Source organism: Morganella sp. EGD-HP17, assembly GCF_000512315.2.
GTDB lineage: Bacteria > Pseudomonadota > Gammaproteobacteria > Enterobacterales > Enterobacteriaceae > Morganella > Morganella morganii.
The window spans coordinates 115,343-159,962 of record NZ_AZRH01000010.1; the positions used below are offsets into that span (position 1 = coordinate 115,343).

Here is a 44,620-nt window from a genome sequence, read left to right on the forward strand (position 1 = left end):
CAAACTGATCCAACAGGTGCCTGCGGATGAGATCCTGACACACCGGATTATCTGGTCATTCTTTTTTATGATCCTGCTGATCACCGTGTCACGCCAGTGGCCGCGTATCCGCCAGATTATCCGCCAGCCGAAGAAAATCATGATCCTCGCGCTGACCGCCTGTATTATCGCCTCTAACTGGCTGATCTATATCTGGGCGGTGAACCACAACCATATGCTGGAAGCGAGTCTCGGGTACTTTATTAACCCGCTGGTCAACGTCCTGTTCGGAATGCTCTTTCTCGGTGAGCGTTTCCGCCGTATGCAATGGTTTGCCGTGTGTCTCGCCTTTACCGGCGTGCTGATCCAGCTCTGGCAGTTCGGTACTGTGCCGGTGATCGGGCTGAGTCTGGCCATGACATTCGGCCTGTATGGTCTGCTGCGCAAAAAACTAGGGGTGGATGCCCAGGGCGGGATGCTGGTGGAAACCTTGTGGCTGCTGCCGGTTGCGGGTATTTATCTGCTTTTCTTTGCCAACAGCGCCACCAGCAATATGACCATGAACAGCCTGACGCTGAATCTGCTGCTGATTGCCGCCGGGATTATCACCACCGTGCCGCTGCTGCTGTTTACCGAGGCCGCTAACCATCTGCGTCTCTCCACGCTCGGCTTCTTCCAGTACATCGGTCCGACCCTGATGTTTGTGCTGGCGACCACCGCATATGGCGAGGCTATTTCCGCCGAACGGCTGGTAACCTTTGCCTTTATCTGGGCGGGACTGATTGTCTTTACCCTGGATGCACTGTACACCCAGCGCCACCGCTACAAAAAAGCGTGATATCCTGTGAGACAGCGCCGGATCTGCCGGCGCTGTCACCGGGAGGATAATTATGGACTGGATCACGCATCATCTGGCGGTACTGCACGACCACCCGCTCTGGCTGCTGGCCATTCTGTTTGTTATCGCCCTGAGCAAATCCACGATTATTCTCTCATCTGTCCTGCCGCCCGCCTCTGTCATGCTGATGACGGTAGTGACGCTGGCATTTCCGGTCGTTCCGGTGGTGATTATCTGGCTGGTGATTACGCTGGGTGCTGCCTGTGGTTCGATGATTTCGTATTATCTCGGCCGTCTGATTATCACCCGCAACTATTTTCCGGGACTGATGGCGAAATACAAAACCGCCCTCGGTAAAGCCCAGGCACGGCTTCAGACCAGCGGGCTGCTGATCCTGTTTACCTCACGGTTTATTGCGGTGCTGCGGTATCTGATCCCGATGGCGGCCGGATTGCTGCGTTTCACACAGACCCGTGTACTGGTGACCTGTCTGCTGTCCGCCGGGGTCTGGACCGCCCTTTACATGCTGATTGCAAAGGGCATTGAGTTCACGTTTTTCTGAGGAAGGCTGTTACAGCCAGTTCTTGCGTTTGAAGTAAAGATACGGCGCGAGTGCAGCGGCAACCATCACCCCGATCGCAGCAGGATACCCCAGCGACCAGTCCAGCTCCGGCATAAATTTGAAGTTCATCCCGTAACTCGATGCCACCAGTGTCGGCGGCAGGAATACCACAGAAACAACGGAGAAGATTTTGATAATGCGGCTCTGTTCGATATTGATAAAGCCCATCGCCGCCTGCATCAGGAAGTTCACTTTCTGGAACAGGGATTCATTATGCGGCAGCAGGGATTCGATATCGCGCAGGATTTCGCGCGCCTGCTCCAGCTGATTCGCCGGCAGACGGGTACGGCGGACCAGGAAGTTCAGCGCGCGCTGGGTATCCATCAGACACAGACGGACTTTCCAGCCGATATCTTCCTGCTCGGCCAGGGCAGACAGGGCTTTATCGAACTCATCATCCTGCTTGCCTTTCATAATCGCCCGGCTGAGTGTTTCCAGATTGCTGTAGATGTTTTCGATTTCATCCGCCAGCTGCTCGATTTTGGTTTCAAACAGATCCAGCAGGATTTCGTAACCGTTGCCGTCCTGCATGGTCTGTTTGCGCGCGCGCATACGGTACAGGCGGAAAGCAGGCAGTTCCCGCTCACGCAGCGTGTATAAACGCCCGTCACGCAGGGTAAATGCCACAGTGGAGTTTCCGGCGTGGTCGTCCGCATCTTCGTAATAGAAAAAGGAGTGGACGTGAAGCCCGTCATCGTCCTCAAAGAAACGCGCGGAGGCTTCGATATCATCCAGTTCCGGGCTGGTTGCCAGTTCCTGGTTGAACTGAGTCTGAATCAGCTGCCGTTCATGCTCTTCCGGTTCCGAAATATCCACCCACAGCGCATCTGTCAGGGCGTCGCCCTCTTCTAAATCAAGACGTTGCAAACGCTTATTGTCAACTCTGAATGCGCTCAGCATGGTATGCGGCCTCCGGGAACGAAAGGAAAAGAAAAAGTGTGCGCATGTTATGCGCAGATGAAAAAGGGTGTCAACCGGTTATTATCCGATTAACACCTTACTCTGCGGGAGATCAGGGTTTTTCCAGTTTGGCGTAGGAGGCCACCAGCCATTTGATCCCTTCACCCTGGAAGGCTATCTGTAAGCGGGTATGCTCGCCGTTACCTTCCATATTGATGATAGTGCCCTCCCCGAATTTCGGATGACGGACACGCTGCCCGAGGGTATAACCGCTGTCATTGGCGGTGATCGGTGTGCCGAGCCGCTGATGATTAACCGGGCGGGATACGGTAGCACGCAGGCGCACTTCCTCCACACACTCCGGCGGCAGTTCACCGATAAAACGGGATGGCCGGTGATACACCTCTTTGCCGTACAGACGGCGGGTCTCGGCATAGGTCAGAGTCAGCTTCTGCATGGCACGGGTCACACCGACATAGGCCAGCCGCCGCTCCTCTTCAAGACGGCCGCTCTCCTCCATCGACATCATGCCCGGGAACATGCCCTCTTCCACCCCGACGATAAAGACCTGCGGGAACTCCAGCCCTTTGGCGGAGTGCAGTGTCATCAGCTGGACAGCATCCTGATAGCGGTCCGCCTGACCTTCGCCGGATTCCAGCGCGGCATGGGACAGAAATGCCTGTAACGGCGTCAGCCCTTCGTCAGCATCCTGATAGCTGAACTGGTTGGTTGCAGTCACCAGTTCCTCTAAGTTTTCGATCCGCGCCTGGGCTTTTTCACCTTTTTCCTGCTCATAGTGCGCCCGCAGACCGGAATCGCGGATCACGCGGTCAGTCTGCACATGCAGCGGCAGGCCGTCAGTTTCCTGCGCCAGCAGATTGATCAGCTCGAGGAAGCGCCCCAGCGCGGAGGCAGCGCGTCCCGCCAGTGCTTTTTCTTCCAGCAGCACACCGCAGCTTTCCCAGAGGGTCAGTTCCCGCTCACGGGCAGTCTGACGCACCACGTCCAGGGTGCGGTCGCCGATCCCGCGTGTCGGGGTGTTCACCACACGCTCAAATGCGGCATCGTCATGACGGTTTGAAATCAGGCGCAGATACGCCAGCGCATCTTTGATTTCCTGGCGCTCGAAGAAGCGCTGGCCGCCGTAAATACGGTACGGCAGCGCGGCCTGTAACAGCGCCTCTTCCTGTAAACGGGACTGGGCGTTACTGCGGTAGAGAATCGCGCAGTCCGCCAGCGCACCGCCGTTCTCATGCCACTGTTTGATGCGTCCGACCACATAACGCGCCTCATCCAGATCATTAAAGGCACAATACAGAGAGATAGGCTCGCCGTCCTCACCGTCCGTCCAGAGGTTTTTCCCCAGCCGGTCGCTGTTGTGCGAGATCAGGGCGTTCGCCGCTTTCAGGATATTGTTGGTGGAACGGTAATTTTGCTCGAGGCGGATAGTGGTCGCGCCCGGGAAATCTTTCAGGAAGCGCTGGATATTTTCCACCTGCGCCCCGCGCCAGCCGTAGATAGACTGATCATCATCACCGACAATCATCACTTTGCCGGTATCACCCGCCAGCATGCGCACCCAGGCGTACTGGATGCTGTTGGTGTCCTGGAATTCGTCCACGAGGATATTGGTAAAACGGTCACGGTAGTGCTGTAAAATCGCCGGTTTGTTGAGCCACAATTCATGTGCGCGCAGCAGCAGCTCGGCAAAATCCACCAGCCCCGCACGGTCGCAGGCTTCCTGATAGGCCTGGTAGATCCGCAGCCAGGTGGCTTCCACCGGGTTGCCGTAGCTCTCAACATGCTGAGGCCGCAATCCTTCATCTTTTTTACCATTGATATACCAGCAGCCCTGTTTGGCCGGCCACTGTTTTTCATCGAGATTCATGGCTTTGATCAGACGGCGGATCAGGCGGATCTGATCTTCACTGTCGAGGATCTGGAAATCCTGCGGTAATCCGGCATCAAGGTGATGCGCCCGCAGCAGACGATGTGCCAGGCCGTGGAACGTCCCGATCCACATCCCGCCCTCACTGGTACCGACCAGCTCTTCAATACGGTGGCGCATTTCCGCCGCCGCTTTGTTGGTAAAGGTCACTGACATCACCGAAAACGGAGAGGCATTCTCCACTGCCAGCAGCCAGGCGATACGGTGCACCAGCACCCGGGTTTTTCCGGAACCGGCACCCGCCAGCACCAGCATGTTTGAGCGGGGAGCCGCCACCGCTTCGCGCTGTTTATCATTAAGGCTTTCAAGCAGATAAGAGACGTCCATAATTTCCATCAGTGTTTTGTGCGGCAGTGCCGCGAAAGAAAAAGCGCCTTCCGGACAGCCGGATCCGGAAGAACTGGTTTTTTATACAGATAAAATTATAACAGTCCGGTTAAAGAATCCAACTGTGTAATTTCAATATGCGGCAGCAGGCGGGTTTCCGGGTCGTGATAAACATCGCGGCCGTCAAGGTTGATCCAGCAGGCCTGCATGCCGCTGCACAGCGCCCCTTCCACATCGGTATTCAGGTTATCACCGACATGCAGGATATTTTCTGCCGGGAGAGCCAGCCGCTGCGCCGCCGTGCGGTACATATCGCAGAACGGCTTTGCGCGCCCGTCAGGGCCGGCTTTGAGAATAAAAGTAAAATAATCTGCCAGTCCGCATTTTTCCGGCTCCATATTGCCGTTGGTGATCGCCACCAGCGGAATTTTGGCCGCCAGCGCAGTCAGCGTGTCATGTGTGGACTGTGGTACATCAATACGGCTGCGCCACTGCGCAAAATGCGCCATTACCGCATCCGCCCCGGCCTGAGCACGGGTGGCGGTATAGCCGTAATGCAGGAAAAAAGTACGCCAGGAGAGCAGACGCCAGCGGCTGACATCATGGAAAATCTCCGGCTGCTGACGGCGGATCCGGTCACGGAACACATTAATATAGTCAGCCGGTAATTCACTGAAACGCGGATCATACTGACGGATAAACGCAATGACCTCCTCCTCGGTTTTATCCATCACCGGACGATTATCATACAGCGTGTCGTCAAGATCGAACGTCATGGCGCGGACAGGTGAAAGGGGGCGGTAAAAACGCATTACGGTTTTCCTCGTTTGGCCCGCGGATGTGCAACATCATACACATTGGCAAGATGCTGAAAATCCAGATGGGTATAGATTTGCGTGGTGGACAGATTAGCATGCCCCAGCAATTCCTGCACGGCGCGCAGGTCGCCGCTGGATTCCAGAATATGAGTCGCAAAGGAGTGGCGCAGCTTATGCGGGTTCAGATGGCTGTTCAGCCCCTGGTGCAGACCCCAGTATTCAAACCGTTTCTGCACATTACGCGCTGAGATCCGCTTACCGCTTTTGGTGGAGATAAACACCGCCCGGTCTTCCGGATCATACAGCTCACGCAGCGGCAGCCAGCGTTCCAGACAGGCAACCGCCGTTTTGCCGAGCGGCACTTTACGCTCTTTGCTGCCTTTCCCCAGCACCCGTACTTCACCGGTGGCCAGGTCAAAATCCCCGGTATTCAGCCCGACCAGCTCCGATAAACGCAGCCCCGCGCCGTACATCACTTCCAGCATGGTACGGTCGCGCACGGTCAGAGGATCATTACTGCTGATATCCATCAGCCGGGTAATATCATCCACATCCATGTTTTTCGGCAGATGCCGCCCCTGTTTCGGGGCACTGACGGCTTTGGCCGGATTGGCGGGCAGCAGGCCGTTACTGACCTGCCAGTCGAGAAATGAGCGCAGCGCGGAAAGACGCAGCGCCAGGCTGGCTGGCTGTAACCCGTTACGGCGGCTTTTTGCGGCCAGCATCCGCACCGTTGCCGGTTCCAGCTGCGCCCAGCTGCGGAGTTTACTGCTGACCATCATTTCCGCCAGCGCGGTGAGCTGACGGCGGTAATTGGTAATCGTGACCGGACTTAACCGGCGCTCCACCCGCAGATACTGCAGAAACTGTTCTGCCGTGACCAGCAGGCTATCTGCCGCGCTGTCTGTCATGCCAGCTCCACCCAGCGCTGCAGCAACTGCGGCAGGAAATAGGCAACCTGTTCCAGCATCGCGGTACCCATGTCCTTCTGATAGTGCTGCTTGTCACGGCTGACAAATATCACTACACCGAGGTCATGCTGTCCGCCCAGCAGCGATACAGACGCTGAACCGACAAATGCACTGTCCGGCAGCAGCAGCTGAATTTCAGGGGCTGTCAGTTGTCCCAGATAATGGTTGCGATCCCCGAAGCGGGAGAGACGGATGGCTTCAAAGTGTGCGCGGGATAAGGCCAGATCCTGATGACGGAATGGCGCGCCCAGCCGCCAGCTGTCGGTAAACAGACGGATTCTGGCATGGCTGAGTTTCAGCCCCTTCGCCCACTGATTCAGTCGTTCGGAAAAATCATCAAGAGAAGTCGCGGCGGACAGCGACGCCAGCAGTTTCAGCAGGCGCGAGAACAGGTGTTCGTTTTCACGGGCCTGTATCATCAGCTGCATCAGATCATCCGTCAGCGTGCCTATCCGCTCACGCTGGCGTCCGAGCTGCCACTCCACCAGAGAGACCGCACCTTTTACCGGGTGCGGGATGGTCATGTCAGTGATCTGCGCGGCATTGCGGATGAAAAAATCCGGATGCGCTTTCAGATACGCCAGCACCGCCGCCTCATCCGGCTCTCCGGAAGGGGCAAATACGGCCGTATCCTGTTGACTGTCCATTGCTATTTATCCTCTTTATGATGATTAAAGATGGATAACACCATCATATACATGCGTGGCCGGGCCGGTCATAAACAGGGGTTTTCCCTCACCTTCCCAGCTGATAAACAGGGTACCGCCGGGTAAATCCACCTGCACATTTTCTGCCAGCAGGCCCTGGCGGATCCCGACAGAAACCGCCGCACAGGCGCCGCTGCCGCAGGCCTGTGTTTCACCGACACCGCGCTCGTATACGCGCAGACGGATATGGTCACGCGACAGGATCTGCATAAAGCCGATATTTGCCCGCTCCGGGAAACGCTCGTGGCTTTCCAGAACAGGGCCGATAACCTCAACTTCCGCCGTTTCCGTGCTTTCCACCTGGATAACACAGTGCGGATTGCCCATCGACACCACACCACACAGAACCGTGCGTTCAGCGGCGCGGATAATATAGGTTTTCTCTTCTTTGACCGCGCGGAACGGTACCAGCGCCGGTTCAAACTCCGGCACACCCATATTCACGCGGACATTGTCATCATCGGCAATCGTGAGCACCATGCGTCCGGACTGCGTGCTGACACGGATATCCCGTTTGTTGGTCAGCCCTTTGAGGCGGACAAACCGGGCAAAACAGCGCGCGCCGTTGCCGCACTGCGCCACTTCACTGCCGTCGGCGTTAAAGATGCGGTAGTGAAAATCCAGTTCCGGGTCATAGGGCGCTTCCACCACCAGCAGCTGATCAAAGCCGACACCGGTGTGCCGGTCTGCCAGACGGCAGATAAGCTCCGGAGAAAAATAGATATTCTGGGTGACGGCGTCCACCACCATAAAATCATTACCCAGGCCGTGCATTTTGGTGAACTGCATGTTCAGATCCTGTTTACGCCTCAGTAACCGGGGTTATCCGGTGGTCATTTTTGCGTTTTGCCGGTCTCAGCGTTGTCAGTCTGCACAGCAGACTGCTCTGCCGCAGGCTTGGCTGCAGGCGCGCTTTTCGCGGCGGCAGGCTCTTCCGGCGGGAAGTAAAGCGGGCCTTTCAGTCCGCAGCCGGACAGGGTCAGCAGCATCACGGCGGATACCGCACAGATCATTTTTTTCTTCATTTACAGTCATGCCTGTTAATCATCGGTCAATACCCTCTATAATCGCAGTTAGATGTCGAAAAGCAAATAGGAAATGACGATGAACGATACAGAATTTCACCGGACAGCGGATGCGCTGTTGCAGGATATTGAAGCAAAATTAGATGATTACGACGGTGATGCGGATATTGACTGCGAAACCAACGGCGGTGTGATGACCCTGAGCTTTGAAAACGGCTCAAAAATTATCATCAACAAGCAGGAAGCATTTCATCAGATCTGGCTGGCGGCACGTAACGGCGGCTATCATTTTGATCTGAAATCAGATAAATGGATTTGTGACCGCAGCGGCGGCGAGCTGTTTGCCATGCTGGCACAGGCCATCAACGAGCAGAGCGGCGAACCGTTCAGCTTCTGAGAGTCAGACTGACGGCACAGGTTCTGTGCCGTCGCATATCAGCCGCGCTGCCCGGCGGCCTGATACTGTAACGGCCGGACATCAGCATGAAAATCCGGATACGCGGTATCACGCGGCTCTTCCGCAACAGGCTGAGAGAACATCGTGCTGTGGAACGGCGTAACCTGTGTTTTACCGTCCGTTTTCAGGATCTGATAAAACTGCGGCAGATTGAAATTAATAAAACTGGAACCGTAAGTGAAGCGGTCATGAGAAGAGGAATAGAACCGGCTGACATCCCGGATCAGGTCTTCTTTGCTGCCTTCACAGCCGGAATAGATTTCCACCCGGTTTGATTCATCCAGCACATAAATATTGAAGCCGTTATCATCACGGTTTTCAAAGAAGAACTGAATAATCCCCTCACTGGCATAGCCGTCCACCACATCCGGCAGATGACCGGTTTCCGTGCTGATTTTCACCGGAAACCCGCGCAGTTTGTTGTTGGAAATCGCACCGTAGAATTCCACAGCATTTTCCAGTTTCTGCACCGAGACGTTAAGGCGCTCAAAGAACAGCCCCCAGGTCTGACCGGCCAGACGCAGTGCCTTAAAGCGGCCCGGATCCTGACGGTTGGTGGTCAGGCGCAGTTCAATACATTCGGAAACCAGCTGGCGGATGCGGGTGCTGATCAGCCCGCGCAGATGGCGGCTGTAGCAGAATACTTCCACGCCGGACGGCGGTGCGGCATCCTGGTGCATCTTGCCGAGAATGGTTTTCAGGGCTTCCAGCACCGACTGTTCACCGCTGAAATGCAGTGTGCGCACTTCATTCCAGGAGTTGCGGTACAGCAGATCAATACTGCCGACCAGGCATTTCTGCTCCTGACCGAAGCTGAACACATCCAGCTTGCTCATATCAAAATGCACGACCTGCTCGGCGAAATCTGCGGTCGGATCCTGCTCCAGATTGACAATAATCGCCAGATGGCGGATTTCACACGGGCTGTACAGCGCACGCGGTGTCGGGGCAGGCAGGCGGATAGGGAAATTCTGCGATACATCATGCACCAGTTCGTGCAGTTTCTGCTCGTCGCAGTGTGACTCACCGTTATGAATATAGACGCGGGTTCTGTCAGTCAGCAGGCCGTTGAAGTAAGTCCAGGAGACCAGCTTATTCAGATAGCGGTTATATTCCAGCGGCTGATGGCCGATGATGGTATGGATTGTCGGCGCCTGATTATACAGATACCAGCCGCTGCGGTTGGCGCGGCCCGGCGGGACATAAATAAAGGTCAGATTCTCTTCTGACAAGTCCGGCGAAATCTGCGGATTGACCAGGGTGACTTTCCCCGGCAGCGCCTCGAAAGCGGCATACAGTTTCCGTGTCAGCACCCCGATATCCTGCGGGCTGGCACTGACACTCAGATTATTGCGGCGCGCAAAGCGGATAAGGTTGCGGTAGCTCTGCATCATGGTGTCGAGCAGCTCATTGTGCGCATCCCGCACCTGCTCAATTTTCCAGGCATTACGGCGATCCAGCACCGCCAGCCGTTCCGGGGACCAGCCCCAGCCTTTCACCATCTCAGACAGTACTTGGCAGCGCCAGCCGCAGCAACCGCATGATGCACGTTCACTGACATCCGCAGGTGGCTTCTCACACACTTTCAGGTAGAAACAGCGGCGGATCAGATCAAGGCGGGTTTCATCATTGATAGCTTTCAGATAACGGGTGACGCGGTCGAGCATCATCGCGTAAGCATCCAGGCCGTGGTGAACAATCTCACCGGCATGCAGATGCTTTTTAAACTCAGTTGCCAGAAGCTGCCCGTTCGGGTAATCCCACGAGTAAGCTTCCAGCAGTAAACTTTTGATCACGGCTTTATACGGGGAATCCACACTCTTATAGAGCTGCCACAGACTGGCACCGAAGTACTCTTCCGCAGACAATTCGCCCAGACCGCCCAGATCCAGCCACTCGTTCGGGGTTAATACACCCTGCGCATAAAGGGAGAGAACATATTCATCATAGTGATGTTCTTCTTCTGCCGGAACCATGGTCCACAGCAGACGCTTACCGGCCATCCGCACGGCGGTCCGGTAAAATTCATCGAGCAGTAAAATATGCTGGGTCGAGCCGCAGTCCTCACCGTTGAGGCTGCCGCTGGCATTGTGGCGGAAACGGTTTTCATCGATCAGGAAGAAAGTGACATCGATACCTTTTGCGGCTGCCCACTCTTCAATCAGTGTGCATTTGCGGCGCAGGTTCTGTTTTTCATCGTGATCAAGCCAGGACTGATGACAGACCCAGATATCGAGATCAGAAGAGTGGCTCTGGCCGACAGACGAGGTGCTGCCCATGGAATAGATACCGGTAATCGGCAGTTCGCCGCCGGCATTGCACGGCAGACACTCTCCGTGCTGACGGGAAAACTCCGCCAGCCAGTGTGACTGGTAATCATCGGACGCCCAGAAACAGACACCGTGCGGCACATTACCCGGCACATAGCCCGGCATATCCGGATGGTGATGATGCAGCAGTACCGGCAGCAGACTGTACACGTCTTTAAACGCACGACTCATCCCGATGGTCGCGCGCTCAGATCTGAGCTGATTTATTGCATCCAAACGCTGCTTGAGTGTTTCAATATAAAGATACAAAGGATTCGCCTGATGTTATTTCATGTAACTGGAAACGACCTGATGCCCGGCTTTATACGTGTATGAATACAGACTGATAAGGTAATACTGAAAAATGATAAGAATCGAACCAAAGTTAAATTGCCGGAAACGTGATCAATCTAACACCTTCGGGCCAAAGGGTAAAGCTTCGCACTAAAAAAGGCACGATTACTCAAAGTTGTTATTAGCCGGATAACTAATTGTAAAATATATATTTTCGTTGAAAATCACCGGGATACACACAAAAAATCTAAGGAAATATTCGGGAAAACCGGTGTGTTTCTGTTTTTGTACACTTTTTAACCGAAAAAGTAATACTGCTTACTCACTCAGGGCGTTTTTATTTATTTTAATAATGCTATGAAATAGTTATTTAAATTGAATCGATTTAATTAATACAATTTTATAATTGCAAAATATTTTTATTATTTAAAATATGTTTTAATTATTTACTGACAGACTCCTGCCACCCGCCTGAGACTATTTATTCACTGATCGTCTTTTTTCGTTGTTATCTGCCGGGCAGGTCTCGTCACGTAACTGGAAAAATTATCAGCAAAATGATAAAACAAAGGCAGTTTTTCTTATTTTTCCGGCTATGTTTCACATAAAAAAACACCGGATAAAAAGACAAGGATCCCTGATAATTATCATGACCACTCAATCTCTGCGTATTGCCACCCGTCAAAGCCCGCTTGCACTGTGGCAGGCCGAATTTGTCAGACAGGAACTGGAACTGCGCCACCCCGAGCTGCACGTCGAGCTCGTCCCGATGGTCACCAAAGGTGACATTATTCTCGACACACCGCTGGCGAAAGTCGGCGGCAAAGGGCTGTTCGTCAAAGAACTGGAACTGGCATTACTGGAAACCCGGGCGGATATCGCCGTGCACTCCATGAAGGATGTCCCGGTCGATTTCCCGGACGGACTGGGATTAGTCACTATCTGTGAGCGGGAAGACCCGCGCGATGCTTTTGTTTCCAACCATTATGACAGTGTGGATGCCCTGCCGCCCGGCAGTATCGTCGGCACCTCCAGTCTGCGCCGTCAGTGCCAGCTGCGCGAACGCCGCCCTGATCTGGTGATCCGTGACCTGCGCGGTAATGTCGGCACCCGGCTGGGCAAACTGGATAACGGCGACTATGACGCGATTATCCTGGCGGTTGCCGGGCTGAAGCGCCTGAAACTGGATGAACGCATCCGCTGTGCGCTGCCGCCGGAAGAGTCCCTTCCCGCTGTCGGTCAGGGTGCGGTCGGGATTGAGTGCCGACTGGATGATGAACGCACCCGCTCTTTACTCAGCGCCCTGAATCACGCGCAGACCGATATCTGTGTCCGCGCTGAACGCGCCATGAATACCCGGCTGGAAGGGGGATGTCAGGTGCCTATCGGCAGTTATGCTATCTGGCAGGGGGATAAAATCTGGCTGCGCGCGCTGGTCGGCGCACCGGACGGCAGTGAAATTGTCCGCGGTGAACGCCTGTGCGACCCGCAGGATGCCGCTGCTGCCGGGGTTTCTCTCGCAGAGGAACTGCTGGATAACGGCGCACGGGCTATCCTGACGGAAGTCTATCAGGGGCACACGCCTGCATGACCATCCTGGTCACCCGTCCCTCACCGGCCGGTGAAGCCCTGGTCAGCGCCCTGCGCTCACGCGGGCAGGATGCCCTTTCTGCCCCGCTCATCCGTATTTCCCCGGGACATGAGCTGCCGCTGCTGATTGCCAAAACAGAGGCACTTTCTCCCGGAGATGCCCTTTTTCTGCTGTCAAAGAATGCGGTTTATCACGCAAATGAACAGCTTATTCAACAGAATTACCTGTGGTCTGATAAGCTTTGCTATTATGGGATTGGTCAGTCAACCGCTAACTGCTTTGAACAACTGACCGGATTACCCGCCGCCTTTATGCCCGGCGGGGAAACCAGCGAACATCTGCTGACCCTGCCGGACTTACAGGATATGACCGGCCGCCGCGCACTTCTGCTGCGCGGTAACGGCGGCAGAGAGCATCTGGCACAGACATTGCGCGAACGGGGCGCAGTGGTGGATTACTGTGAATGTTACCGCCGCGAACCCGTAAATTACGACGGCGGGGAATGCGCCCTGTTGTGGCAGCAGCAACAGGTTCAGACGCTGGTCGTGACCAGCGGCGAAATGCTGCACCTGCTGCGGCAGCTGATACCGGCCGCGCACCTCGGCTGGCTGCTGCAATGCCGGATTATTGTTGTCAGTGACAGACTGGCAGCTATCGCACAATCACTGGGCTGGCAGAATATTGATGTCGCCGCCGGTGCAGATAATGAAGCCTTACTTCAGGCTCTTCAATGAACAGACATGGGACGCCACGAATGACGGAACACGAAAAAAAACCCGGATCGGCTGATGTACCTGAGACACAGGATGCCGTAATCAGTACTGATCCGCAGGCAGAGAAAAAAGACACAACTGCCGGGAAAAAAGCGACCGCAAAAAACGTCACTGACAAAGCGGCGTCTGATAAAAAACCGGCGGAAACACCGGCGGCTGACAGCAAACCGGCTGATACCGCGCCGAAACCGGCACCGGAAGCGCCGCAGCCACGGAAAACCCCGCCTGCCGCTGAGGAAGAACAGCCCTCCGGCTTTCTGCGCGGTGCTATCGCTCTGGCCGTTATCCTGCTGATCGGCGGCGGTGTCTGGTATGCCTCACAGGCCGGTACTCAGACCCTGTCGAAAAACCTGGAAGCGGAAAATGCACAACTGAAATCTCAGATGGCGCAGCTGCAGCAGGAACAACAGCAGACACAAAAACAGATGCAGGAATTTATCGCGCAGCAGTCTGCGCTCAGCACACAGCATCAGCAGCAGGAAGAGGCTCTGAAACACGAGCTGGATTTACTGCGCAGCCGTGTCACCGCGCTGTCCAGTACCGATGTGAAAAGCTGGCTGCTGGCCCAGGCGGATTTCCTGGTCAAAATGGCAGAGCGCAAACTGTGGAATGACCAGGATGTGGTCACCGCGATGGTACTGCTGAAAAATGCCGATGCCAGCCTCGCCGAAATGAATGATCCGGGTCTGCTGGATGTGCGCACCGCGCTGCGTAATGACATTACGGCACTCTCCGCCGTCAGTCAGATCGATTTTGACGGCACGATCCTGCGCCTGAACCAGCTTGCCGGTCAGGTGGATAATCTGCGTCTGGATGACGGCAGCCGTGACGGCGCGCCGATGGACAGCAGTGACAGTGAAGGGCTGACCTCCTCCGTTGCGGACTGGCGCACTAACCTGACCAAAAGCTGGAAAGGGTTTATGAGTGATTTCATCACTATCCGCCGCCGTGACAACACCTCTGCTCCGCTGCTGGCACCGAATCAGGACATTTATGTCCGTGAGAATATCCGCGCCCAGTTGCTGATCGCTGCTCAGGCGGTGCCGCGTCACCAGGAAGAGAGCTACAAACAGTCACTGGATGCGGTCTCCACCTGGGTCCGTGCCTATTTCTCTGACAGCGATCCGACCAACGCCGCCTTCCTGGCCGAAGTGGATGCGCTGGCCGCCCAGCCGATCTCAATGAGTGCGCCGGACAGCCTGACCAGCCAGCCGCTGCTGGATAAACTGGTACAGACCCGCATCCGCCGCCTGCTCAACGATGAAACCCCGCCGCCGGCACCGGCTGAGGCACCGCAGGAAACACCTGCTGCTGCACCGGCACAGCCGGAAGCCGCACCGCAACAGGAGGGATAACAGATGTTTAAAGTCTTTATTCTGTTTCTTATCCTGATTGCCGGGATTATTGTCGGCCCGCTGATGGCCGGACATCAGGGTTATGTCCTGATCCAGACCAATAATTTTGATATTGAAACCAGTGTCACCGGCCTGATCATCATCTTCCTGGTACTTCAGGCGGTTCTGATGCTGCTGGGCTGGTGCTGGCGTCGTCTGAAAAGCGGCAGCTCCCGCACCCTCGGCTGGTTTGGCGGTCATAAACGCAACCGCGCCCGTGCGCTGACCAACGATGCGCTGCTCAAACTGGCGGAAGGGGATTTCCGTCAGGTGGAAAAATTACTGAGCCGCAGTGCAGATAATGCCGAGCAACCGCTGGTCAACTATCTGCTGGCAGCGGAAGCAGCACAGCAGCGCAGCGATAATCTCCGCGCCAATCAGTATCTGGAGCGGGCTTCCGAGCTGGCCGGGCGCCATCAGCTACCGGTGGATATCACCCGCGCCCGTATTCTGCTGAGCCGCGATGAAATTCCGGCGGCAAGAACCGCTATCGACAATCTGCTGGAAGTCGCACCGCGCCATCCGGAAGTACTTCGCCTGGCGGAACAGGTGTATGCGCGCTCCGGTGCCTGGAAATCCCTGATCGCCATTCTGCCGCAGATGAAAAAATCCGGCGAATTTACGGATGAGCAGGTCGAACAGACTGAAATCCGTGCCTGGCTCGGTATGATGCAGCAGGTTGCGGATCAGGACGGCAGCGATGCCCTGCGTCACTGGTGGAAAAATCTCAGCCGCCATCTGCGCCACAATCCGGAGATGGCCGTGGCGGCCGCGCAGCACTTTATCGCCGGTGATGATATGGCGGATGCAGAAGCGGTGGTGCTCGACGGACTGAAGCGTCAGAAAGATCAGCGCCTGCTGATGCTGCTGCCGCAGATCCGGACAGACAATCCGAAAGCCATCCGCAAGGTGCTGAACCAGATGCAGAAGGAAGATGCGGATCAGCCGCTGCTCAACAGTACCCTCGGGCAGTTAGCCATGCAGGAAACACGCTGGGAAGATGCGGAGAAATACTTTAAATCTGCCCTGAGCGCCCGTCAGGACACGCATGATGCCGCCTGGCTGGCCGATGTGCTGGATAAGCAGAAAAAGTATGAGGAATCTGCCATGATCCGCCGTAATGCCCTGCTCAATACCCTGACGTTACCGGATGAAAAAACGCCCCGCGAATAAGCACAGGCGGATTCTTTTTTATCACACAGAGCCAATCCTGCCGGATTGGCTTTTTTTATGCCGGAACATCATTAAAAGGGATTGACGGAATACATTATTGATGGCAAGAATGAGACATAAAAAAACACCTATCGCGAAACGATAGGTGTATAAAATACAATCAGGTCTACAGACGGATGGTGCCTCACTCAACGTTACGTCCTGTTGGTGATGTAAAGATTTCGGGATCTTTTACATCGATAACCCGGACAATAGGCACCGAATTTAGCTCTGCGTCATCTCCGGGTTTATGAAGCTTACGCAAACATAAGAAATGAGATGAGCATCTACACCCTGATGTAATGCACAAGACGTGCCAACTTTTACGCCTTCTCGATCTCCCACGGTTCCCGTGGGTTTATTTTTTTTATCCTGCCTTCTGCTTATCAATCACTGATGCAAATCTGTCCGCAGTGTCTCTGTTTTGCGACGTTTTCTGACAGCATTATTTAAATCGTTATATATCAATAGATTAAATGTCTCATTTTGGCGACATGCATTATGCCCGTTGTCGCCGGATCTATACAATAATCATAACATAATGATTTATATCGAAATTGTCAGATACCACCAATAGCGGCGGTTTTACGGAAAACGCGTGTGCTTTTGTCTGCCTGAACACCACATTAGCATCAGCACAAAAGAAACAAAAATCAGCTGCGGAACGACAGCCGGAAGAAAAGCAGGACAGGAAAAAACAGAAACCGCAGAAACGAAAAAACCCCGCTGTAAGCGGGGTTTTCTCTGAATATGGTCGGCGAGATAGGATTCGAACCTACGACCCACTGGTCCCAAACCAGTTGCGCTACCAAGCTGCGCTACTCGCCGAAAGGCTGACTTTTCATGATGATGGTGCGAAGGGGGGGACTTGAACCCCCACGTCCGTAAGAACACTAACACCTGAAGCTAGCGCGTCTACCAATTCCGCCACCCTCGCAGGTTCATCACTACAGTCATGTTACATGTTATTAAATGGGGTGGCTAATGGGACTCGAACCCACGACGACTGGAATCACAATCCAGGGCTCTACCAACTGAGCTATAGCCACCATAACATCGCAACATTTTACTACTTACAACAACGAAATACTATACCGTAACTCTTACACGCATAATGGCGCGCCCGACAGGATTCGAACCTGAGACCTCTGCCTCCGGAGGGCAGCGCTCTATCCAGCTGAGCTACGGGCGCTTTGCGCCGTTGCGGGAGAGGATAGTACGGATTTCTCATCCGTCTGTCCAGTGCTTTTTTTCACAAATGTATTGTTTGCTCAGTCTTTGCCCGCTTTGCTGATAAAGAGAGCATTTTCCCGCAAAAAGCCGCCCGGACAGGGGCAGTTATAATTTATTACCGTAGTAATAACCCAGAAATTTCAGCAGTTTTAACTGACGGCAGAAGCGGGTCGGTTGTGATAACAGGCGGTAGAGCCACTCCAGTCCCATGTTCTGCCACACCTTCGGCGCACGCTTCACATGACCGGTAAAGACGTCGTAAGTACCGCCCACGCCCATATACAGGGCATCCGGGTGGATTTTACGGCAGTCGCGCATAAAGATTTCCTGTTTCGGCGAGCCCATTGCCACTGTCACAATTTTTGCGCCGCTGTCGCGGATGCGCTCAAACAGGGCATCGCGCTGTTCTGCGGTGAAATAACCGTCCTGCGTGCCCGCCAGATTGATATTCCACTGTGCTTTCAGTTTGGCTTCGGTTTCCGCCAGCACTTCCGGCTTGCCGCCGACCAGAAACACCGGCGTGTTTTCCTGCCCGGCGCGTTCCATCAGCCCTTCCCACAAATCCGCCCCGGCAATCCGCGAGACATCCGCCTGCGGGTATTTGCGGCGGATAGCACGAACAATGCTGATCCCGTCCGCATACAGATATTCCGCGTTGCTCAGCAGTGTGTGCAGCGCCTCATCCTGTTCGGCGGTCATGACTTTTTCAGCATTAATGGCCACCAGTGTACCGGTTCTGATCTGTCCGTCCTTAAACAGATAATCCAGAAAATGTGCCTGATTCCGGAAACCCTGAATCGGGTGGTTACGGATAGAATACTGCGGGATAGTTTCCGCGCTGCCGGCATCAGAAGATAACGGTTCCATGCTAATTCCTTACGATGAAAGACGGGTGCGTTTGCCCTTTGAAATCACATAATGGCGGATAAGTCCGGCCGTTTCGAACAGCCAGTACAGTAATTTCGCCACCACCAGACAAAAGCCGAAAATAAGACAGAAAAACACCACGCGGGAAACGAATGAGTCCATTCCTTCGCGGGCCAGCACAATCATGTTAAATATCGCGCCGAAACAAAATGCATGCAGAATGGCCGCTTTGTAACGGTTTGTCTCCCGTTTGCCCAGCTCATACAGCCAGTCGAACCATTTGATTATCAGCCCGACCACCACCGCACCGAGCGGAATAAACCAGAAGCCGCCCATCACCACCAGCGAGCCGATCAGGGTCGGGGATATCGCCAGCCCGGAATGGTTGTTCAGCACTTCCCAGGTAAAATAGTTTGCCGCATTCAGTACGGTATCCGGCCGGTCCGGCCACAGCCAGGACGGGATAAATACATAGAAGTCACGGATAATCGGCGCCAGCCCCTGGAACTCAATTTTGTCGTAATTATTCAGCAGCAGGCCGAGGTTTTCCCACGGCGAGAAGGTATCGCGGGTCAGATAGAGGAACGTGTAAAACGCCTCTGCCCCGCTGACATCCAGGCTGTAGCGTTTGAGTGCCAGCCAGAACATCCCCACCACGCCGAAGACCCCGGCGCTGACCAGCATCCACAGCGAAATCCAGCCGCGCACAATGCCGATAAACAGGAACAGCGCAAACGCGATAATGATGTTGGCGCGGGTACCGCCGACAATCACATAGGTCATAATCCCGAACGCCACCGTGGTGATCAGGAAGAAAATCCAGCGCTGGAATGTGGGTTTCAGGAAGAACACCACCAGCATCGCCGGGATAAAGAAGTAGAAAAAGCGCTTTAACGCCACGCCGGTGACCTGGCTCGAGAAAATCTGACTGTAGGTTTTCAGTTTAAACAGCAGCAGCCCGTTTTCCATAAAGAAAATACCGGCAGTCGCGACGGCAATCGCCGCCAGCAGCAGCCAGGTGAGCCGGGTTTCTGTTTTGTTCATGGAAAACAGCGGCGTACCGCTGTAAACCGCGTCAGGTCTGCGCAGCCGGGTTTTATACGCCACATAATAAATAGCATAGAAACTGACTGACGCCAGCAGCGCCTGCAACAGCGCGGACGGCGGCACCACCTGCACATCAAACTGGAACACCAGCGCAAAGGTAAACGGGAAGCCGAAAAAGAAGGTCAGCAGATAGAGCATGGAGAAAAAGATATTAAAACTGAAGCGGACCCGGCGGAATTCACGGTAGGTCAGCAGCAGAATAAAGGCCAGCGAGATAAACCAGACGGCAAACAGCCCGATGAAATCAAACTGACTCATGCCTGTGTCTCCTGCGCAGCGGCCAGTGCCTGCTCCCAGCCCTGCACAAAGTTCGGGCTGAAGAAGGCAATTTTTTCACGGTCGAGGGCGAACAGCTGTTCCCTCGCCTGTGCCACCACGTCCGGCGTCACGTCATCACCGTAAAACAGAACCGGCACCTGCTGCTCGGTCATATCCTGCCAGAACGGGTTCTGACGGCTTATCACAAACGGAATACCGAACTGGATCAGCAGACACAGTGTGCCGATCCCCTGCTGGCGGTTAAAAATAAAGTAGCCGAGGTCACATTGTTTCAGCAGATTCAGATAGATATCAAAATCCATCTTGTCTTTCAGGATCTCCGCCTGCTGCTGAGGGAACAGCTGCTGCGCGAAAGCATCCACTTCCGCAATATAGTCCCCGTTGTTTTCCGGATAGCCCATCGGGATAATGATTTTCACCTTCTTCCCGAATTGCTCATGAATGCGCGTCAGCGCCTCTTTATGGCGGTTTGAACGGTCACCCGAGTTACCCAGCAGGATCATCATATTATCGTCACCACGCGGCTCAGGCGGCGTTAAAACCGTCAGAGAGGGATCCATCCGCGTCGGGAAATAGAGCAGGTCAGCCGGGATCTTCGGGCAAAACTGAGCAAAATAGTTTAAATCGCCGCGCGTGCCGAATACATGACCGACCCGCTTCTGCGCCAGCCGGCGCAGATGATAAAACAGTCTGAATTTCAGCTGACGGGAATCCTCATACAAATCCGCGCCCCAGATATGCCAGTAAAACTGATGACGTTTAATTTTTCCTGATAATAATGCCAGCCAGATCAGGGCATTAAACTGACCATGGAAGAAAAAGCGGCACTGCCGGTCACGTTTTGCTTTCGCTGTGACGGCATTCGCCAGGCTTTTTTTATCCGGCCAGACATCCAGTTCCAGGTTGGGATATTGCGCCAGAAGCTGCCCGGCAGTGGAAACAACCATAAATTCAGGCATTTCCTCACGCGGCAGCTGCGGTGCCAGCACATCATTGAAGAAGCGCAGCACGGTCTGGTTATGATGCGGGATATCAGATCCTAAAACGTGAATTAAAGTTGTCATGCTCGCCTGCAATAGATCAGAAATACGCTACAACACAAAAGGAAGTAGATAATATATGTCAGCATATAGGCCTGTGCCGCGCCGACGGCACCGTGTGCCGGAATCAGCCAGTACGCGGACAGCGTCAGTAAAGCAAACTGGGTCACTTCCGTGAGGATATAAAACCGCAGTGCGGCCTTGGCAATCACCAGATAACCGAAAACGTAAGCACCCACTTTCAGGACATCACCGACCAGCTGCCAGGCAAACAGGTCGCGCATACCGGTAAATTTATCCGTGAACAGCAGCCAGATAGCAAAATCACGCAGCAGCCAGACCATAAAACTGGCCGCAGCCACCGCCGGTAACACAAATTTCAGTGATTTGATGATCTCACGGCGGATATCACTTTTTGCCTGTAACCGCGATAATGTCGGCAGCAGATAGACAGAAAACGACGCGGTAATAAACTGGAGGTAAGCGTCCGAAATACTGGTCACGCCACCCCATATCCCTACCTCATCCCAGCTGTAGCGGGAGGCCAGCAGGTTCCGCATCATGATATACGCCACCGGCAGTGTGACCGCCGTCATCAGCGCCATCAGGGTGAATTTCCCCAGATGGGATGCAATCGCCCGATCCCAGGCCGGTTTCAGCTCAGAAAGCGGGAAATGGCGGCGGCGCAGCAGCATGGCAAAAGCCGGAATAATAATCAGCGCCGGCACCAGTGCCAGCCCGGCCAGTGCACCGTCATAGCCCCACCAGCGCTGGCAGAGATAATACGCCGTGACACCGATCAGACTGCCCGCGATCAGCGCCAGCGCATTGCCGGCCGCATCCCGGTATCCTTTGATAATCGCGAGAAAATAGTTGGCGTAAGCAATACCCATCTGGATAAAGGCCACCGCCGCAACAACATCCTGATAGGCATCATTGCCGTCAAACAGCGCCATGCTGATTGGTCTGCTGAACAGCAGAAACACAATCGCCAGCAGTGTCGAAAACACCAGAATCAGAGTTGAGGACGTACCTAATACCGCCCGGCGTTTTTCCGCATCATCACGGTGCTCGGCGATATATTTGGTCACGCCGTTAAAAATACCGGCACCTGACAATACCCCCAGCACCGTAATCAGCTGGCGGAAGTTCAGTGCCTGGCCGATACCGGCCGGGCCGAATGTCAGAGCCATTAATTTAATGACCAGCAGCCCCGCCCCGATTTTGATCAGGGTGGAGCCGGCGGTCCAGACAGAGGCTTTAGCGAGGGACATACTACGCGAAGAAGCCCTTAATCAGGTGGATCACGCGCTGCTGCTCTTCTTCTGTCATGTTGTAGAACATCGGCAGACGCACCAGACGCTCGCTTTCACGGGTGGTAAAGATATCCTCACCGTGGAAGCGGCCGAACTCCATACCCGCCGGGCAGCTGTGCAGCGGCACATAGTGGAATACGGTCAGCACGTCATTGGCTTTCATGTACTCGCTGAATGCGGTGCGCTCTGCCACATCTTTCAGTTTGATGTAGAACATGTGCGCGTTCTGCTCCAGATTTTCCGGAACAACCGGCAGTGTCAGCAGGCCATCCTGTGCCAGCGGGGTCAGGGCATCATAGTAAATCTGCCAGAATGCCAGACGGCGCTCGTTGATTTTTTCCGCTTCTTCCAGTTGTGCCCACAGGTATGCGGCCTGTAAGTCAGACATCAGATAGCTGGAGCCGATATCACGCCAGGTGTATTTATCCACCTGTCCGCGGAAGAATTCGCTGCGGTTGGTGCCTTTCTCACGGATGATTTCCGCACGGCCAATCATCGCCGGATCGTTAATCAGAGTGGCACCACCCTCTCCGCCGGAGGAGTAGTTTTTGGTTTCGTGGAAGCTGTAGCAACCGATATGGCCGATAGAGCCCAGCGCGCGGCCTTTGTAGGTTGACATCACGCCCTGCGCGGCATCTTCCACCACAAAGAGGTTATATTTCTTCGCCAGCGCCATGATGATGTCCATTTCACAGGCCACGCCTGCATAATGCACCGGTACAATCGCTTTGGTTTTATCCGTGATAGCCGCTTCGATCTTGGTTTCATCGATGTTCATGGTGTCCGGACGGATATCAACAAATACCACTTTTGCACCACGCAACACAAAGGCGTTGGAGGTGGAGACGAAGGTATAGCTCGGCATGATAACTTCATCACCCGGCTGGATATCCAGCAGAATTGCCGCCATTTCCAGTGAGGCTGTACAGGACGGGGTCAGCAGGACTTTGGCGCTGCCGAACCGTTTTTCCATCCACTCTTCGCATTTTTTGGTGAACGAACCGTCACCGCACAGCTTGCCGCTTTTCATGGCCTGCTGCATATATTCAACTTCAGTGCCGACTACAGGTGGTTTATTAAATGGAATCATTGCATCCTCGGTATAACCAGTAGGCAGTGCTGTCAACCGCACCACCGCTTTTTGTATAAAGGCGCATTGCCGCAATATTACTGAGCTGTGTAGCCACCCGTAATACCCGGCAGTGATGTTCTGCACACCACTGTTGCGCCGCCGACATTAATTTCAGGCCGATACCCTGACCCTGATTGCCCGGCAGTACCGCCAGCAGCCCGATACGGGCGCTGTGTTCATCTGTCTGACGGAGAGTGACAAACCCGGCAATCTCATTGTTTTTATTGCGGATGAGCAGACAATCTTTATCGAATGTCCCGCGTACCGCTTTTTCCGCCCACACCGCATAAAAGCGGGCACTGTCATCCGGCCGGTACCACGGCGCACGGAAACGGCTCTGGCTGAAAACCTGTGCCGCCGCCTGTTTTATCACCGGGATATCCGTTTCATCCGCATAACAGAGTGTACTGTCAGACATTGCATTTTCTGTGCCACTCCTGAGTGACAATGCAAAATCCACCTCACTTTCTGCGAGGGAAAAGCCGAGTGCCGATAAACCGTCCAGTGCCGCGTTATCCCCGGCACTGATTTTGGCCTGCACCAGCTCATACGGCGCGAAATCTGCCGCAGACAGTGGTGCTGCGTCCGGGGAAAATGCCAGTTTTGCCGTTTTCAGGGCAAAAAAGTCACTTTCCCAGGCGAGATGCTCAATACTGGCGCGGACGGACATGGAGTAAATTCTTCAGATACTGACCATAACCGGTCTTCGCCAGCTGACGGGCGGATTCTGCCACCTGTTCGTCATTCAGCCAGCCGTTGCGCCAGGCAATCTCTTCCAGACAGGCAATTTTAAAGCCCTGACGTTTTTCAACCGTCTGTACAAAGGTGCTGGCTTCAATCAGACTGTCGTGAGTACCGGTGTCCAGCCAGGCAAAACCACGGCCGAGCAGCTCAACATTCAGTTCGCCGCGCTCCAGATACATCTGGTTGATACTGGTGATTTCCAGTTCGCCGCGCTCAGACGGTTTCACCTGCTTCGCGATATCAACCACCTGATTATCATAGAAATACAACCCGGTAACCGCCCAGTTGGATTTCGGATGAACCGGTTTTTCCTCAATCGACAGCGCGCGGAATTCATCATCAAATTCCACCACCCCGAAACGTTCCGGGTCCATCACCTGGTAGCCGAAAACAGTCGCGCCCTGCGTCCGGGCTGCGACACTTTTCAGTTTCGGGCTGAATGCATGGCCGAAGAAAATATTATCGCCCAGCACCAGGCTGCAGCTGTCATCACCGATAAATTCCTCACCGATGATAAAGGCCTGTGCCAGGCCGTCCGGCGACGGCTGTTCCGCATAGCTCAGAGAGATGCCGAACTGATCACCATTCCCCAGCAGACGGCGGAATGACGGCAGATCTTCCGGTGTTGAGATGATCAGGACTTCGCGGATCCCGGCCAGCATCAGCACGGACAGCGGATAGTAGATCATCGGCTTGTCGTAAATCGGCAGCAGCTGTTTTGACACCCCGCGGGTGATCGGGTGCAACCGGGTTCCGGAGCCGCCCGCCAGAATAATTCCTTTCATACCAGCCTCTTACTTATCCTGACCCAGTCCCAGACGCTGTCCGGCATACGAGCCGTCCTGCACCCGGCGCCACCAGGTTTCATTATTCAGATACCATTCCACAGTTTTGCGGATACCGGACTCAAACGTTTCCTGCGGGCGCCAGCCCAGGTCGCGCTCAATTTTGTCCGCATCAATCGCATAACGCAGATCATGGCCCGGGCGGTCTGTCACATAGGTGATAAGGTCACGGTATTGCGCGACACCGGCCGGCTTCTGCGGATGCAGCTCTTCGAGCAGCTCACAGATAGTTTCCACCACCTGAATATTTTTGCGCTCGTTATGGCCGCCGATATTGTAGGTTTCACCGATATTTGCCTGTGTCACCACGGTATACAGGGCGCGGGCATGGTCATCGACAAACAGCCAGTCGCGGATCTGCTCACCTTTACCGTAAACCGGCAGTGGTTTGCCGGAAATCGCATTGAGAATCACCAGCGGGATCAGTTTTTCCGGGAAGTGGTACGGCCCGTAGTTATTTGAGCAATTGGTGATCACAGACGGGAAGCCGTAAGTCCGCTGCCAGGCGCGTACCAGATGGTCACTGGAGGCTTTGGAGGCAGAGTACGGGCTGCTCGGTGCATACGGTGTGGTTTCTGTGAAAAAGCCGTCAGGCCCTTCGAGGTCACCGTAAACTTCGTCGGTGGAAATATGGTGGAAACGGAATGCGGATTTTTTCTCCGCATCCAGTGCCGTCCAGTAATGGCGCGCAGCTTCCAGCAGTGTGTAAGTGCCCACAATGTTGGTTTCGATAAACGCCGCCGGGCCGTCGATGGAGCGATCAACATGACTTTCCGCCGCCAGATGCATCACTGCATCCGGCTGATACTGAGCGAACACGCGGTCAAGCGCCGCGCGGTCACAGATATCTACCTGTTCAAAGGCATAGCGCGGGTCAGCCGCCACCGGTGCCAGTGATTCGAGGTTACCGGCGTAGGTCAGTTTATCCACCACCACCACACTGTCAGCAGTATCACGGATAATATGACGAACAACCGCAGAGCCGATAAAACCGGCTCCGCCTGTCACTAAAATACGTTTCAACGCCATACTCCTTTGGTATCGATGATCCATTTCTGCGGGATCTGGCTGCCCGGAATGCCTCTGAACGGCGTGTGATCGACCAGCAGCAGAATAATATCCGCGTCAGTAATCGCTTTTTCGATGGAGACCAGCTCTGTCAGACCTTTCAGTTTGCCCGGCAGTTCATGAACATTCGGCTCAACCGCCAGAGTTTTCCCTGCATGCCACTCTGCCACCATTTTGGTGACCTGAACCGCCGGGCTTTCACGCAGATCGTCGATATTTGGTTTGAATGCCAGGCCAAAGCAGGCAATCGTCACTTCATTGGCACGTTTGCCGGTTTCAGTCAGGCAATCAGCAACTGCTTGTTTTACCTGATCAATAACCCACAATGGTTTGCCGTCGTTAACCAGACGCGCAGTGTGGATCAGACGGGCCTGTTTCGGGTTCTGCGCCACGATGAACCACGGGTCAACTGCGATACAGTGGCCGCCGACACCCGGACCCGGCTGCAGGATATTCACACGCGGATGGCGGTTTGCCAGGCTGATCAGTTCCCAGACATTAATGCCCTGGTCAGCACAAATCAGTGATAATTCATTCGCAAACGCAATGTTCACATCGCGGAAGCTGTTTTCGGTCAGTTTGCACATCTCAGCCGTACGTGCATTAGTGATGACACACTCACCTTCCAGGAAGATATAATAGAGTTCACTGGCGCGTTTTGAGGATTTTGGTGTCATCCCGCCAACCACACGGTCGTTTTTAATCAGTTCGACCATCACCTGGCCCGGCAGCACACGCTCAGGGCAGTAGGCGATATCGATATCCGATTCTTCACCCGCCTGCTGCGGGAAAGTCAGATCAGGACGTGCCGCTGCCAGCCACTCAGCCATCTGCTCAGTCGCACCGACCGGCGAGGTGGATTCGAGAATAATCAGGTCACCTTTTTTCAGTACCGGGGCAATAGATTCCGCCGCAGACTGCACAAAGGCCAGGTCCGGCTCATGATCACCTTTAAACGGTGTCGGTACGGCAATCAGGAACGCATCAGCAGGCTGAGGTTTGGTGAAGGCTTTCAGGAAACCGCCTTCCACAGCTGTTTTCACAACCGCGCCCAGGTCCGGCTCCACAATATGAATTTCACCACGGTTAATGGTATCAACCGCATGCTGGTTCACATCCACACCAACCACTTTCTTCTGACGGGAGGCAAAAGCTGCCGCTGTTGGTAAACCGATATAACCCAGACCGACAACAGAAATAGTTTCAAAACTCATAATGTCACCTGATTGTTTTTCAATGCTTCAAGAATACGCTGGCACGCTTTTCCGTCCCCGTAAGGGTTATGTGAACGGCTCATCTCATGATAAGCCGCCGGATTGGTCAGCAATCGCGTTACTTCACGAACGATAGTGCCGGTTTCAGTGCCGACCAGACGAACAGTCCCGGCGTCAATCGCCTCCGGACGTTCGGTGGTATCACGCATCACCAGAACCGGTTTACCTAATGACGGTGCTTCTTCCTGAATGCCGCCTGAGTCGGTCAGGATCATATAAGCATGGTTCATAAGGTAGACAAAAGGAAGGTAATCCTGCGGACTGATCAGCACAATATTGCTGATATCATGCAGGATCCGTTTTACCGGCTCACTGACATTCGGATTGAGGTGAACCGGGTAGACAATCTGGACTTCCGGATGGGTCGTGGCAATCTCCGCCAGCGCGTGACAAATCCGCTCAAACCCGCCGCCGAAACTCTCACGACGGTGCCCGGTGACCAGAATCATTTTTTTGCTGCTGTCGATAAACGGATACTGTGCATCCAGCTGCGCCAGCAGGGCTTTGTCCTGCATGATGCGGTCACGGACTGCGAGCAGCGCATCAATCACCGTATTGCCGGTGACGAAAATATGATTGTCGCGGATACCTTCACGCAGCAGGTTTTCGCGTGAATTTTGTGTCGGCGCAAAATGGTACATCGCCAGGTGTCCGGCAATTTTGCGGTTGGCTTCTTCCGGCCACGGTGAGTACAGGTTTCCGGTGCGCAGACCGGCTTCCACATGACCGACAGGGATACGCTGGTAGAACGCCGCCAGGCTCGTTGCCATGGTGGTTGCGGTATCGCCGTGAACCAGAACGACATCCGGTTTAAAGTCGGCCAGAACCGGCTTCAAACCCTCAAGAATACGACAGGTAATATCAGTTAAATCCTGTCCCGGGCGCATAATATTGAGATCATAATCCGGTGTGATCTCAAAAAGGTGTAATACCTGATCCAGCATTTCACGATGCTGCGCGGTCACACAGACTTTTGCCTCAAAAGCCTGATCCGCTGCCAGCGCATGTACCAGCGGAGCCATTTTGATAGCTTCCGGGCGGGTACCAAATACAGTCAATACTTTCACTGAGAGTCTCTTTTATTTTATATGATATCCGGCTTTCCGGCCGGTGGCGGTTACCCGCCTTAAAACAGGCCGGGAACAACGCCCCGGCCGGTTATTCTGCCGCAACCGTTACGGACGGCGGCGGACCAGCGCCACACCGGCACCGGTCAGAGCACCGATAAAGCCCCACATAATCATCATGAAGGCACGGCGCGGGCTGTCGCGTTTTACCGGCTCATCCGGTGTCCGCAGATAGCGGTAGGCACGGAAGTTATCTTCCAGCGCGGGACCGACATTCAGCGTCGACAGCATGGCAATGTTCTGCTCGTAATCTTTGTCAAACTCCGGTCCGGCGGCTTCCAGTGTCTCCAGACGCGCCTGTAACATCGGCGTACCTAACAGGAACAGCTGGGAGGACGGCAGTTCTTCCGCAGGCACATCTGTCCGGCTGCGGCTGATCCCCTGTTTCTGTGCAGCCGCGATAGCATTTTTCAGCTGTCCGGTTTCACGCTGATACAGTGATTCCGCCACCATCTTCTGGCGTTTGACCAGTGCTTTCAGTGACTGTGACCGCGTTGCCCACGCCCCTTTCAGCTCATCGTTAAGATTCTGAGCCGCACGCGCGTTGGCAAAATCCACATACTGACTCAGCAGTTTCGCGGAGTCCGCTGCAGATTCCGCTGTCAGCGTCAGCGTGTCATTCACCAGTTTCTTCGTATCATCACGCGGGGTCAGCGTGATGTTATTGATCATTTCGTCCAGCAGTGCCGCATCTGCTTTGGCATCATTTTCCATGCGGGACTTGTAGTAATCCGTCTGTAACCAGAAATCACGGCGGGTATCATAAGATGCCGCCTGGGTAATAAATTCCTGGTAGGCCTCATTCGGGATCGGCAGCAGTGCTGAAGATTCCTGAGCGGCATTCAGATGCGTGTCCAGATTACGCATAAATTGCTGCTGGGAATAATATCCGCCTAAATTATTAACGGTCGGATAATCAGTGATCGCCGTGGAATTCCACTTCTGCTGCATAAAATAACTGGCACCCAATGCAACCAGCGCAAACACAACCGCCATCCCGGCTATCCATAATTTTCCGCGCCATAACGACATAAATAACGCGCGGATATCTAATTCCTGGTCATACTGCGTTTGTTGCGGGTCCGGAGTATTTTCTGAACGCATATCAACATGTGCCTCTGTGGTTAAAAATTTAGTGTGTGACCGATTTGCGACGCACGCGGCGTCTGTGGCGTTTGATAAAACGGGCAACTTTCCAGGCGCGTTTTATGCAGTAGCCGTACATAATGAAAGCAAGCAAGAACAGTGCCAGCATCACCCACTCAGGGACAAAGCTGAGGACCTGTCCGGCAATACCAATGGCCGCTAATACTGCCGCAGCAAGGGTTATCACCACAAAGGATTCACGGGACGTAAACCCGGAACGCATAATCAGATGATGAATATGCTGGCGATCCGGTGAAAACGGGCTCATCCCTTTGCGCAGACGGCGGTACATAATCGCTACCATGTCCATCAGCGGAATGGCGATAATCCACAGTGCGGTCACTGCATTAATTGCATGCGGCTCTCCGCCCTGTGAGGCCGATGTCAGCAGCCAGATAATGGTGAATCCGATCAGCGTACTGCCCGCATCCCCCATAAACACTTTAAAGCGGCGGCCGAACAGCCCGAGGTTAAAGCAAATATACGGCAGAATGGCAGCGATAAAGGTAAAGCACCAGAATGCCAGGCCACTGTTACCGCTCAGGGCAAACAGGATCCCCAATGCGCCGAAAGAGACACAGGAAAGCCCGCCGAGCAGCCCGTCGATACCATCCACCATATTGAACGCATTCACCGCGCCCCATACCGCAAACAGTGTCAGCACATAGCTGAACGGCCCGAGTGTCAGTTCCCACGGCCCGAATGCATGCCCCAGGCTGTCGATTTTCAGGTTGGCAAACACCATCATAATGATAGCAACCACTGCCTGAACACCGGCCCGCAGTTTCACACTGAGGTCAAACCGGTCATCGAGCGCCCCGACCAGCACCAGTGCACCGGCGCACCCGAGATAAATAAATTTATGCGCAATAAACTCATCACTGATGAGGAAAGCAAAGCAGACACTGATAAAAATAGATATTCCGCCGACCAGCGGGACCAGTCCCTGATGCTTTTTGCGGTAATTGGGTTTATCCACCAAACCGACAGCGACGCCAGCCTTACGGGCAACAAAGACCGTCGCTGTGGCGAACACAAATATGATTAGGAGTTCAGTTAACATAGTGAGATTCACAACAACCCTTTCTGATATTTTTATTATCCCTGCCGGCCGATATCACCGTGCAGAACCTGCCATTACCGGGCAAAATAATATATGCAAGAAACATACCATGCCCTGCCGCACAGGGGTTTCTGACATAATCGGTAAAAAAAAACGCCACAATGCATGCGGCGTTAGTTATAAAGTGTCGTCAAAAAGCTACGAGCGTTTCATGAAGTCGAAGAACTCTTCGTTGGTCTTCGTCATCGCGAGTTTGTTAATCAGGAACTCCATCGCATCAATCTCACCCATCGGATGGATAATTTTGCGCAGGATCCACATTTTCTGCAGTTCGTCCTGAGTGGTCAGCAGCTCTTCTTTACGTGTACCGGAACGGTTGTAATCAATCGCCGGGAAGACACGTTTTTCTGCAATCTTACGGGACAAGTGTAATTCCATGTTACCTGTACCTTTAAACTCTTCGTAGATAACTTCATCCATCTTCGACCCGGTATCAACCAGCGCCGTTGCGATGATAGTCAGGCTTCCGCCCTCTTCCACGTTACGCGCAGCACCGAAGAAACGCTTAGGACGATGCAGGGCGTTAGCATCCACACCACCGGTCAGTACTTTACCGGAGGACGGAACCACGGTGTTATAGGCACGGGCCAGACGGGTAATGGAGTCGAGCAGGATGATGACATCTTTTTTATGCTCAACCAGGCGTTTGGCTTTCTCGATAACCATTTCCGCGACCTGAACGTGACGCGCAGCTGGTTCATCAAAGGTGGATGCGATAACTTCACCTTTGACCAGACGCTGCATCTCGGTCACTTCTTCCGGACGTTCGTCAATCAGCAGAACCATCAGCACACAGTCAGGGTAGTTATGTGCGATATTGGCCGCGATATTCTGCAGCAGCATGGTTTTACCGGCTTTCGGCGGTGCCACAATCAGACCACGCTGACCACGGCCGATAGGAGCAGCCAGATCAAGAACACGGGCGGTTAAATCTTCTGTTGAACCATTACCGCGCTCCATACGCAGACGACGGTTTGCGTGCAGTGGAGTTAAGTTTTCAAACAGGATTTTACTGCGGGCGTTTTCAGGTTTGTCAAAGTTAACTTCGTTAACTTTCAGCAGGGCAAAATAGCGCTCACCTTCTTTCGGCGGACGGATTTTACCTGAAATGGTATCACCGGTACGGAGGTTAAAACGGCGGATTTGGCTGGGAGAAACGTAGATATCATCAGGACCTGCGAGGTATGAACTGTCAGCAGAGCGGAGGAAACCAAAGCCGTCCTGCAATATTTCCAGCACACCGTCACCGAAAATATCCTCGCCGCTCTTCGCGTGCTGCTTGAGGATAGAGAAGATGATGTCCTGTTTTCTCATGCGGGCCAGGTTTTCCAGCCCCATATTTTCGCCAAGAGTAATCAGCTCTGATACCGGCGTATTCTTTAATTCGGTAAGATTCATAATGGTGGGTTCTTTGACTCGGGGTGTATCTCGAATTATGAACGTGAATAATACGGTAACGTTATCGTTACCAGGTTAATTTTTTACAAAACCGATTTTCACTGTTAATACGAATATTTTTGCATTTCCAGGTAATCGTCTGCAAGGCTGACTGTGAACACCCGGCACAGGGCAAGATGTGATGCACATCCTATTTGGGAGAACAAATTGGGTGACATTCCCGCAAATTAGATTTATCTCCGAGGGATAACCGGACACCGGGACCGGGATATCGGATACCTTGATGTATCCGGAGATAACAGACTTTCAGACACTACAGAGTTGTCAGTATGCTATGCTGTCTGAGGAGCTTCAGCGATACCTGATCAGCTGGCGCTAACTTATCATGCTTCAGAGAAGACGTCCAGCGGGTGAACAAGGATTAATTCACGTTCCCGCAGGACATCTTAACGACATATGCTGAAACCGGCTATCAGATATTGTTATCGATAAAGGTTTTCAGCTGGGTTTTGGATACCGCACCAACCTGCGTTGCCTTCACCACGCCGTCTTTGAACAGCAGTAATGTCGGGATACCGCGGATGCCGTATTGCGGCGCTGTCTGCGGGTTATCATCGATGTTCAGTTTTGCGATAGTGATTTTCCCTGCATATTCGTCGGCGATTTCGTCTAGAATAGGGGCAATCATTTTACACGGGCCACACCAGGCTGCCCAAAAATCAACGAGCACAGGGCCGTTTGCTTTTAATACGCTTTGTTCGAAAACGGAATCAGTCAGGTGAATAATTTTATCGCTCATTGTTCCACTCCAAAATTTGTACGATACCCGGTTAGTCTACCATTATTTAATGATAGGATTTACCTATTTCAGCGAATAGACTTCCGTAACGCAACATTAAACTGATATTCTACCTAAATATGAGCAAAACACATTTAACAGACAAGAAGTTTTCTGACTTCGCCTTGCATACTAAAGTGGTAGAAGCGCTTGATTCTAAGGGCTTTTATAACTGCACGCCTATTCAGGCGCTGACACTTCCCCTGACGATCAACGGCCGGGATGTTGCAGGACAGGCACAAACAGGAACAGGGAAGACGCTGGCATTTCTGACGTCAACGTTTCATCATTTACTTACCCATCCGGCACCGGAAGGCCGCAAAATCAATCAGCCGCGTGCGCTGATTATGGCCCCGACCCGCGAACTCGCGGTTCAGATCCATTCCGACGCCGAACCACTGTCTCAGCTTACCGGGCTGAAAACCGGCCTGGCTTACGGCGGTGACGGCTACGACAAACAAATCAAAGTGCTGGATGAAGGCGTCGATGTGATTATCGGCACCACCGGGCGCTTAATCGACTTCGCCAAACAGGGCCGTCTCGACCTGAGCGCCATTCAGGTTGTCGTTCTCGATGAAGCTGACCGTATGTACGATCTCGGCTTTATCAAAGATATCCGCTGGCTGTTCCGCCATATGCCGCCATGTGCCGAGCGTATGAACCTGCTGTTCTCCGCGACACTTTCCTACCGCGTCCGTGAGCTCGCATTTGAGCAGATGAACAACCCGGAATACATTGAAATTGAACCGGAACAGCGTACCGGTCACCGGATCAAAGAAGAGTTATTCTATCCGTCCAACGAAGAAAAAATGCGCCTTCTCCAGACACTTCTGGAAGAAGAGTGGCCGGATCGCTGCATTATTTTCGCTAATACCAAACACCGCTGTGAAGATATCTGGGCACACCTGGCGGCTGACGGCCACCGTGTCGGCCTGCTGACCGGCGATGTGGCGCAGAAAAAACGTCTGCGTATTCTCGAGGATTTCACTCTCGGTAATCTGGATATTCTGGTGGCAACGGATGTTGCGGCCCGTGGTCTGCATATCCCGTCAGTAACTCACGTCTTTAACTATGATCTGCCGGATGACTGTGAAGATTACGTTCACCGTATCGGCCGTACCGGGCGTGCCGGGGAAAGTGGTCACTCCATCAGCCTGGCCTGTGAAGAGTACGCACTGAACCTGCCTGCGATTGAAGAATATACCGGCCATCCGATTCCGGTCAGTAAATACAACAGCGATGCACTGCTGACTGATCTGCCGGTGCCGAAGCGCCGCCGTCGTCCGCCGCGCACCGGGGGTGGTCAGAACCGCCGTAATATGCCGCGCCGCAGCAGCAACGGGCCGCGTCATAACAATAACCGCACCAAACGCTGAAGGCTGCCATGCTGAGATCGTCCTCGCTTTATGCTGCCATCGATCTGGGTTCCAACAGCTTTCATATGCTGGTGGTACGGGAGATTGCGGGCAGTATTCAGGTACTGTCACGGATAAAACGCAAGGTTCGTCTGGCGGCCGGTCTGGATAAAGAGAATATCCTGTCTCCGGCAGCGATGGCCCGCGGCTGGCAGTGTCTGCGTCTGTTTTCCGAACATCTGCAGGATATCCCGGATTCCCAGATCCGCGTGGTGGCGACAGCCACCCTGCGCCTGGCCAGAAATGCCGGTGAATTTCTGGAAACAGCAGCGGAGATCCTCGGTCATCCGGTCACAGTTATCCGGGGTGAGGAAGAAGCACGTCTGATTTATCAGGGCGTTGCCCACACCACCGGCGGGTCAGACAAACGCCTGGTGGTCGATATCGGCGGCGGCAGTACCGAACTGGTGACCGGCAGCGGCACCCGGACCACCGCCCTGTTCAGCCTGGAGATGGGCTGCGTCACCTGGCTGGAGCGCTATTTTACCGATCGCTCCCTGACCACCGAGAATTTCGCCGGTGCCGAACAGGCTGCCCGCGATATTATCGCCCCGGTTGCTCCCGCACTTCTGGAGCAGGGCTGGCAGGTGTGTGTCGGCGCATCAGGTACTGTCCAGGCACTTCAGGAAATCATGATTGCCCAGGGCATGGATGAACAAATCACCCTGCCGAAACTGCAGCAGCTCAAACGCAAAGCGATTGAGTGCGGCAAACTGGAAGAGCTGGAGATTGAAGGGCTGACGCTGGAACGGGCACTGGTATTCCCGAGCGGGCTGGCCATTCTTATCGCGATTTTTGAAACGCTCGGCATTGACGGCATGACACTCGCCGGGGGTGCACTGCGTGAAGGGCTGGTCTACGGCATGCTGGAATTGCCGGTAGAGCAGGACATCCGCACCCGGACACTGAAAAATATTCAGAAGCGTTTTCAGATAGATGCCGACCAGGGTAAACGTGTCCGTCAGTTAGCGGATCACTTTTTTCAGCAGGTGGCGACCGCCTGGCAGCTGGATATCCGCTGCCGTGAACTGCTCAGCAGCGCCTCTCTGATCCATGAAATCGGGCTGAGTGTTGATTTCCGCAAAGGCCCGGAACATGCCGGTTATCTGGTCAGTAATCTGGATTTACCCGGTTTCACACCGGCACAACGCCGCCTGTTAGCGGTGCTGTTGCGCAATCAGAGCGGCCCGCTGGATATCCATTCTCTCAATCAGCAAAATGCGCTGACACCGCGTGAAGCCGGTTGCCTGTGTCGTCTGCTGCGTCTGGCGATTATTTTTGCCAGCCGCCGCCGTGATGACACGCTGCCGTCACTGCGCATCCGGGCATCTGCGGAAGGGCTGATTATCACACTGCCGGTCGGCTGGCAGCAATTGCATCCGCTGCGCGCGGAAGCATTACAGCAGGAAATTCAGTGGCAGAGTTATGTGCAGTGGTCACTGATGCTGGAAGAACAGAAGCCGTCCACTCTCGGCTGATAAATAATAAGCCCTGATTATCCGTTTCCGGACACTATCAGGGCTTTAATTTTATGAGCCTTTTCAACGTGATCCGGCTTCCGTCAGTCATTCCGGATCATCGTTTCTGCTCTGAGTGATTCCCTCATCCGTTTTCTTCCTTTTTCTTAGCCAGCATCGCCTTCAGCCCGGCCACACCGCGCAGCCCGGCCTGTTGTTTCTCTTCGGCGGTTTTCACCACTTTTTTGCCGTCATCCCAGTGCAGATCATCCTGCGGCAGTTCATAGAGAAACCGGCTCGGTTCGGGGCGGATCAGCTCACCATACTGGCGGCGCTCACGGCACAGGGTAAAAAAGAGGGATTTCTGAGCGCGGGTTATCCCCACATAGGCCAGACGCCGCTCTTCATCCACGTTATCCTCATCGATACTGGACTGATGCGGCAAAATCCCCTCTTCCATGCCCACCAGGAAAACATACGGAAATTCCAGCCCTTTGGAGGCATGCAGTGTCATCAGCTGCACCTGATCCAACTCCTCTGCTTCCTCGCCGCGCTCCATCATGTCGCGCAGTGTAAAGCGGGTAACCACCTGAGCCAGCGTCATCGGCTCGTTGAGATCATCCCCTTCCAGCATTTCAGCCATCCAGCTGAACAGCTGATCGACGTTTTTCATCCGCATCTCAGCGGCTTTCGGGCTGGCAGATGTTTCAAAGAGCCAGCTCTGATAATCCAGGCCGTGCAGTAAATCACGCACCGCGATCAGCGGCTCGCGCTCAACCAATTTTTCCACCTCCGCCAGCCAGCCGGTGAAATTCGTCAGCGCCGCCAGCCCCTGACCGGAAAGTGTCTGCCCCAGTCCGAGGTCAAAACTGGCCTGATACAAGCTTTTATCCCGCGTATTGGCCCACTCACCCAGTTTCTGGATAGTGGCCGGTCCGATACCCCTGCGCGGCGTGTTCACGATGCGCAGGAAAGCACTGTCATCTTCCGGATTGGTCAGCACACGCAGATACGCCAGCAAATCCTTAATTTCCGGACGGGAAAAGAAAGAGGTTCCGCCGGAGATCCGGTACGGGATCCGGTTTTGCATCAGCATTTTTTCAAAGATCCGCGACTGATGGTTGCCACGGTATAAGATCGCGTAATCTTTATAATCGGTCTTATTGATAAAGTGATGGGCGATCAGCTCCCCGACCACCCGCTCTGCTTCATGATCTTCATTATTCGCGGTGATCACTTTCATCGGATCACCATAACCGAGATTTGAAAAAAGCTGTTTTTCAAACACATGCGGGTTATTAGCGATCAGGATATTCGCTGCATTCAGAATACAGCCGGACGAGCGGTAATTCTGCTCCAGCTTGATCACCCGCAACTCCGGAAAATCTTTGCTCAGCTGCACCAGGTTTTTCGGCTGTGCGCCGCGCCATGAATAAATTGACTGATCATCATCACCCACGACCGTAAAATACGCGCGTTTACCGACCAGCAATTTCACCAGCTGATACTGACTGGTGTTGGTATCCTGATACTCATCCACCAGCAGATAACGGATACGCTGCTGCCAGCGCTCCCGCGCCTGTTCATCACGGGCAAACAGCAGTGTCGGTTTGGTGATAAGGTCATCAAAATCAAGCACATTACAACTGTTCAGATGCAGTTCGTAGCGGCGGTAACACTCAGCAAACGTATGTTCGCGCTCTGATCGCGCCAGTCCTTTTGCCTGTTCCGGCGTCAGCAGGGCATTCTTCCAGTTTGAGATCTGGCTGACCAGTTGTTGCAGTAACTCTTTATCTTCTTCCAGATGATCAAACGTCAGCTCTTTAAGCAGCGCGAGCTGATCCTGATCGTCGAACAGGGAGAAATTACTTTTCATCCCCAGCGCTTTATATTCCCGCTTGATAATCTCCAGCCCCAGGGTATGGAATGTGGAAATCATCAGCCCTTTGGCCTCTTTGCGCCCCAGGGTTTGTGCAACACGCTCTTTCATTTCCCGCGCGGCTTTGTTGGTAAAGGTCACCGCCGCGATCTGGCGCGGCTGATAGCCGGTATTGCGGATCAGATGCGCAATTTTATTGGTGATCACACGGGTTTTGCCGGAACCGGCCCCCGCAAGCACAAGGCACGGGCCCTGAACATACTCAACGGCCTGCTGCTGACCGGGATTTAATTTCATACGCGCTGTTAACTCGACTCAATACTGGAACAGGAGGGAATTGTAGCAGAAAGGTACAGCAGAAGTGTAACCGGACGCCGCTCATTAAAACGGAAAACGGCACCCGCAGGTGCCGTCTCATTTCATCATTAAACAATTTTGTTATCAGCCGCCGACCGCGATACGTTTCATATCCGTCATATAGCCGCGCAGGGTTTTACCCACAGTTTCAATCGGATGCTGACGAATTGCTTCATTGATATCACGCAGCTGCGCGTTATCCGTACCGTGGTCCGCGCCGGATTTACCCAGGTCACCCGGCTGCAGTGATGCCATAAAGTCTTTCAGTAACGGCACTGCTGCAAAGGAGAACAGGTAATTGCCGTATTCTGCGGTATCGGAGATAACCACGTTCATTTCATACAGACGCTTACGGGCAATGGTGTTGGCAATCAGCGGCAGTTCATGCAGTGATTCATAATAGGCAGATTCCGCAATGATCCCCGCGTCAATCATGGTTTCAAATGCCAGCTCAACACCGGCTTTCACCATTGCGACCATGACAACACCGTGGTCAAAATATTCCTGCTCACTGATTTTCTGCTCAGAATCCGGATAGTTTTCAAATGCCGTCTTGCCAGTCTCTTCACGCCAGGTCAGCAGATTTTTATCATCATTCGCCCAGTCCGCCATCATCGTTGAGGAGAAATGGCCGGAAATGATGTCATCCATATGTTTTTCAAACAGAGTCTTCATCTGTGCTTTCAGGGTTTCAGACAGCTGATAAGCACGGACTTTTGCCGGGTTGGACAATCTGTCCATCATCAGCGTGATCCCACCCTGTTTCAGCGCTTCAGTGATGGTTTCCCAGCCGTACTGGATCAGCTTGCCTGCATACGCAGGATCCGCACCGTCAGCAACCATTTTGTCATAACAGAGCAGAGAACCGGCCTGCAGCATACCGCAGAGGATAGTCTGCTCGCCCATCAGGTCAGATTTAACTTCTGCAACAAAGGATGATTCCAGAACACCCGCACGGTGACCGCCGGTTGCCGCAGCCCAGGCTTTGGCAATCGCCAGACCTTCACCTTTGGCATCATTTTCCGGATGGACTGCAATCAGTGTCGGAACACCAAAGCCACGCTTGTACTCTTCACGCACTTCTGTACCCGGGCATTTCGGTGCCACCATCACAACCGTGATATCAGGGCGGATGGTTTCGCCGACTTCAACAATATTGAAGCCGTGTGAGTAACCCAGCGCTGCGCCGGATTTCATCAGCGGCTGAACCGCCTTAACCACCGCAGAATGCTGTTTGTCAGGTGTCAGGTTAACCACCAGGTCAGCCTGCGGGATCAGTTCTTCATACGTGCCGACGGTAAAACCGTTTTCGGTGGCGCGGCGCCATGAGGTGCGCTTCTCATCGATCGCTTCCTGACGCAGTGCATAGGCGATATCCAGCCCGGAATCGCGCATGTTCAGTCCCTGGTTCAGCCCCTGTGCACCACAGCCGACAATCACCACTTTTTTGCCTTTGAGATACCCAGCCTCGTCCGCAAATTCTTCGCGTGCCATAAACCGGCATTTGCCTAACTGCGCCAGCTGCTGGCGCAAATTCAGTGTATTAAAATAATTCGCCATGGTGACTCCGTGTATTGTGTTTGCTCAGATTGCTGTCTTCGCAGCACTGATTTCGTTATTTACCGGGGTGATATACCCTTTATTTATATTGACTATATGTCATGATTTTCATTGCTTAAATTGATATATTCACAAGATAGCGATGCAATTTATGCAACATAATGACTAAAACGTAATCCCCTGAGAGGTTGTGATGGATATCCGGGAACTCAGACTGTTTTTACATCTTGCGGAGAGCTGCCATTTCGGCAAAACCGCGGCCGCCATGTATATCAGCCCGTCGACACTCTCACGGCAGATCCAGCGGCTGGAAGAATCTCTCGGGCATCCGCTGTTTCTGCGGGATAACCGCACTGTTCAGCTGACAGCCGCCGGTGAACAGCTGAAAAAATTTGCGCAGGAAACAGTGCTGCAATACCAGCAGCTGCAACATGCGCTTAATCATCAGAGCCCGTCACTGACCGGGGAATTACGTCTGTTTTGTTCCGTCACTGCCGCATACAGCCATCTGCCGCAGATCCTCGACCAGTTCCGGGCAGAACATCCGCAGGTGGAAATCAAGCTGACCACCGGGGACGCGGCGGATGCAGTGGAAAAAGTGCAGTCACAGGACGCGGATCTCGGTATCGCCGGAAAACCGGAAAAACTGCCGGATAATGTCCGCTTTCACCAGATAGGCGAAATCCCGCTGTCACTGATAGCGCCCGCACTACCATGCCCGGTCAGACAACAGGCGGTACAGCCGGTGCCCGACTGGGAAAATATCCCGTTTATCATTCCGGAGCATGGCCCGTCACGTAAACGGATTGATTTATGGTTTAAAACACACCGGATTCAGGATCCGCAGATTTATGCCACGGTGTCCGGCCATGAAGCGATTGTATCGATGGTGGCACTAGGCTGCGGTATCGCGCTGATCCCGAATGTGGTGGTGGAGAACAGCCCGGACGCAATCCGCAGCCGGATCCTGCAACTCGATAATATTTCGATGGTTGCGCCGTTTGAGCTGGGCGTCTGCGCACTGAACAAGCGGCTGCATGAGCCGCTGATCAGAGCCTTCTGGCAACTACTGCCGCGCCACTCCGGATAACTGCGGGGCCAGGAAACGGGCAAATGCAGCATTGCCGGTTTCATCGCGGAAGTCGTAGCCGAGAGCATTCAGATGCTGCTCAAACTGCACATCCCCTTCCTGTATTTCAAAAGCTGCCAGTACGCGGCCATAATCCGTGCCGTGACTGCGGTAATGGAACAGGGTGATATTCCAGTGTGTACCAAGTGTTTCCAGGAATTTCAGCAGTGCGCCGGGTGCTTCCGGGAATTCAAAACTGAACAGCCGCTCCTGCAACGGTGCTGACGGGCGGCCACCCACCATATAGCGGACATGCAGTTTCGCCATTTCGTCATCCGACAAATCTGTCGCACTGAACCCGGCGGCGGAAAGACCGTCCAGAATGGTTTTCCGTGCGCCCGGGCCCTCATCGGCACGGACACTGACAAATACTGAAGCTTCATCTGAACCGCTGTAACGATAGTTAAACTCGGTCACCACACGCGGGCCGAGCGCCTGACAAAACCGCAGGAAACTGCCTTTCTCTTCCGGGATCGTCACCGCGAACACGCCTTCACGCTGTTCTCCCAGCTCGCACCGCTCTGACACATAACGGAGCACATGGAAATTCACATTGGCACCGGAGAGCACATGTGCCAGATTTTCCCCCTGAATATTGTGCTGCTGAATGTATTTTTTCATCCCCGCCAGCGCCAGTGCCCCGGAAGGCTCCGCCACTGCCCGCACATCATCAAACAGATCTTTCATAGCTGCGCAGATGGCGTCACTGTCCACCATAATCACATCATCCAGATACTGCTGACATAGACGGAAGGTCTCATCACCAATCCGTTTGACTGCCACACCTTCGGCAAACAGCCCGACTTTCGGTAACTCGACCGGATGTCCGGCATCCAGTGCGGCTTTCAGACAAGCCGCCTCTTCTGCCTCGACACCAATCACTTTAATGTCCGGCATCAGGTGTTTAATAAACACCGCCACCCCGGCGGCCAGTCCGCCACCGCCGACCGGTACAAAGACTCTGTCGAGCCTGGCATTCTGCTGTAACAGTTCAAGAGCGATAGTGGCCTGACCGGCGATCACCGACGGGTGATCGAACGGCGGAATAAACGTCATCCCGAGGGATGCGGCCAGCTCCAGTGCATGTGCTTTTGCTTCATCAAAATTAGCGCCGTGGAGAACCACTTCGCCGCCGAACCCGCGAACCGCATCCACTTTGATATCCGCCGTCGCCACCGGCATCACAATCAGGGCTTTCACCCCGGTTTTCCCGGCAGATAACGCCACGCCCTGAGCATGGTTTCCGGCTGATGCCGTCACTACGCCCCGCCGTTTCTGTTCTTCTGTCAGCTCCGCAATCATGGCATACGCGCCGCGCAGCTTAAAACTGTGCACGGGCTGCCTGTCTTCCCGCTTCACTGAAATGGTATTGCCGAGCCGTGCCGACAGCTTCGGCATCAGTTGCAGCGGCGTGACCTGAGCGACATCATAAACGGAGGCACTGAAGGCCGCTCTCACATACTCAGCCGCTGACGGCTGAGCAGACAATGGTTGTTTTGCGGTCATCCCTAACCCCCGAGTTTACTTTTATCCCGTACCGCGCCTTTATCAGCACTGGTCGCCAGCAGTGCATATGCACGCAACGCAAAAGAGACCTGACGTTCACGGTTCTGCGGTGACCAGGCTTTTTCACCTCGTGCCTCTTCCGCTGTGCGGCGGGCTGCCAGAGTTTGCTCATCCACTTTCAGTGAAATCTGCCGTGACGGAATATCGATGGCAATAATGTCCCCGGTCTGAACCAGCCCGATCAGCCCGCCGTTGGCCGCTTCCGGCGAAACGTGGCCGATGGATAACCCGGAAGTGCCGCCGGAGAAACGACCGTCAGTGATAAGCGCACAGCTTTTTCCCAGGCCCATTGATTTCAGGTAGGTGGTCGGATACAGCATCTCCTGCATACCCGGCCCGCCTTTCGGCCCTTCGTAGCGGATCACCACCACATCCCCGGCAACAACTTCTCCGCCGAGAATCGCTTTTACTGCATCATCCTGACTTTCATACACTTTTGCCGGTCCGGTAAAGGTTAAGCTGCCCTCGTCCACCCCGGCAGTTTTCACAATACAGCCATCTTCGGCAATATTGCCGGACAGTACCGCCAGCCCGCCATCCTGGCTGTAGGCATGGGTTTTGCTGCGGATACAGCCGTTTTTGCGGTCATCATCCAGGGACGGCCAGCGGCAGTCCTGTGAGAATGCTTTTGTTGTGCGGATTCCGGCAGGACCGGCGGAATACATCCGTTTCACCGCATCATCTTTCGTCAGTGTAATATCATACGCCGCCAGTAACTCCGGCAGGGTCATTCCCAGCACGTTACTGACTTCCCGGTGCAGTAACCCGGCGCGATCCAGCTCGCCCAGGATACCAATTACCCCGCCGGCGCGATGTACATCTTCCATATGGTATTTCTGCGTGCTCGGCGCGACTTTGCATAAATGCGGCACCGCACGGGAGAGACGATCAATATCCGTCATTGTGAAATCAACTTCCCCTTCCTGTGCCGCCGCCAGCAGATGCAGAACTGTGTTGGTTGAACCGCCCATGGCGATATCCAGGGTCATCGCATTCTCAAACGCTGCTTTGGTGGCGATATTGCGCGGCAGAAAACGGATATCATCCTGCTCGTAATATTTTTTGGTGATTTCCACAATCCGGCGTCCGGCATTAAGGAACAGATTTTTGCGGTCAGCATGAGTTGCCAGCAGCGAGCCGTTCCCCGGCTGAGATAAGCCCAGCGCTTCGGTCAGGCAGTTCATCGAGTTCGCGGTAAACATACCGGAGCAGGAGCCGCAGGTCGGGCAGGCCGATCGTTCGATTTGTTCACTGTCCGCATCGGAAACATCAGGATTTGCACCCTGGATCATGGCATCCACCAGATCCAGCTTGATTATCTGATCAGACAGTTTGGTTTTACCGGCTTCCATCGGGCCACCGGATACAAAAATAACCGGGATATTCAGGCGCAGTGAGGCCATCAGCATTCCCGGAGTAATTTTGTCGCAGTTGGAGATACAAACCATGGCATCCGCACAGTGTGCATTCACCATGTATTCCACAGAATCGGCAATGAGTTCGCGTGACGGCAGAGAATAAAGCATCCCGCCGTGCCCCATGGCGATCCCGTCATCCACAGCAATGGTATTGAATTCTTTGGCCACGCCACCGGCGGCCTCAATTTCCTCTGCCACCAGTTTACCCAGATCCCGCAGGTGAACATGACCCGGAACAAATTGTGTGAATGAGTTAACAACCGCGATAATCGGTTTGCCGAAATCGGCATCTGTCATTCCTGTCGCACGCCATAATGCGCGCGCACCCGCCATATTGCGGCCATGCGTTGTTGTCGCCGAACGGTACTGAGGCATTGTAATCTCCCGTGTTTGCAAAAATCAGGCGGGGGAACGACCCGCCTGCAAATCTGTTTCGTTATTATGGATTTACCGGATCTAACCAGCCCCATTTGTCTTCTGTTTTCCCGGTGAACAGGCCAAAGAATGCCTGCTGGATCTCTTTGGTAACCGGTCCGCAGCGGCCGATACCCACCTGAATACCGTCAACACTGCGTACCGGCGTAACTTCCGCCGCAGTACCGGTCATAAAGACTTCATCCGCCAGATAGAGTGATTCGCGGGATAGCGTCTGCTCACGGATTTCATAACCCAGCTCTTTTGCCAGGGTCAGAATCGCATCACGGGTAATACCCGGCAGTGCGGAAGAGGTAAATGGCGGAGTGAAGATAATGTTATTTTTCACTTCAAACAGGTTTTCACCCGCCCCTTCAGAGATATAACCGTTCACATCCAGCGCAATCCCTTCCTGATAACCGTGACGGCGGGCTTCACTGCCGACCAGTAACGAGGACAGGTAGTTACCGCCTGCTTTGGCCGCTGTCGGAATGGTGTTAGGGGCTGCGCGGTTCCAGGATGACACCATCGCGTCAATCCCTGCATCCAGCGCTTCCTCACCCAGGTAAGCACCCCACGGGAATGCCGCGATGATGACATCGGTTTTATAGCCCTGCGGCGGGTTAACACCCATACCGACATCACCGATAAAGACCAGCGGACGGATATAACCACTGGATAAATTATTTTTGCGCAGCGTGGCGCGGCAGGCTTCCATTAATT

At 53.9% G+C, this 44,620-nt stretch carries 37 protein-coding genes and 4 tRNA genes (1 of these 41 only partly in view); 10 read left to right on the forward strand and 31 right to left on the reverse strand.

All coding sequences use genetic code 11. The annotated features are described in order from the left end of the window. Together rarD and X965_RS12105 are read left to right on the forward strand one after the other, a co-directional pair. Nucleotides 1-817: the 3' portion of an EamA family transporter RarD gene (gene rarD / locus X965_RS12100; RefSeq protein WP_004234449.1), read on the forward strand. Its footprint begins 80 nt before the window's first position; 817 of the gene's 897 nt are visible here — the last part of the coding sequence; the start codon falls outside the window, past its left edge; the stop codon is at nt 815-817. A gap of 52 nt (nt 818-869) precedes the next feature. Beyond that, nucleotides 870-1,379, forward strand: coding sequence for a DedA family protein (locus tag X965_RS12105; protein ID WP_004234447.1), 510 nt, complete (start codon nt 870-872; stop codon nt 1,377-1,379). A 9-nt stretch (nt 1,380-1,388) separates the two neighbouring features. Here the strand turns inward: X965_RS12105 and corA are convergent, their stop codons facing one another. The 7 genes from corA to X965_RS12140 form a co-directional block, all read right to left on the reverse strand. Then, a complete protein-coding gene (gene corA, locus X965_RS12110) occupies nt 1,389-2,339 on the reverse strand; it encodes a magnesium/cobalt transporter CorA (protein WP_004241337.1) in 951 nt (316 codons plus the stop codon). A 112-nt stretch (nt 2,340-2,451) separates the two neighbouring features. Continuing rightward, nucleotides 2,452-4,623, reverse strand: a complete 2,172-nt coding sequence (uvrD, locus tag X965_RS12115) for a DNA helicase II (RefSeq protein ID WP_004234440.1) — start codon at nt 4,621-4,623, stop codon at nt 2,452-2,454. 86 nt (nt 4,624-4,709) lie between these two features. After that, on the reverse strand, nt 4,710-5,426 hold the full coding sequence (yigB, locus tag X965_RS12120) for a 5-amino-6-(5-phospho-D-ribitylamino)uracil phosphatase YigB (RefSeq protein ID WP_036413188.1): 717 nt from the start codon (nt 5,424-5,426) through the stop codon (nt 4,710-4,712). Then, entirely contained in the window at nt 5,426-6,343 is a 918-nt protein-coding gene (xerC, locus tag X965_RS12125) for a tyrosine recombinase XerC (protein WP_036413190.1), read from the reverse strand. The genes yigB and xerC overlap by 1 nt, the downstream gene beginning before the upstream one ends. Then, a complete protein-coding gene (locus X965_RS12130) occupies nt 6,340-7,050 on the reverse strand; it encodes a DUF484 family protein (RefSeq protein WP_036413192.1) in 711 nt (236 codons plus the stop codon). The genes xerC and X965_RS12130 overlap by 4 nt, the downstream gene beginning before the upstream one ends. A 24-nt stretch (nt 7,051-7,074) precedes the next feature. Continuing rightward, a complete protein-coding gene (gene dapF / locus X965_RS12135) occupies nt 7,075-7,899 on the reverse strand; it encodes a diaminopimelate epimerase (RefSeq protein ID WP_004234433.1) in 825 nt (274 codons plus the stop codon). 44 nt (nt 7,900-7,943) lie between these two features. Next, nucleotides 7,944-8,135 (reverse strand): lipoprotein, encoded by a 192-nt coding sequence (locus tag X965_RS12140; RefSeq protein WP_004234431.1) that lies wholly within the window; start codon nt 8,133-8,135, stop codon nt 7,944-7,946. A gap of 79 nt (nt 8,136-8,214) precedes the next feature. On the opposite strand from X965_RS12140, the gene cyaY reads away from it, so the two are divergent. Further along, nucleotides 8,215-8,532 carry an iron donor protein CyaY gene (cyaY, locus tag X965_RS12145; RefSeq protein ID WP_004234430.1) on the forward strand — a complete coding sequence of 106 codons (318 nt, stop codon included), beginning with the start codon at nt 8,215-8,217 and terminating at the stop codon, nt 8,530-8,532. A gap of 38 nt (nt 8,533-8,570) precedes the next feature. On the opposite strand, the gene X965_RS12150 is transcribed toward cyaY, so the two are convergent. Then, on the reverse strand, nt 8,571-11,171 hold the full coding sequence (locus X965_RS12150; RefSeq protein ID WP_004234427.1) for a class I adenylate cyclase: 2,601 nt from the start codon (nt 11,169-11,171) through the stop codon (nt 8,571-8,573). Between the two features lie 673 nt (nt 11,172-11,844). Between X965_RS12150 and hemC the strand changes: the two genes are divergently transcribed. From hemC to X965_RS12170, 4 genes are read left to right on the forward strand one after another with little or no spacing between them, the layout of a single operon-like run. Next, on the forward strand, nt 11,845-12,786 hold the full coding sequence (hemC, locus tag X965_RS12155; RefSeq protein ID WP_036418238.1) for a hydroxymethylbilane synthase: 942 nt from the start codon (nt 11,845-11,847) through the stop codon (nt 12,784-12,786). Further along, complete coding sequence (hemD, locus tag X965_RS12160; protein ID WP_036418218.1) at nt 12,783-13,520, forward strand: uroporphyrinogen-III synthase; 738 nt, start codon at nt 12,783-12,785, stop codon at nt 13,518-13,520. Before hemC ends, hemD begins: the two co-directional genes overlap by 4 nt. A 20-nt stretch (nt 13,521-13,540) precedes the next feature. Continuing rightward, on the forward strand, nt 13,541-14,914 hold the full coding sequence (gene hemX, locus X965_RS12165) for a uroporphyrinogen-III C-methyltransferase (protein WP_036418219.1): 1,374 nt from the start codon (nt 13,541-13,543) through the stop codon (nt 14,912-14,914). Between the two features lie 3 nt (nt 14,915-14,917). Continuing rightward, complete coding sequence (locus X965_RS12170) at nt 14,918-16,126, forward strand: heme biosynthesis HemY N-terminal domain-containing protein (RefSeq protein WP_004234418.1); 1,209 nt, start codon at nt 14,918-14,920, stop codon at nt 16,124-16,126. Between the two features lie 790 nt (nt 16,127-16,916). Here X965_RS12170 and X965_RS12175 read toward each other — a convergent pair. The 18 genes from X965_RS12175 to trxA form a co-directional block, all read right to left on the reverse strand. Continuing rightward, nucleotides 16,917-16,993 (reverse strand) — tRNA-Pro (locus X965_RS12175). Nucleotides 16,994-17,015: 22 nt separating this feature from the next. Further along, nucleotides 17,016-17,102: transfer RNA gene (locus tag X965_RS12180), tRNA-Leu, on the reverse strand. Nucleotides 17,103-17,138: 36 nt separating this feature from the next. Next, nucleotides 17,139-17,214, reverse strand: a tRNA-His gene (locus tag X965_RS12185). 66 nt (nt 17,215-17,280) lie between these two features. Continuing rightward, nucleotides 17,281-17,357 (reverse strand) — tRNA-Arg (locus X965_RS12190). Between the two features lie 146 nt (nt 17,358-17,503). Next, nucleotides 17,504-18,265, reverse strand: a complete 762-nt coding sequence (gene wecG / locus X965_RS12195) for a lipopolysaccharide N-acetylmannosaminouronosyltransferase (RefSeq protein ID WP_036418220.1) — start codon at nt 18,263-18,265, stop codon at nt 17,504-17,506. A gap of 9 nt (nt 18,266-18,274) precedes the next feature. Next, on the reverse strand, nt 18,275-19,630 hold the full coding sequence (gene wzyE / locus X965_RS12200) for an ECA oligosaccharide polymerase (protein ID WP_004234414.1): 1,356 nt from the start codon (nt 19,628-19,630) through the stop codon (nt 18,275-18,277). After that, complete coding sequence (locus X965_RS12205) at nt 19,627-20,715, reverse strand: TDP-N-acetylfucosamine:lipid II N-acetylfucosaminyltransferase (protein ID WP_036418221.1); 1,089 nt, start codon at nt 20,713-20,715, stop codon at nt 19,627-19,629. The genes wzyE and X965_RS12205 overlap by 4 nt, the downstream gene beginning before the upstream one ends. Then, complete coding sequence (wzxE, locus tag X965_RS12210; RefSeq protein WP_004234409.1) at nt 20,712-21,965, reverse strand: lipid III flippase WzxE; 1,254 nt, start codon at nt 21,963-21,965, stop codon at nt 20,712-20,714. Before wzxE ends, X965_RS12205 begins: the two co-directional genes overlap by 4 nt. Nucleotide 21,966: 1 nt before the next feature. Continuing rightward, on the reverse strand, nt 21,967-23,097 hold the full coding sequence (gene rffA, locus X965_RS12215; RefSeq protein WP_015422324.1) for a dTDP-4-amino-4,6-dideoxygalactose transaminase: 1,131 nt from the start codon (nt 23,095-23,097) through the stop codon (nt 21,967-21,969). Then, nucleotides 23,084-23,809 (reverse strand): dTDP-4-amino-4,6-dideoxy-D-galactose acyltransferase, encoded by a 726-nt coding sequence (rffC, locus tag X965_RS12220; protein WP_036418222.1) that lies wholly within the window; start codon nt 23,807-23,809, stop codon nt 23,084-23,086. Before rffC ends, rffA begins: the two co-directional genes overlap by 14 nt. Continuing rightward, nucleotides 23,787-24,668, reverse strand: a complete 882-nt coding sequence (rfbA, locus tag X965_RS19335) for a glucose-1-phosphate thymidylyltransferase RfbA (protein ID WP_004234406.1) — start codon at nt 24,666-24,668, stop codon at nt 23,787-23,789. The genes rffC and rfbA overlap by 23 nt, the downstream gene beginning before the upstream one ends. 9 nt (nt 24,669-24,677) lie before the next feature. Beyond that, nucleotides 24,678-25,757, reverse strand: a complete 1,080-nt coding sequence (gene rffG, locus X965_RS19340; RefSeq protein WP_172794092.1) for a dTDP-glucose 4,6-dehydratase — start codon at nt 25,755-25,757, stop codon at nt 24,678-24,680. Then, on the reverse strand, nt 25,748-27,010 hold the full coding sequence (gene wecC / locus X965_RS12235; RefSeq protein WP_004241317.1) for a UDP-N-acetyl-D-mannosamine dehydrogenase: 1,263 nt from the start codon (nt 27,008-27,010) through the stop codon (nt 25,748-25,750). The genes rffG and wecC overlap by 10 nt, the downstream gene beginning before the upstream one ends. Next, complete coding sequence (wecB, locus tag X965_RS12240) at nt 27,007-28,137, reverse strand: non-hydrolyzing UDP-N-acetylglucosamine 2-epimerase (protein WP_015422325.1); 1,131 nt, start codon at nt 28,135-28,137, stop codon at nt 27,007-27,009. The genes wecC and wecB overlap by 4 nt, the downstream gene beginning before the upstream one ends. 108 nt (nt 28,138-28,245) lie before the next feature. After that, nucleotides 28,246-29,301, reverse strand: a complete 1,056-nt coding sequence (gene wzzE / locus X965_RS12245) for an ECA polysaccharide chain length modulation protein (protein ID WP_004234401.1) — start codon at nt 29,299-29,301, stop codon at nt 28,246-28,248. Between the two features lie 28 nt (nt 29,302-29,329). Beyond that, nucleotides 29,330-30,406, reverse strand: coding sequence for a UDP-N-acetylglucosamine--undecaprenyl-phosphate N-acetylglucosaminephosphotransferase (gene wecA / locus X965_RS12250; RefSeq protein WP_004234399.1), 1,077 nt, complete (start codon nt 30,404-30,406; stop codon nt 29,330-29,332). A gap of 198 nt (nt 30,407-30,604) precedes the next feature. Next, entirely contained in the window at nt 30,605-31,864 is a 1,260-nt protein-coding gene (gene rho, locus X965_RS12255) for a transcription termination factor Rho (protein ID WP_004234397.1), read from the reverse strand. A gap of 472 nt (nt 31,865-32,336) precedes the next feature. Next, complete coding sequence (trxA, locus tag X965_RS12260) at nt 32,337-32,663, reverse strand: thioredoxin TrxA (RefSeq protein ID WP_004241312.1); 327 nt, start codon at nt 32,661-32,663, stop codon at nt 32,337-32,339. Between the two features lie 119 nt (nt 32,664-32,782). Between trxA and rhlB the strand changes: the two genes are divergently transcribed. Together rhlB and gppA are read left to right on the forward strand one after the other, a co-directional pair. Next, complete coding sequence (gene rhlB, locus X965_RS12265; RefSeq protein ID WP_004241310.1) at nt 32,783-34,078, forward strand: ATP-dependent RNA helicase RhlB; 1,296 nt, start codon at nt 32,783-32,785, stop codon at nt 34,076-34,078. Nucleotides 34,079-34,086: 8 nt separating this feature from the next. Further along, nucleotides 34,087-35,595: a guanosine-5'-triphosphate,3'-diphosphate diphosphatase gene (gene gppA, locus X965_RS12270; RefSeq protein ID WP_004234389.1), complete on the forward strand. Its 1,509-nt coding sequence runs from the start codon at nt 34,087-34,089 to the stop codon at nt 35,593-35,595. Between the two features lie 124 nt (nt 35,596-35,719). Here gppA and rep read toward each other — a convergent pair whose 3' ends face one another. Both rep and ilvC read right to left on the reverse strand, forming a co-directional pair. Further along, nucleotides 35,720-37,750: a DNA helicase Rep gene (gene rep, locus X965_RS12275; RefSeq protein WP_036418223.1), complete on the reverse strand. Its 2,031-nt coding sequence runs from the start codon at nt 37,748-37,750 to the stop codon at nt 35,720-35,722. Nucleotides 37,751-37,894: 144 nt separating this feature from the next. Continuing rightward, nucleotides 37,895-39,370, reverse strand: coding sequence for a ketol-acid reductoisomerase (gene ilvC, locus X965_RS12280; RefSeq protein WP_004241304.1), 1,476 nt, complete (start codon nt 39,368-39,370; stop codon nt 37,895-37,897). 193 nt (nt 39,371-39,563) lie between these two features. Between ilvC and ilvY the strand changes: the two genes are divergently transcribed. Beyond that, on the forward strand, nt 39,564-40,460 hold the full coding sequence (gene ilvY / locus X965_RS12285) for an HTH-type transcriptional activator IlvY (protein ID WP_036418224.1): 897 nt from the start codon (nt 39,564-39,566) through the stop codon (nt 40,458-40,460). Here ilvY and ilvA read toward each other — a convergent pair. The 3 genes from ilvA to ilvE form a co-directional block, all read right to left on the reverse strand. Continuing rightward, nucleotides 40,437-42,005, reverse strand: a complete 1,569-nt coding sequence (ilvA, locus tag X965_RS12290) for a threonine ammonia-lyase, biosynthetic (protein WP_032099209.1) — start codon at nt 42,003-42,005, stop codon at nt 40,437-40,439. The two genes, ilvY and ilvA, sit on opposite strands and share 24 nt — an antisense overlap. A gap of 2 nt (nt 42,006-42,007) precedes the next feature. After that, on the reverse strand, nt 42,008-43,858 hold the full coding sequence (ilvD, locus tag X965_RS12295; protein WP_004234383.1) for a dihydroxy-acid dehydratase: 1,851 nt from the start codon (nt 43,856-43,858) through the stop codon (nt 42,008-42,010). 64 nt (nt 43,859-43,922) lie between these two features. After that, a partial coding sequence (gene ilvE, locus X965_RS12300; protein ID WP_036418239.1) for a branched-chain-amino-acid transaminase occupies nt 43,923-44,620 on the reverse strand: 698 nt, incomplete at its 5' end.

Bases quoted from the DNA above. Each gene is read 5' to 3' on its own strand.
- X965_RS12105 (WP_004234447.1), top strand. From the start codon at position 870: ATGGACTGGATCACGCATCATCTGGCGGTACTGCACGACCACCCGCTC.
- corA (WP_004241337.1), bottom strand. From the start codon at position 2,339: ATGCTGAGCGCATTCAGAGTTGACAATAAGCGTTTGCAACGTCTTGAT.
- uvrD (WP_004234440.1), bottom strand. From the start codon at position 4,623: ATGGAAATTATGGACGTCTCTTATCTGCTTGAAAGCCTTAATGATAAA.
- yigB (WP_036413188.1), bottom strand. From the start codon at position 5,426: ATGCGTTTTTACCGCCCCCTTTCACCTGTCCGCGCCATGACGTTCGAT.
- xerC (WP_036413190.1), bottom strand. From the start codon at position 6,343: ATGACAGACAGCGCGGCAGATAGCCTGCTGGTCACGGCAGAACAGTTT.
- X965_RS12130 (WP_036413192.1), bottom strand. From the start codon at position 7,050: ATGGACAGTCAACAGGATACGGCCGTATTTGCCCCTTCCGGAGAGCCG.
- dapF (WP_004234433.1), bottom strand. From the start codon at position 7,899: ATGCAGTTCACCAAAATGCACGGCCTGGGTAATGATTTTATGGTGGTG.
- X965_RS12140 (WP_004234431.1), bottom strand. From the start codon at position 8,135: ATGAAGAAAAAAATGATCTGTGCGGTATCCGCCGTGATGCTGCTGACC.
- cyaY (WP_004234430.1), top strand. From the start codon at position 8,215: ATGAACGATACAGAATTTCACCGGACAGCGGATGCGCTGTTGCAGGAT.
- hemC (WP_036418238.1), top strand. From the start codon at position 11,845: ATGACCACTCAATCTCTGCGTATTGCCACCCGTCAAAGCCCGCTTGCA.
- hemD (WP_036418218.1), top strand. From the start codon at position 12,783: ATGACCATCCTGGTCACCCGTCCCTCACCGGCCGGTGAAGCCCTGGTC.
- hemX (WP_036418219.1), top strand. From the start codon at position 13,541: ATGACGGAACACGAAAAAAAACCCGGATCGGCTGATGTACCTGAGACA.
- X965_RS12170 (WP_004234418.1), top strand. From the start codon at position 14,918: ATGTTTAAAGTCTTTATTCTGTTTCTTATCCTGATTGCCGGGATTATT.
- wecG (WP_036418220.1), bottom strand. From the start codon at position 18,265: ATGGAACCGTTATCTTCTGATGCCGGCAGCGCGGAAACTATCCCGCAG.
- wzyE (WP_004234414.1), bottom strand. From the start codon at position 19,630: ATGAGTCAGTTTGATTTCATCGGGCTGTTTGCCGTCTGGTTTATCTCG.
- X965_RS12205 (WP_036418221.1), bottom strand. From the start codon at position 20,715: ATGACAACTTTAATTCACGTTTTAGGATCTGATATCCCGCATCATAAC.
- wzxE (WP_004234409.1), bottom strand. From the start codon at position 21,965: ATGTCCCTCGCTAAAGCCTCTGTCTGGACCGCCGGCTCCACCCTGATC.
- rffA (WP_015422324.1), bottom strand. From the start codon at position 23,097: ATGATTCCATTTAATAAACCACCTGTAGTCGGCACTGAAGTTGAATAT.
- rffC (WP_036418222.1), bottom strand. From the start codon at position 23,809: ATGTCCGTCCGCGCCAGTATTGAGCATCTCGCCTGGGAAAGTGACTTT.
- rfbA (WP_004234406.1), bottom strand. From the start codon at position 24,668: ATGAAAGGAATTATTCTGGCGGGCGGCTCCGGAACCCGGTTGCACCCG.
- rffG (WP_172794092.1), bottom strand. From the start codon at position 25,757: ATGGCGTTGAAACGTATTTTAGTGACAGGCGGAGCCGGTTTTATCGGC.
- wecC (WP_004241317.1), bottom strand. From the start codon at position 27,010: ATGAGTTTTGAAACTATTTCTGTTGTCGGTCTGGGTTATATCGGTTTA.
- wzzE (WP_004234401.1), bottom strand. From the start codon at position 29,301: ATGCGTTCAGAAAATACTCCGGACCCGCAACAAACGCAGTATGACCAG.
- wecA (WP_004234399.1), bottom strand. From the start codon at position 30,406: ATGTTAACTGAACTCCTAATCATATTTGTGTTCGCCACAGCGACGGTC.
- rho (WP_004234397.1), bottom strand. From the start codon at position 31,864: ATGAATCTTACCGAATTAAAGAATACGCCGGTATCAGAGCTGATTACT.
- trxA (WP_004241312.1), bottom strand. From the start codon at position 32,663: ATGAGCGATAAAATTATTCACCTGACTGATTCCGTTTTCGAACAAAGC.
- rhlB (WP_004241310.1), top strand. From the start codon at position 32,783: ATGAGCAAAACACATTTAACAGACAAGAAGTTTTCTGACTTCGCCTTG.
- gppA (WP_004234389.1), top strand. From the start codon at position 34,087: ATGCTGAGATCGTCCTCGCTTTATGCTGCCATCGATCTGGGTTCCAAC.
- rep (WP_036418223.1), bottom strand. From the start codon at position 37,750: ATGAAATTAAATCCCGGTCAGCAGCAGGCCGTTGAGTATGTTCAGGGC.
- ilvC (WP_004241304.1), bottom strand. From the start codon at position 39,370: ATGGCGAATTATTTTAATACACTGAATTTGCGCCAGCAGCTGGCGCAG.
- ilvY (WP_036418224.1), top strand. From the start codon at position 39,564: ATGGATATCCGGGAACTCAGACTGTTTTTACATCTTGCGGAGAGCTGC.
- ilvA (WP_032099209.1), bottom strand. From the start codon at position 42,005: ATGACCGCAAAACAACCATTGTCTGCTCAGCCGTCAGCGGCTGAGTAT.
- ilvD (WP_004234383.1), bottom strand. From the start codon at position 43,858: ATGCCTCAGTACCGTTCGGCGACAACAACGCATGGCCGCAATATGGCG.